This window comes from Janthinobacterium woesei (assembly GCF_051380875.1).
Classification (GTDB): domain Bacteria; phylum Pseudomonadota; class Gammaproteobacteria; order Burkholderiales; family Burkholderiaceae_D; genus Janthinobacterium.
Genome location: NZ_JBNYXW010000003.1, coordinates 56,631 through 112,120, shown reverse-complemented (window position 1 = coordinate 112,120; position 55,490 = coordinate 56,631). Strand labels below are relative to the sequence as shown.

56 protein-coding genes and 1 tRNA gene (2 of these 57 cut by a window edge) are annotated in these 55,490 nt (G+C 58.7%); 35 read left to right on the top strand and 22 right to left on the bottom strand.

The annotated features are described in order from the left end of the window. The 3 genes from prfA to ACQ4W6_RS03805 form a co-directional block, all read right to left on the bottom strand. Positions 1–103: the 5' end (the start) of a peptide chain release factor 1 gene (gene prfA, locus ACQ4W6_RS03815; protein ID WP_436565860.1), read on the bottom strand. Its footprint begins 974 nt before the window's first position; the window shows 103 of its 1,077 coding nt (coding positions 1–103); the start codon lies at positions 101–103; its stop codon lies beyond the left edge, outside the window. A gap of 89 nt (positions 104–192) precedes the next feature. Next, positions 193–1,467, bottom strand: coding sequence for a glutamyl-tRNA reductase (hemA, locus tag ACQ4W6_RS03810; protein WP_436565859.1), 1,275 nt, complete (start codon positions 1,465–1,467; stop codon positions 193–195). Between the two features lie 92 nt (positions 1,468–1,559). Further along, on the bottom strand, positions 1,560–2,249 hold the full coding sequence (locus ACQ4W6_RS03805; protein WP_436565858.1) for a response regulator transcription factor: 690 nt from the start codon (positions 2,247–2,249) through the stop codon (positions 1,560–1,562). A 167-nt stretch (positions 2,250–2,416) separates the two neighbouring features. Between ACQ4W6_RS03805 and ACQ4W6_RS03800 the strand changes: the two genes are divergently transcribed. Further along, complete coding sequence (locus ACQ4W6_RS03800; RefSeq protein WP_436565857.1) at positions 2,417–2,926, top strand: hypothetical protein; 510 nt, start codon at positions 2,417–2,419, stop codon at positions 2,924–2,926. A 5-nt stretch (positions 2,927–2,931) separates the two neighbouring features. Here ACQ4W6_RS03800 and ptuB read toward each other — a convergent pair whose 3' ends face one another. The 6 genes from ptuB to metE form a co-directional block, all read right to left on the bottom strand. Further along, positions 2,932–3,564 (bottom strand): retron Ec78 anti-phage system effector HNH endonuclease PtuB, encoded by a 633-nt coding sequence (ptuB, locus tag ACQ4W6_RS03795; protein ID WP_436565856.1) that lies wholly within the window; start codon positions 3,562–3,564, stop codon positions 2,932–2,934. Continuing rightward, positions 3,557–5,005, bottom strand: coding sequence for an AAA family ATPase (locus ACQ4W6_RS03790; protein ID WP_436565855.1), 1,449 nt, complete (start codon positions 5,003–5,005; stop codon positions 3,557–3,559). Before ACQ4W6_RS03790 ends, ptuB begins: the two co-directional genes overlap by 8 nt. Positions 5,006–5,138: 133 nt before the next feature. Continuing rightward, complete coding sequence (gene minE, locus ACQ4W6_RS03785; RefSeq protein WP_436565854.1) at positions 5,139–5,390, bottom strand: cell division topological specificity factor MinE; 252 nt, start codon at positions 5,388–5,390, stop codon at positions 5,139–5,141. Position 5,391: 1 nt separating this feature from the next. Continuing rightward, entirely contained in the window at positions 5,392–6,207 is an 816-nt protein-coding gene (gene minD / locus ACQ4W6_RS03780) for a septum site-determining protein MinD (RefSeq protein ID WP_436565853.1), read from the bottom strand. Between the two features lie 37 nt (positions 6,208–6,244). After that, positions 6,245–6,982, bottom strand: a complete 738-nt coding sequence (gene minC, locus ACQ4W6_RS03775) for a septum site-determining protein MinC (RefSeq protein WP_436565852.1) — start codon at positions 6,980–6,982, stop codon at positions 6,245–6,247. A gap of 392 nt (positions 6,983–7,374) precedes the next feature. Next, a complete protein-coding gene (gene metE / locus ACQ4W6_RS03770) occupies positions 7,375–9,708 on the bottom strand; it encodes a 5-methyltetrahydropteroyltriglutamate--homocysteine S-methyltransferase (protein WP_436565851.1) in 2,334 nt (777 codons plus the stop codon). Positions 9,709–9,826: 118 nt separating this feature from the next. On the opposite strand from metE, the gene ACQ4W6_RS03765 reads away from it, so the two are divergent. From ACQ4W6_RS03765 to ACQ4W6_RS03745, 5 genes are all read left to right on the top strand, one after another. Next, complete coding sequence (locus tag ACQ4W6_RS03765) at positions 9,827–10,735, top strand: LysR family transcriptional regulator (RefSeq protein ID WP_436565850.1); 909 nt, start codon at positions 9,827–9,829, stop codon at positions 10,733–10,735. Positions 10,736–10,825: 90 nt separating this feature from the next. Continuing rightward, positions 10,826–11,350: a phasin family protein gene (locus tag ACQ4W6_RS03760; protein ID WP_436565849.1), complete on the top strand. Its 525-nt coding sequence runs from the start codon at positions 10,826–10,828 to the stop codon at positions 11,348–11,350. Between the two features lie 221 nt (positions 11,351–11,571). Beyond that, positions 11,572–12,750: an acetyl-CoA C-acetyltransferase gene (locus ACQ4W6_RS03755; protein ID WP_436565848.1), complete on the top strand. Its 1,179-nt coding sequence runs from the start codon at positions 11,572–11,574 to the stop codon at positions 12,748–12,750. A 142-nt stretch (positions 12,751–12,892) separates the two neighbouring features. After that, on the top strand, positions 12,893–13,633 hold the full coding sequence (phbB, locus tag ACQ4W6_RS03750; RefSeq protein ID WP_436565847.1) for an acetoacetyl-CoA reductase: 741 nt from the start codon (positions 12,893–12,895) through the stop codon (positions 13,631–13,633). Between the two features lie 113 nt (positions 13,634–13,746). Next, on the top strand, positions 13,747–15,204 hold the full coding sequence (locus tag ACQ4W6_RS03745; RefSeq protein ID WP_436565846.1) for a tetratricopeptide repeat protein: 1,458 nt from the start codon (positions 13,747–13,749) through the stop codon (positions 15,202–15,204). Here ACQ4W6_RS03745 and ACQ4W6_RS03740 read toward each other — a convergent pair. Further along, complete coding sequence (locus ACQ4W6_RS03740) at positions 15,141–15,761, bottom strand: LysE family translocator (protein ID WP_436565845.1); 621 nt, start codon at positions 15,759–15,761, stop codon at positions 15,141–15,143. The two genes, ACQ4W6_RS03745 and ACQ4W6_RS03740, sit on opposite strands and share 64 nt — an antisense overlap. A gap of 165 nt (positions 15,762–15,926) precedes the next feature. On the opposite strand from ACQ4W6_RS03740, the gene ACQ4W6_RS03735 reads away from it, so the two are divergent. From ACQ4W6_RS03735 to ACQ4W6_RS03720, 4 genes are all read left to right on the top strand, one after another. After that, on the top strand, positions 15,927–16,409 hold the full coding sequence (locus ACQ4W6_RS03735; RefSeq protein WP_436565844.1) for an Lrp/AsnC family transcriptional regulator: 483 nt from the start codon (positions 15,927–15,929) through the stop codon (positions 16,407–16,409). 77 nt (positions 16,410–16,486) lie between these two features. Further along, entirely contained in the window at positions 16,487–17,443 is a 957-nt protein-coding gene (pip, locus tag ACQ4W6_RS03730) for a prolyl aminopeptidase (RefSeq protein ID WP_436565843.1), read from the top strand. A gap of 112 nt (positions 17,444–17,555) precedes the next feature. Next, entirely contained in the window at positions 17,556–17,996 is a 441-nt protein-coding gene (locus ACQ4W6_RS03725; RefSeq protein WP_436565842.1) for a DUF2721 domain-containing protein, read from the top strand. 46 nt (positions 17,997–18,042) lie between these two features. Then, positions 18,043–18,498: a hypothetical protein gene (locus tag ACQ4W6_RS03720; RefSeq protein ID WP_436565841.1), complete on the top strand. Its 456-nt coding sequence runs from the start codon at positions 18,043–18,045 to the stop codon at positions 18,496–18,498. A 27-nt stretch (positions 18,499–18,525) separates the two neighbouring features. Here the strand turns inward: ACQ4W6_RS03720 and ACQ4W6_RS03715 are convergent, their stop codons facing one another. Beyond that, positions 18,526–19,119: an SRPBCC family protein gene (locus ACQ4W6_RS03715; protein WP_436565840.1), complete on the bottom strand. Its 594-nt coding sequence runs from the start codon at positions 19,117–19,119 to the stop codon at positions 18,526–18,528. Between the two features lie 170 nt (positions 19,120–19,289). Here ACQ4W6_RS03715 and ACQ4W6_RS03710 point away from each other — a divergent pair, with 170 nt between their 5' ends. After that, entirely contained in the window at positions 19,290–21,335 is a 2,046-nt protein-coding gene (locus tag ACQ4W6_RS03710) for an oxidoreductase (RefSeq protein WP_436565839.1), read from the top strand. Between the two features lie 60 nt (positions 21,336–21,395). On the opposite strand, the gene ACQ4W6_RS03705 is transcribed toward ACQ4W6_RS03710, so the two are convergent. From ACQ4W6_RS03705 to ACQ4W6_RS03695, 3 genes are all read right to left on the bottom strand, one after another. Beyond that, positions 21,396–23,108, bottom strand: a complete 1,713-nt coding sequence (locus ACQ4W6_RS03705) for a cation:proton antiporter domain-containing protein (RefSeq protein WP_436565838.1) — start codon at positions 23,106–23,108, stop codon at positions 21,396–21,398. Between the two features lie 210 nt (positions 23,109–23,318). Further along, on the bottom strand, positions 23,319–24,440 hold the full coding sequence (locus tag ACQ4W6_RS03700) for a beta-ketoacyl-ACP synthase III (RefSeq protein ID WP_436565837.1): 1,122 nt from the start codon (positions 24,438–24,440) through the stop codon (positions 23,319–23,321). A 187-nt stretch (positions 24,441–24,627) separates the two neighbouring features. Next, positions 24,628–26,070, bottom strand: a complete 1,443-nt coding sequence (locus ACQ4W6_RS03695) for a S41 family peptidase (RefSeq protein WP_436565836.1) — start codon at positions 26,068–26,070, stop codon at positions 24,628–24,630. Between the two features lie 324 nt (positions 26,071–26,394). On the opposite strand from ACQ4W6_RS03695, the gene ACQ4W6_RS03690 reads away from it, so the two are divergent. The 3 genes from ACQ4W6_RS03690 (at position 26,395) to ACQ4W6_RS03680 (ending at position 31,674) form a co-directional block, all read left to right on the top strand. Next, entirely contained in the window at positions 26,395–26,973 is a 579-nt protein-coding gene (locus ACQ4W6_RS03690; protein WP_436565835.1) for a hypothetical protein, read from the top strand. A gap of 367 nt (positions 26,974–27,340) precedes the next feature. Then, the gene (locus tag ACQ4W6_RS03685; protein WP_436565834.1) at positions 27,341–29,416 is read left to right on the top strand and encodes a M13 family metallopeptidase; all 2,076 of its coding nucleotides are present in this window, start codon (positions 27,341–27,343) and stop codon (positions 29,414–29,416) included. Positions 29,417–29,604: 188 nt separating this feature from the next. Continuing rightward, positions 29,605–31,674 (top strand): M13 family metallopeptidase, encoded by a 2,070-nt coding sequence (locus ACQ4W6_RS03680; RefSeq protein ID WP_436565833.1) that lies wholly within the window; start codon positions 29,605–29,607, stop codon positions 31,672–31,674. A gap of 134 nt (positions 31,675–31,808) precedes the next feature. Here ACQ4W6_RS03680 and ACQ4W6_RS03675 read toward each other — a convergent pair whose 3' ends face one another. Beyond that, a complete protein-coding gene (locus ACQ4W6_RS03675; protein WP_436565832.1) occupies positions 31,809–32,375 on the bottom strand; it encodes a c-type cytochrome in 567 nt (188 codons plus the stop codon). Positions 32,376–32,574: 199 nt separating this feature from the next. Here ACQ4W6_RS03675 and ACQ4W6_RS03670 point away from each other — a divergent pair. Both ACQ4W6_RS03670 and ACQ4W6_RS03665 read left to right on the top strand, forming a co-directional pair. Next, a tRNA-Arg gene (locus tag ACQ4W6_RS03670) sits at positions 32,575–32,650 on the top strand. A 206-nt stretch (positions 32,651–32,856) separates the two neighbouring features. Then, positions 32,857–33,351 (top strand): 3'-5' exonuclease family protein, encoded by a 495-nt coding sequence (locus ACQ4W6_RS03665; RefSeq protein WP_436565831.1) that lies wholly within the window; start codon positions 32,857–32,859, stop codon positions 33,349–33,351. On the opposite strand, the gene ACQ4W6_RS03660 is transcribed toward ACQ4W6_RS03665, so the two are convergent. Then, entirely contained in the window at positions 33,348–34,001 is a 654-nt protein-coding gene (locus ACQ4W6_RS03660; protein WP_436565830.1) for a hypothetical protein, read from the bottom strand. The genes ACQ4W6_RS03665 and ACQ4W6_RS03660 overlap by 4 nt on opposite strands. Positions 34,002–34,629: 628 nt before the next feature. Between ACQ4W6_RS03660 and ACQ4W6_RS03655 the strand changes: the two genes are divergently transcribed. The 10 genes from ACQ4W6_RS03655 to ACQ4W6_RS03610 all read left to right on the top strand — a co-directional run bounded on the left by ACQ4W6_RS03655 (position 34,630) and on the right by ACQ4W6_RS03610 (position 42,173). After that, positions 34,630–36,030, top strand: a complete 1,401-nt coding sequence (locus ACQ4W6_RS03655) for a replication initiation factor domain-containing protein (RefSeq protein ID WP_436565829.1) — start codon at positions 34,630–34,632, stop codon at positions 36,028–36,030. Between the two features lie 29 nt (positions 36,031–36,059). After that, positions 36,060–36,395 (top strand): hypothetical protein, encoded by a 336-nt coding sequence (locus ACQ4W6_RS03650; protein WP_436565828.1) that lies wholly within the window; start codon positions 36,060–36,062, stop codon positions 36,393–36,395. Continuing rightward, entirely contained in the window at positions 36,382–36,630 is a 249-nt protein-coding gene (locus ACQ4W6_RS03645; protein ID WP_436565827.1) for a hypothetical protein, read from the top strand. The genes ACQ4W6_RS03650 and ACQ4W6_RS03645 overlap by 14 nt, the downstream gene beginning before the upstream one ends. Positions 36,631–36,669: 39 nt before the next feature. After that, the gene (locus ACQ4W6_RS03640; RefSeq protein ID WP_436565826.1) at positions 36,670–36,957 is read left to right on the top strand and encodes a hypothetical protein; all 288 of its coding nucleotides are present in this window, start codon (positions 36,670–36,672) and stop codon (positions 36,955–36,957) included. Positions 36,958–37,009: 52 nt separating this feature from the next. Further along, entirely contained in the window at positions 37,010–37,222 is a 213-nt protein-coding gene (locus ACQ4W6_RS03635; protein WP_436565825.1) for a hypothetical protein, read from the top strand. Positions 37,223–37,414: 192 nt separating this feature from the next. Beyond that, positions 37,415–38,722, top strand: a complete 1,308-nt coding sequence (locus ACQ4W6_RS03630) for a hypothetical protein (RefSeq protein ID WP_436565824.1) — start codon at positions 37,415–37,417, stop codon at positions 38,720–38,722. 8 nt (positions 38,723–38,730) lie between these two features. Next, the gene (locus ACQ4W6_RS03625) at positions 38,731–39,024 is read left to right on the top strand and encodes a DUF2523 family protein (protein ID WP_436565823.1); all 294 of its coding nucleotides are present in this window, start codon (positions 38,731–38,733) and stop codon (positions 39,022–39,024) included. A gap of 9 nt (positions 39,025–39,033) precedes the next feature. Beyond that, positions 39,034–40,116 carry a zonular occludens toxin domain-containing protein gene (locus tag ACQ4W6_RS03620; protein ID WP_436565822.1) on the top strand — a complete coding sequence of 361 codons (1,083 nt, stop codon included), beginning with the start codon at positions 39,034–39,036 and terminating at the stop codon, positions 40,114–40,116. Further along, positions 40,113–41,354 carry a type II secretion system protein GspD gene (locus ACQ4W6_RS03615; protein ID WP_436565821.1) on the top strand — a complete coding sequence of 414 codons (1,242 nt, stop codon included), beginning with the start codon at positions 40,113–40,115 and terminating at the stop codon, positions 41,352–41,354. The genes ACQ4W6_RS03620 and ACQ4W6_RS03615 overlap by 4 nt, the downstream gene beginning before the upstream one ends. A gap of 270 nt (positions 41,355–41,624) precedes the next feature. Continuing rightward, positions 41,625–42,173, top strand: coding sequence for an MbcA/ParS/Xre antitoxin family protein (locus ACQ4W6_RS03610; RefSeq protein ID WP_436565820.1), 549 nt, complete (start codon positions 41,625–41,627; stop codon positions 42,171–42,173). Between the two features lie 465 nt (positions 42,174–42,638). Here the strand turns inward: ACQ4W6_RS03610 and ACQ4W6_RS03605 are convergent, their stop codons facing one another. Together ACQ4W6_RS03605 and ACQ4W6_RS03600 are read right to left on the bottom strand one after the other, a co-directional pair. Then, positions 42,639–43,163 (bottom strand): hypothetical protein, encoded by a 525-nt coding sequence (locus tag ACQ4W6_RS03605; protein ID WP_436565819.1) that lies wholly within the window; start codon positions 43,161–43,163, stop codon positions 42,639–42,641. 127 nt (positions 43,164–43,290) lie between these two features. Next, positions 43,291–44,271 (bottom strand): site-specific integrase, encoded by a 981-nt coding sequence (locus tag ACQ4W6_RS03600; RefSeq protein ID WP_436565818.1) that lies wholly within the window; start codon positions 44,269–44,271, stop codon positions 43,291–43,293. 334 nt (positions 44,272–44,605) lie between these two features. Here ACQ4W6_RS03600 and ACQ4W6_RS03595 point away from each other — a divergent pair, with 334 nt between their 5' ends. Next, the gene (locus tag ACQ4W6_RS03595; protein ID WP_436565817.1) at positions 44,606–45,091 is read left to right on the top strand and encodes a hypothetical protein; all 486 of its coding nucleotides are present in this window, start codon (positions 44,606–44,608) and stop codon (positions 45,089–45,091) included. Between the two features lie 174 nt (positions 45,092–45,265). On the opposite strand, the gene ACQ4W6_RS03590 is transcribed toward ACQ4W6_RS03595, so the two are convergent. Beyond that, complete coding sequence (locus ACQ4W6_RS03590; RefSeq protein WP_436565816.1) at positions 45,266–45,841, bottom strand: recombinase family protein; 576 nt, start codon at positions 45,839–45,841, stop codon at positions 45,266–45,268. Between the two features lie 277 nt (positions 45,842–46,118). On the opposite strand from ACQ4W6_RS03590, the gene ACQ4W6_RS03585 reads away from it, so the two are divergent. Further along, the gene (locus ACQ4W6_RS03585; RefSeq protein ID WP_436565815.1) at positions 46,119–46,454 is read left to right on the top strand and encodes a hypothetical protein; all 336 of its coding nucleotides are present in this window, start codon (positions 46,119–46,121) and stop codon (positions 46,452–46,454) included. A gap of 31 nt (positions 46,455–46,485) precedes the next feature. On the opposite strand, the gene ACQ4W6_RS03580 is transcribed toward ACQ4W6_RS03585, so the two are convergent. From ACQ4W6_RS03580 to ACQ4W6_RS03570, 3 genes are all read right to left on the bottom strand, one after another. Beyond that, entirely contained in the window at positions 46,486–46,713 is a 228-nt protein-coding gene (locus tag ACQ4W6_RS03580) for a hypothetical protein (protein WP_436565814.1), read from the bottom strand. Between the two features lie 18 nt (positions 46,714–46,731). Continuing rightward, positions 46,732–46,986 (bottom strand): hypothetical protein, encoded by a 255-nt coding sequence (locus tag ACQ4W6_RS03575; protein WP_436565813.1) that lies wholly within the window; start codon positions 46,984–46,986, stop codon positions 46,732–46,734. 290 nt (positions 46,987–47,276) lie between these two features. Further along, a complete protein-coding gene (locus ACQ4W6_RS03570; protein ID WP_436565812.1) occupies positions 47,277–47,870 on the bottom strand; it encodes a PEP-CTERM sorting domain-containing protein in 594 nt (197 codons plus the stop codon). A gap of 642 nt (positions 47,871–48,512) precedes the next feature. On the opposite strand from ACQ4W6_RS03570, the gene ACQ4W6_RS03565 reads away from it, so the two are divergent. From ACQ4W6_RS03565 to ACQ4W6_RS03535, 7 genes are all read left to right on the top strand, one after another. Further along, entirely contained in the window at positions 48,513–48,644 is a 132-nt protein-coding gene (locus ACQ4W6_RS03565; protein WP_436565811.1) for a hypothetical protein, read from the top strand. Continuing rightward, positions 48,641–49,732: an aldose epimerase family protein gene (locus ACQ4W6_RS03560; protein WP_436565810.1), complete on the top strand. Its 1,092-nt coding sequence runs from the start codon at positions 48,641–48,643 to the stop codon at positions 49,730–49,732. The genes ACQ4W6_RS03565 and ACQ4W6_RS03560 overlap by 4 nt, the downstream gene beginning before the upstream one ends. 216 nt (positions 49,733–49,948) lie before the next feature. After that, positions 49,949–51,691, top strand: a complete 1,743-nt coding sequence (locus ACQ4W6_RS03555; RefSeq protein WP_436565809.1) for an IlvD/Edd family dehydratase — start codon at positions 49,949–49,951, stop codon at positions 51,689–51,691. A 12-nt stretch (positions 51,692–51,703) separates the two neighbouring features. Next, positions 51,704–52,696, top strand: a complete 993-nt coding sequence (gene araD1 / locus ACQ4W6_RS03550; protein WP_436565808.1) for an AraD1 family protein — start codon at positions 51,704–51,706, stop codon at positions 52,694–52,696. After that, the gene (locus tag ACQ4W6_RS03545) at positions 52,693–54,270 is read left to right on the top strand and encodes an aldehyde dehydrogenase (NADP(+)) (protein WP_436565807.1); all 1,578 of its coding nucleotides are present in this window, start codon (positions 52,693–52,695) and stop codon (positions 54,268–54,270) included. Before araD1 ends, ACQ4W6_RS03545 begins: the two co-directional genes overlap by 4 nt. Positions 54,271–54,296: 26 nt before the next feature. Beyond that, complete coding sequence (locus ACQ4W6_RS03540; protein ID WP_436565806.1) at positions 54,297–55,064, top strand: SDR family NAD(P)-dependent oxidoreductase; 768 nt, start codon at positions 54,297–54,299, stop codon at positions 55,062–55,064. Positions 55,065–55,416: 352 nt separating this feature from the next. Continuing rightward, positions 55,417–55,490 carry the 5' portion of an ABC transporter substrate-binding protein gene (locus tag ACQ4W6_RS03535; protein ID WP_436565805.1) on the top strand. It continues 901 nt past the right edge of the window, so the window shows 74 of its 975 coding nt (coding positions 1–74); it begins with the start codon at positions 55,417–55,419; the stop codon falls past the right edge of the window.

Sequence of the window (55,490 nt, the reverse complement as noted above, 5' to 3'; positions counted from 1 at the left end):
AACTGTCCATATTCGACGTGGCGTCGGGGTGCATCAACAGTTCGTCGAGTTCGACCAGGCGGTTCGCCAGTTGATCGAGTTTGGCCAGCATGGATGGTTTCATAGCGATTCGCGGTAAAAGAGTGTGAGGGTGGTACGGCAGGCCCGGCAGGCGGACAAGGGGCGGCCGCACGGGCGGCCAGCGGGGCTGCGCTAACGGCGGGGGCGGAACAGTTTCGGCAGCAGGGTGGCCAGCTGCTTGCGCTCGTCGCCTTGCGCTTGGTGCAGTGCCTGTTGCGGGCCGTGCAGGAATTTGGCCGTCAAGCCTTTCGACAGCGCTTCGAGCACCGCGTCGATATCGGCGCCCTTGGCCAGCATCTTGCGCGCCCGTTCCACTTCTATCAGGCGCAGCGCTTCGCTGCTTTCATGCAAGTTCTGGATGACGGGCACCATGGCGCGGTCATCGATCCAGCTCATGAAGGACTGCACGCGCGTCTCGATGATCGCTTCGGCTTGCGCCACGGCTGCCTGGCGGCTTTCCAGGCCCGTCTGCACGACCTTGCCCAGGTCGTCGACCGTGTACAGGAAGACGTCGTTCAGGCGGCCCACTTCCGCTTCGATATCGCGCGGCACGGCCAGGTCGACCATGAACATGGGCTTGTGGCGGCGTGCCTTGATGGCGCGCTCGACCAGGCCCAGGCCCAGCAACGGCAAGGACGATGCCGTGCACGAGATGACAATGTCGAACCGGTGCAGGTGCTCCGGCAGGTCCGCCAGGCGGATGGCCTTGCCATTGAAGCGGTGCGCGAGTTCCTCGCCCCGTTCCATGGTGCGGTTGGCAATGGTGATGCTTTTCGGGTTTTGCGCGGCAAAGTGTGTGGCGCACAGCTCGATCATTTCGCCGGCGCCGATGAACAGCACGTTCTGCTCGGCAATCTTGTCGAAGATGCGCTGCGACAGGCGCACGGCGGCGGCCGCCATGGAGACGCTGTGGGCGCCGATTTCCGTGCTGCTGCGCACTTCCTTGGCAACGGAAAAGCTGCGCTGGAACAACTGGTGCAGATACGTGCCCAGGCCGCCCGCCTCGTCGGCCGTGCGGATGGCATCCTTGATCTGCCCCAGGATCTGCGTTTCGCCCAGCACCATCGAATCGAGCCCGGAGGCAACGCGGAAGGTGTGGCGCACGGCATCGTGCTGTGGCAGCATATACAAGTGGGGGCGCAGCTCGCTGTAGTTCAGCTTGTGATAGTCGGCCAGGAAGTGCGCGCCCGCGTCGAGCGGGTTCGGCACATGGCTGGCCGCGTACAGCTCAGTGCGGTTGCAGGTCGAGAGGATGGCCGCTTCGTCATTGTCGCGCAAGTCGATGCGCTGGAACCAGGTGCGCGCCGCTATCACCGCCTGGCCCAGATGCTCAGGCGCAAACGCCAGCTGTTCGCGGAGCGACACTGGGGCGGTGGTGTGGTTGAGGCCGACGGCGAGCAGTTGCATTTCAGGGCTGTTGGGAATTTTTATGCCTACATTATAGCGCTTTGTGCCCGATCTTTGAGCAGCCCGGCTGTTTGTGCCCTGGCGCGTGCCTGTCACCCTCCCAGTTTTTCCAGGCGATAACCATAACTGTAGACGGGTACCAGGCGGTAGCCGTGTTCGGGTTTCAGCTGCAGCTTGTTGCGTACGCGCGAGACGTGGGTATCCATGGTGCGCGAGGGCAGGGCCGTATCGCGCTGCCACACGGCTTCGTGAATGTAGGCGCGCGACAGGGGCCGGCCCAGGTTGCGGAAAAACAGCAGCGCCAGGGCGAATTCCTTGTGCGTGACATCGAGCACCACGCCATCCCTGAGCAGGCGGCCTGGGCGGGTTTCAAATGTGTAGTGCCCGAATTGCAATTGTTCTGCGCCATTCTGCGCCGGATACGCCACACGCAGCAGAGCCTGGGTACGCAAGGTCAGTTCACTGCGCCGCAGGGGCTTGATCATGTAGTCGTCGGCGCCGGCCGTCATGCCCGCCACCACGTCGTCTTCGCCGGAGCTGTTGGTCATGAACAACACGGGTGCCTTGGGCGCCAGTTTCTCGCGTGCACGGCGCAGCACTTCGGCACCATCCAGGTCGCTGACATGCCAGTCGAGGATGAGCATGTCGCAACTGTCCTTGCGCAATTGCCCCAGCATTTCCTTGCCACTTTGGAACTCGTGGCAAGCATGGCCGGCGGCCGTGAGCACCTGGCAGATCAGTTCTGCCTGACTATGGTCGCTATCGAGTACGGCAATTCGCATAATTGGCTGGAATGTGTAGCAACAAACAGACGGTCTGCTCTGCTTATCGTAATGTTAAGGAATGCTCAAGTGAAATATAACAGAGATTGCAACTGTGTCCAGTGAAATCGGCAGGTCAGTCCTTTAAGCTACACTTGGCGCTACACCCTCACCGCGGAGAAACGGCAATGACAGACAAGAGCACTCCCGATTGGACCCTGATACCGGCCAGTCGTGCCGACATCGAGCAAGCGCGCGAGCGTTGCCGGCGCCTGGTGCAGCGGCGCGCGATGATGTCGGCCGGCGCTTCGGCCATTCCCATCCCGGGCATCGACCTGATGTCCGACGTGGGCCTGTTTTCCATGCTGATCAACGATATCAACCACGAATTCGGCCTGACGCCCGAGCAGATCGAGCGCCTCAACCCGCAGTTCAAGATGATGGCTTACCGCGCGGCGGTGGGCATGGGCGGCATGCTGGTAGGAAAACTGGTGTCGCGCGAGCTGATCCTCCAACTGCTCAAGCGCAGTGGCGTCAAAATTGCCACCAAGCAAGTGGCGCGCTTCGTGCCGTTTGCCGGCCAGGCGGTGGCGGCAGCGATCGGCTATGCGGTGTTTCGCCAGATCGGCAACCAGCACGTGAATGCCTGCGCCGCGGTGGCGCAAGAGTTGCTCACGGTCAGGCCGAGTCAAAGCTGATTCCTCTATGCTGGCATCAACGTGTGCCTGATGGCCGTCGAAAATGGCAGATACGCTGTCGCGGCCAGCTCGTCTTTATATAATTCGGCGCATTGCTCGCGTGTCAAATCACCAGACTCCACTATCTGCATAAATTCCATTCCCAAGTCGACATAGCCGGCGATGGCGCTGCGCCGGATTTCACGCAAGGCGCCATTGAGATTGAAAATGCGGATGGTTTCCTGCGCGCGATTTTTATCCACGGAATTCAATCCTTCGCGCACCGCCACGCTGCCGTCGTTGATGAACAAGAAAAAGTGCTCGGGGTCTTCCTCGTCTGGCTTGATCAGGTCAGCAGGATTGTAAGGTGGCAGTTCATCCTTGTGTTTGCCGCAGTTGCTCGGTTGATTGCAAGAGCCAAAAAGATTCGTCCAGAGAAAGGTCACTTTCGGATCGCGCCCCTTTTGACGAAAGTGCTCGATATGCCTCTTGTCAGTATTTAAGGTATTTTCACAATAGGCGCAGCGCTGATGTTGCATGTCATTTAATTTTTCCCATATTTCATGCTTATTTTCGGCAGTGACGGCCTTCCAATTGTTGCGACCATGCCGGTATGCAGACAGGCACGCTGGCGCTGCACCGCGTTGCAGTTTATGCATCTCCGATCTCGCGCAAAGGCAGTTTTCGTTTAAAGGCTTGCAGGCGTATGAGGCGGTCGCACTCAAGCATCTTTGGATGGTCGGCGCCAAAATGGGCGCTCAGTTCGGCACGTAACGCTGTGCCACCAGGCTTGTCATGCAAATTCTGCTGGATCAGTGCCATGTAGTGGCTGAGTTGGCGCGCCGGCTCGACATCGGGAATAGGGTTGATTCCCATCACATTGGCCAGTACGTCCGAGCTGGCCACGCCCATGGTTTGTTGATCGATGGTATTGACCACCATGCGCTTGCGTCCGCTTTCTTCGTCCAGTTCCCAATCCAGGCGGCGTATGCAGTGCGCATCGACGCTGCTCAGCACTTGAGGGCTGTGCGTGGTCACGATGAACTGGATATTCGGGAATGCCTTTTGCAAATCTGGCAATACGGTCTGTTGCCATGCAGGATGCAGGTGCATGTCTACTTCATCAATCATGACAATGCCATGCGTCAACAAGGCCGCCTTGTCGCCATGGTGGGTATTGAGTTTATAGCAGCGGTAGGCAATGTCGCCGACGAGCGCCAGCATGTTGCGTATGCCATCGCTGAGCTGGTTGACCTTCAGTTTGCCTTGATCGGCATGCTCCAATACCAGATCGTCGTGTTCAGCACTATATTCCAGCCAATGCCAGCCTGTATGCGTTTCTAAAATTGCATCGATGGCCTGCTGGACCACACGTACCGGTGCAAGCAGGTCGTCGGCGATTTCCGCATCGGGTCCAAGGTTCTTCTCAATATTGCGGATCTGGGCATCCCTGAGTGCCTTGAATACCCGCGTGTACCACTGGGCGAAATCCGTATAGCTAGATGAGGGGGCCAGGCAATCGCGATAGGCCCAAGTGCGTGAAAACGAGGCCTGGTCCACTTTATTCGATTTGCCGGCCAGTTTCTTCTGGCTCCATAAGCGGCCTGTGCCGTAATAACCCAGCATGGGCAGTTCGTCTTCTTCAACCTGACCATTGTCAAAGACGCGTCTTTCCAGCGCTTGCGCATGGCCATACAGGACTATTGCATCGGAGAAAGCATTGTTTTTTGTTTTACTGGATCTTTTGACGCTGTCGCGGAAACGTTTTCCATGCCATTCCAAATCAGTCCGATCTGCGTCATGGACCATCGGCTCGATATTGCCATACGAATCAATAATGCAAGGCAAGCGCCATTCCATCTGATGCGCTGCCAGTTTTTCGCGAAACACGTCGTCGATCTGTATGCCGGTGGTGTCGAGCGACATGCTGCCCAGGTCAAAACCCGCAAGATACGGCCATAAGGCAATCTTGATGGCATCGAGCAAGGAGGATTTACCTTGGCCATTGAGCGCGACGATTACGGTCAGCTGGGGATCGAAAGTGAGGCACACATTTTCAAAACAACGGAAATTCTGGAGAGTGATCCGTTCGATTTTCAATGTTATCTCCAGTGCATCATTAGTTGGTTTCGTCGAGGTAATAAAAGATCTGGCCCAACGTTAAAAGGGCTGACTGCATGTCAACCCTTTGATTATAGTACTGTTATTGACAGCCTCTGTTGCCTGGCCTGGTCTATGCGTCCGGCAAGACGACGTTGACGTCGAGCACTTCCAGGTTACCCTGGCGGTCCAGCGAGATCTTGATATCGTCGGCGTTGACCTTGGTGTACTTGGAAATGACGGCAATCAATTCCTTGTGCAGGGCGGGCAGGAAGTCCGGACCACTGCGTCCGTTGCGTTCGCGGGCGATAATGATCTGCAGGCGTTCCTTGGCTGCGGTCGCCGTCTTCGGCTTGGGGGGGAACAGGAAAGAAAGCAAGGCCATATCACTTCGCCCCAAAAATACGCTGGAGTAATCCAGGTTTTTCATAGTTGGTAAAGCGCAGTTCGACATCTTCGCCGAGGAAACGCGAGACCACGTCTTCATAGGCTTGCGCCACGTCCGTCCCCTTGAAATGGATGGCGGGATTGCCCTGGTTCGAGGCGGCCAGCACCTGCTCCGATTCCGGAATGACGCCCACCAGCGGGATGCGCAGGATTTCCTGCACGTCCTGGTAGGACAGCATTTCGTCCGATTCCACGCGTTTCGGCGAGTAGCGGGTGATCAGCAGATGTTCCTTGACCGGCTCGCCGCCCGTCTGCGCGCGGCGCGACTTGGCTTGCAAAATGCCCAGGATGCGGTCCGAATCGCGCACCGACGACACTTCCGGGTTGGTGACGATGATGGCTTCATCGGCGAACGTCAACGCCATCAGCGCGCCATGCTCGATGCCGGCCGGCGAATCGCAGATGATGAATTCGAAGCCCATGTTGATCAGGTCGTTCAGTACGCGTTCCACGCCTTCTTCCGACAAGGCATCCTTGTCGCGCGTTTGCGAGGCCGGCAGGATGAACAGGTTGTCGCAGTGCTTGTCCTTGATCAAGGCCTGGTTCAGCGTGGCCTCTTTATTGATCACATTGATCAGGTCATACACGACGCGGCGCTCGCAACCCATGATCAGGTCGAGGTTGCGCAGGCCCACGTCGAAGTCGAGCACGGCTGTCTTGTGGCCGCGCATGGCCAGGCCAGTGGAAAAACTGGCGCTAGAGGTCGTCTTGCCGACACCGCCCTTGCCGGACGTCACAACAATAATTCTTGCCACAAATAATCCTTTTCAGATATCTCTTGAATTGTGCAGCTTAAGAGCGGTTCACGGGAGTGACCGGATTGACAGAGTGTATATCGATTCTGTCACCAGCCAAACGAATTTGCGCGGGTCCGCGTGCCATTTCCGCGGGGAAACCATCTTCAAACGTGCGGTACACACCGGCAATCGACACCAGCTCCGGTTCCATGGCCAGCGCGAAGATGCGCGCCTGGGCATTGCCCGAGGCGCCGGCCAGCGCGCGGCCATACAGCGAGGAATACACGTGGATGCTGCCGTCGGCGATGATTTCGGCGCCATTGTTGACGACGGCCGTGATGATCAGGTCGCAGCCGCGCGCATAAATGCGCTGGCCGGCCCGCACGGGCGTGTCGACCACCATCGCTTGCACTTCGGCACCGGCCTGGGCGGCGGTTGTTGGGGAATCCTTGGGCGGCGCATCGTCGCGCGTCTTGCCGCTGTCCAGGCTCAAGCCTTGCGCCAGGATGGCTTCATGCATCTCGGGCGCCGCATTGCGCACGGCCACGGCATTCAAACGGTATTTTTTCAGCAGGGCCACCAGCGCGGCCCAGTCGACGGGCACGCTGCCTGGCGGCAAGGCGGCCACGTCCAGCACGGCCAGGTCATCCTCGAAAAAGTCGGCCACGCCTCCCGTCATGTCGCGCAAGGCGGCATCGAGTGCCTGCGTATCGGCGCTATGCATGATGGCGGAGACAGCGACGACGGTGGAAATCTTGATTTCGATAGGCTTCTGCGACGGGCTTTTGGACATAAACATTTATCAAAGTGAAACTGCGGCAGGCCGTATGTTCCATGCGGCAACAATGGGAAGCAGTAAATTTCTTGCATTCTACTGTAAAAAAATCAGCGTCAGGGGCTTGGCGCGTGCTATTCCGCAGAGCAACTGTTGCTTCACGGTAAAAAATAAGGGCGGCGCCCCGGAAAACCGGTGCGCCGCCCTGAAAGCAGCCCTGCATGCGGCTTGAGTACGCCTATCAAAACCTACTGCGCGTCGTGATTTACGGTCTGCGATGCTCACTGACTCGGCGTCCCCGTACCTTCGTACAGTTGCGCTTCTCGAGCCAACGGGGGCGCCGAGCCTCACTTCCGCTCGCTACGGTTTTGTTAGGCGTTGTATAGCCCCGTCATACGTTGTATTTTTTATTATGCCACGCGCATCTGGCGCGCAGCGTCGACCATATTCTTCAAGGCCGCTTCCGTTTCCGCCCAGTTCCGCGTCTTCAAGCCGCAATCGGGATTGACCCACAGGTTGGCGGGCGGAATCACGGCGCTGGCTTTTTGCAGCAATCTCACCATGTCGAGCGTCGCGGGGATGCGCGGCGAGTGGATGTCGTACACGCCGGGGCCGATCTCGTTCGGGTACTGGAACTGGCCAAAGCCCGTCAGCAGTTCCATGTCGGAGCGGCTGGTTTCAATCGTGATGACGTCGGCATCCATAGCGGCGATCTGCGGCAGGATGTCGTTGAACTGCGCATAACACATGTGCGTGTGGATCTGCGTCGTGTCCTTGACCACCGCGGCGGCGATGCGGAAGGCGCGCGTGGCCCAGTCCAGGTAGGCGTCCCACTGGCTGCGGCGCAGCGGCAAGCCTTCGCGGAGGGCCGGTTCGTCGATCTGGATGATGCCGATGCCGGCCGTTTCCAGGTCGGCTACCTCATCGCGGATGGCCAGGGCGATCTGCTGCGCCGTTTTGGCGCGGGGCTGGTCGTCGCGCACGAACGACCATTGCAGGATGGTGATGGGCCCCGTCAGCATGCCCTTCATGGGTTTTTGCGTCAGGCTTTGCGCGTGCACCGTCCACGCCACCGTCATGGCGGCCGGGCGCTGCACGTCGCCGTAGATGATGGGCGGCTTGACGCAGCGCGAGCCGTACGACTGCACCCAGCCCAGGCGCGTGAAGATGAAACCGTCCAGTTGCTCGCCGAAGTATTCCACCATGTCGTTGCGTTCCGCCTCGCCATGCACCAGCACGTCCAAGCCCAGCGCTTCCTGGCGGCCCACGGCGTGGGCGATTTCGGCGCGCATCTGCGTTTCATACTCGGCAGTTGCCAGTTCTCCCCGCTTATACCTGGCGCGGGCGGCGCGGATGGCCGTCGTTTGCGGGAAGGAGCCGATGGTTGTCGTTGGGAAATTGGGCAATTGCAGGCGCGCGCGCTGCATGGCCTGGCGCTGGGGGAAGCTTGACGCGCGCCGGTCGGCGCTGGGCGCCAGCGTTTGCAAACGCTGCGCCACTGCGGGACGGTGCACGCGGCGGCTGGCGCGGCGCCCGGCAATCGCCAGGCGCGAGATGGCCAGGCTGGTGGTGTCGGGATGGTTTTCCAGTGCGGCCTTGAGCAAGGACAATTCCGTCAGTTTTTCCGTGGCGAAGGCCAGCCAGGTCTTGATTTCGCCATCGAGGCCCGTTTCGCCCGCCAGGCTGAACGGTGCATGCAGCAGGGAACATGATGGCGCCAGCCACAGGTGGCCGTTGCGCCTGGCCGCCAGCGGCTGCAGCACGGCCAGGGCGGCGTCGAGGTCGGTGCGCCAGATATTGCGCCCATCGACGATGCCGATCGACAGCACTTTATGCGCGGGCAGCCAGTCGGTGACGCTGACCAGCTCATGCTGCGCGCGAATGCCGTCTACATGCAGGCCGGCCACGGGCAGGCGGCAGGTCAGGCTGAGGTTTTCTTCCAGCGGCGAGAAATACGTCGCCAGCAGGATGTTGATGCCCACCTGGTTCAGCTGCCAGTAGGTGCTTTCAAAGGCGCTGCGCCAGGCATTGGGCAAGTCCAGGCCCAGGATCGGTTCATCGACTTGCACCCAGGCAACGCCTTGCTGCTTCAAGCGGTCGAGCAGGGCGCCATACACCGGCAGCAATTGTTCCAGCAGGGAAAGCCGGTTGAAGCCGGGCGTCTTTTCTTTGCCCAGCCAGAGGAAGGTGAGGGGGCCGATCAGGGCCGCCTTGACTTGGTGGCCCAGCGCCTGCGCCTCGGCCACTTCGTCGAACAGGCGGGAACTGTCCAGCGAAAAGCGCGTCAGCGGTGAAAATTCCGGCACCAGGTAATGATAATTCGTGTCAAACCACTTGGTCATTTCCAGCGCGTAATTGCTGGCATCGTGGTCATGGTGGCCGTTGGCGTGGCCATGCGTGCAGCCGGCGTGCGCCGCGTGCGTGTCTTCGCCGCGGGCCATCTTGAAATAGCGCGACAGCGGCGATTGCGGTGATTGCGGCGCGTCAAAGTTGAAGCGCGCCGGTTCGCAGCCCAGCAACTGGATATGGTTGGCCATCTGGTCATAAAAGGCGAAGTCGCCCACGGTGACATAGTCGAGGCCGGCGTCCTTTTGCAGCGCCCAGTGGCGTGCGCGTAATTGCTTGCCCGTCGCTTCCAGCGCCGCTTCGGAGACCTCGCCGCGCCAGTGGCCTTCCAGCGCTACTTTGAGTTCGCGTGCGGCGCCGATACGGGGAAAGCCAAGAATGTGGGTGTGGACGGTCATGATGTCATCTAGATTTAATATGGATGCGCTAGAGTGTGCGGCAATCTGTTCTATAATCAAAACGAAACATTTTGCCGAATAGCATGAAAATAATTCACGTAGATAGCCCATTTGCCCGATGCTAGAAATCCGCCACCTGCGCACCCTGAGTGCCCTGCGTTCCTCCGGCAGCCTGGTGCGCGCCGCGCAGCTGCTCAATCTGACCCAGTCGGCGCTGTCGCACCAGATCCGCCTGCTCGAAGAGCGCTACCAGGCGCCCCTGTTCGAGCGCAAGTCGATGCCGATCGCCTTCACGGCCACGGGCAGCCGCCTGCTGGCCCTGGCCGACAAGCTGTTGCCCGAAATCGAGCTGGCCGAACGCGACATGGTGCGCCTGTCGCAGGGTGACAAGGGGCAATTGCGCGTGGCGCTCGAATGCCATACCTGTTTTGACTGGCTCATGCCGGTGATGGATGCGTTCCGCCAGCGCTGGCCAGAAGTGGAGATCGACCTGGTGTCGGGCTTTCACAGCGAACCGGCCGAATTGCTGCGCTCAGGCGAGGCGGACCTGGTGATCGGCTCGCCGTATGGCCCCGACTTCACCGTGTTTCCCCTGTTCCGCTTTGAAATGCTGGTAGTGATGGCGCAAAAGCACCGTTTGCAGGCCCAGCGCCGCCTCACGGCGCAGGATTTTACGGGCGAGACCCTGATCACCTACCCGGTGCCGGAAGAGCGCATCGACTTGATCCGCGAAGTGCTGCGCCCGGCTGGTATTGCGTTCGAGCGCCGTACGGCCGAACTGACCGTGGCCGTGCTGCAACTGGTGGCCAGCCGGCGCGGCATCGCCGCCTTGCCCAACTGGGCCATCAAGAATTACGTCGATTACGATTATGTGGTGGCGCGCCCGGTGGGCGAGCACGGCTTGTGGAGTGACCTGTACGTCTCCGTGCCGGAGCATTTGCAGGACAAGGCGTATGTGCGCGATTTCGTCAGCGTGATACGCGAGCAGTGCGCGGCTTCGCTCGATGGTATCAAGTTGTTGTCTTGAGCCGCGTTGTATTGGAAGCAAAGCAACAGCAAAGCTTGAGATATATCAAGGTTTAGCAATGAACTGCCGCTTACAGTTGAGTACTGTGCGGTGCAACATGGCACCGCCGTTAATCTGGAGAGGAACGACATGTTTGCATTTTCCCAGCAATGGACACTGGCCGGCAAAGCCGTGGTCGATGCGCAGCTGATCAGCGCGCAAGCGACTGCCCAGGCCATCTTCGACAGCGGTGCCAGCGTGGTCGATTTGCAGCTTGAAGCGGTCCGCACGGCGCTGGCCGCCGCTACGGTAGCGGGCAATCAGTTGCTGTCGGTGAAAGACCCGCAAGCGCTGCTGCAGCTGTCGCGCGCGCAGCCGCATTTGGCCATCGAATGCATCGGGGCATATGCTCGCCAGGCAAAGAATGTTGCGCAAGAAACCCAGGAGAAATTCGATACTGTGACAAAGGGTGAGTTTGCTGCATCGCGTCAAAAACTGCATGCGCTGTTGCAGGTGTTCAAACAAACACCGCTACCCCTGACTATTGCCCTCAATAATTTGCTAAAAACCACTTTCGGCGGTGCCGATGAGGGGTATGATAAAAATAAAAGTACGCGTCCAGCAAGCCAGGCGTAAGCGCCTTGCGGTCCTGGCAGCGGCTATCCGCCGCGCCAGGCCGCCCGCCACCATCGCAGGGCCGGCTGCCATCCTTGCCCCCTGCCGTGCGGCGCTGGAACTGTGGCGCATGCCACGCTAGAATGAAACACAGCCTGCTGTGTCTTCCCGGATTCATTGGATGCATTGGATTCATTAACACCTTGACCTTGGCCTTTGTGGCCAGCATATCGGAGAAATAAATGGATGATGTCGTAATCGTGGCCGCCGGCCGTACCGCAGTCGGCAAATTTGGTGGCAGCCTGGCCAAGATTGCTGCGTCCGAACTGGGCGCGCACGTAATCAAGGGCTTGCTGGCACAAACCGGCATCGACCCCAACCTGATCGGCGAAGCGATCCTGGGCCAGGTGCTGACGGCTGCCGTCGGCCAGAACGCCGCGCGCCAGGCTGTCATCAAGGCTGGCCTGCCGAGCAGCATCCCGGCCTTTACCATCAACAAAGTGTGCGGTAGCGGCCTGAAGGCTACGCATCTGGCGGCGCAAGCGATCAAGTGCGGCGACGCCAACATCATCATCGCCGGCGGCCAGGAAAACATGAGCGCCTCGCCGCACGCGATGAACGGCTCGCGCGACGGTTTCCGCATGGGCGACTTCAAGATGATCGACACCATGATCGTCGATGGCCTGTGGGACGTGTACAACCAGTACCACATGGGCATCACGGCAGAAAACGTGGCCAAGAAATACGAAGTGACGCGCGCCGAGCAAGATGAGTTCGCGCTGCAGTCGCAACTGAAGGCGGAAGCGGCACAAAAAGCGGGCAAGTTCAAGGATGAAATCCTGCCGCTGGAAATCGCGAATAAAAAAGGCACGGTCGTCTTCGACAGCGACGAATACATCAAACCGGGCTCGACCCTGGAATCGCTGTCCAGCCTGCGTCCTGCGTTCGCCAAGGACGGTACCGTCACGGCCGGCAATGCTTCCGGCCTGAACGATGGCGCCGCCGCCGTCATCATGATGTCGGCCTCCGCCGCCAAGGAACTGGGTCTCAAGCCGCTGGCGCGCATCAAGGCTTACGCGTCGTCGGGCCTGGACCCGGCCGTCATGGGCATGGGCCCGGTCTCGGCTTCGCGCCTGTGCCTGAAAAAAGCCGGCTGGACGCATGAAGAGCTGGACTTGATGGAAATCAACGAAGCGTTTGCCGCGCAGGCGATTGCTGTCAACAAGGAAATGGGCTGGGATACCAGCAAGATCAACGTGAACGGCGGCGCCATTGCCATCGGCCACCCGATCGGCGCGTCCGGCGCACGCATCCTGGTCACCCTGATCCACGAAATGATACGCCGCGACGCCAAGAAAGGCCTGGCCGCGCTGTGCATCGGCGGTGGCATGGGGGTTGCTTTAGCGATTGAGCGGGATTAATCGCTAGCACCGAAGCCAAGCTGTCGCGCGCAGTTCGCGATGGCTTGGTGCGGTGTGGTTTGCCGTCGTAACTCGGCAGAACGGGACAACTTTCATTAAATAATTAACTTTTTAGCAATAAAACGACACTGAGGGGATGAAAATGGCAAGAGTTGCATTAGTAACTGGTGGCATGGGTGGTCTTGGCGAAGCGGTTTGTTTCAAACTGGCGGCGTTGGGCTATCGCGTGGTGACCACTTATTCCCCTGGCAATCCGAAGGTCGCGGAATGGCTGGCGACGACAAAGGACATGGGCTATGACTTCAAGGCGTTTCCGTGCGACGTGGCAGACTACGATTCGGCAGCTGCCTGCGTGGCCGCCGTGGAAAAGGAAATCGGTCCCGTTGACGTGCTGGTGAATAACGCCGGCATCACGCGCGACATGACGTTCAAGAAGATGGACAAGCCGAACTGGGACGCCGTGATGGGCACCAACCTCGATTCCGTTTTCAACATGACCAAGCCCGTCTGCGATGGCATGGTCGAACGCGGCTGGGGCCGTATCATCAATATCTCGTCCGTGAATGGCCAGAAGGGCGCTTTCGGCCAGACCAACTATTCGGCAGCGAAAGCCGGCATGCACGGTTTTACCAAGTCGCTGGCGCTGGAAGTGGCGCGCAAGAACGTCACCGTCAACACCATCTCGCCAGGCTACATCGGCACCAAGATGGTCATGGCGATTCCGCAGGAAGTGCTCGACAGCAAAATCATCCCGCAAATTCCGATGGCGCGCCTGGGCAAGCCGGAAGAAGTGGCTGGCCTGGTCGCGTACCTGGCCTCGGATGAAGCGGCGTTCGTTACGGGTGCCAACATCTCGATCAACGGCGGCCAGCACATGTCGTAATCGGTGTTGAGGTAAAACAAGAAGACAGCCGCGTGCTGTCTTTTTTTATGCTGGCGAGTAAAGCGATCGCGCCGCTTGCCTTAGAATCGGCGTTTTCCCTGCCACCTTCCCCCATGACTCTTGCTCCTGCCTTGCGCTACGCCAGCCTGGCCACCGTGCTTTTCCTGTCTGCCGCCGCCGAGGCCGCTGTCGCGTTGCACGTCACGGTGAGCACCGAGCGCGTGAACAAGCCCGGCGCAAAGACCAGCTTGCCCGCTACGCTCAGCGATGAGAGCGACATTGTGCTGGGCCCGCATTTCATCAGCATCGGCGATGGCAAGAGCATGACGGTGCTCGACTTTGCCACGCGCCGGCGCTACGTCATCGATACGGCGGCAGCGACCTATGCCAATTATTCGCTGTTCGATGCCGTCGGCTTGCGCGCCGTCGAGCTGCGACACCGGCAGGGCAGCGCCGGAGTGCATCAGGCGGGCGGCGTGGAACAGCATGCGGCGCCGCTAGTGTATGAAGAACAGGCGCTGTCGGTGCTGGCAGCCAAGCGGCGCGGCCCTTTGCTGCCGAATGTACTCGATGGCGCCGTGCTGTGGTCGCTGGACCAGCAGCCCCTGCTGCGTCTCGGTATCGCGGGCACGGCCGTCAGCGACGGCGACGCGCGGGCGTTTGCCCAGTATGTGCGCTATACCTGGGGCGGCCATCCGCTGGTGCTGGCCATGCTGGCAAGCGGCAAGCGTATTCCCGCCGAGTTCACCCTGCACTACCAGCAGGTGGGCGGCAGCGTCACGCGCCACTTCCGCGTCAGCCAGCTCAATATGGACGCGCCCGCCACCTATACGCTGGCGGCGTACCGGCCCCGTCCGCTGGACGCCAGTGCTCCCGTGCTGGAGCGGGTGCTGGTGCAGGCGGCGCGCTTGCCGCCGTTGGGGCCACAGGCGCATCCCGCCCTGCGCGCCGAGGCGGAGCGGCTTTTTGCGGAAAATCAACCATTCGACGCCTTCTTGAGCATGCTGGAAGACCATTTTTCCACCGGCGCGCTGGTCGACAAGCTGTCGCGCGAGCAACAGCTGGCCATGCAGCAATGCGAGCCGATCCGCCTATTGACGCGCGCGCTGCTGGCCAAGGATCGGGAGGGTATCGCGGCCGCGCTGGCCACGGTGCAGGGCATGCGCCAGCAAAGCGGGATGCAGCAACCCGTATTGGCCTTGTTCGAGGGACATCTGCGCGCCAAGCTTGGGCAGTGGCCGCAAGCGACGGCGCTGTATCTGCAAGTGCTGCAAGCCAAGCCGCACATGGCCGCCGTGTACCAGGACCTGGGCGACGCCCTGTATGCGCAATTTGATGCGCCCAACGCCTGGCGCAGCTGGGATGCGGGGCGGGCGCTGGCGCCGACGCTGCGGCAATTTCGCAAGGTCAATGCGCTGGAACAGGGATTGCTGAAGGATTACCCCGCCTTCTTTGCCGACGCGGCGACAGTGCAGCCGTCAGATCAGCTGGCAGATCAACTGACTGATCAGCTCAGCACCAGCCGCCCCGCCAGCAAGACGAAGACGCCGGGCAGCACGAACTTGCCGTAAGGCGAGGGCTTGCCGCGCAGGCGGCGCGCCAGGCGCGCGGCCAGCACGGCATAGGCGGCGTCGAACAGCAGGCCGACCAGCACCAGGACGGTGCCCAGGCGCAGGTATTGCATGCCGACACTTTCGCTGCTGACGACGAATTGCGGCAGGAACATGCTGCAAAACAGCAGTGCCTTCGGATTGAGCAGGTTGGTCAGGAAGCCGCGCACCAGGCTGGCGCGGGCGCTGTGCGCCGTGGCCGGGGCCTGCGCCTCGGGCGTCGTGTTTTTGGAGAATGCCGACTGCAGCAGGCGCGCCGCCAGGTACAGCAGGTAGGCGGCGCCCGCCCATTTGACCCAACGCAAGGCTTGCGGATGCGTCACCATCAGCGCCGCCAGGCCAGCGCCCGACAGCGCCACATGCACGGCGCGCGCGCCGGCGATGCCCAGCGCCGTCACCAGCGCCGTGCTCACGCCGCGTGCCGCGCCCGTGGCCAGCACCAGGGCCATATCGGGACCTGGTAATAAAAAGGCGCCAGCCAGTGCCAGCAGGTACATCAGGAAGGTAGAATCGGACATGGCGCGGCCAGGTAGCTGGCAAAAAGTGAGGGCGGGAACAATGGCACGCTGCCGCATGCTCGCTGTTCCCCATTATGTTCTTGCCTTGGTGAAATGTGCTTGCTTTTCCTGCCCTGTATGTCTTAGTATTCGGGTAGATTCCACTCGTATAAAAACAAAAATTAGATGAAAATTTCAGAAGTAAGCCTCGACGCCACCGATTTACAGATTCTCCGGCTGTTGCAGGATGAGGGACGGCTGTCCAATGCGCGCCTGGCCGAGCGCTTGAAATTGAGCGAAACGCCCGTCTGGCGCCGCCTGCGCCGCTTGGAAGAAGAAGGATTTATCACCGGCTACCAGGCTTTGCTCAACCGCAAGAAGCTGGGCATCGGCCTGGTGGCGTTCGTGCGCGTGGTGTTTGCCAACCACGGCGGCGAGCAGCCGTCGCAGTTCGAGCAGGCGATCGCCACGATTCCCGAGATTTTGTCCTGCCACAATGTGGCGGGCGAAGCCGATTATTTCCTGCAAGTGGTGGCGCGCGACCTGGAAGCGTATGGCGAATTCGTCTCGACCGTGCTGCGCCGCCTGCCCGGCGTGGCGGAAATCCAGTCCAGCCTGTCGATGCGCGAGATCAAGTCGTCGAACCGCCTGCCCTTGCCGCTTTCCTGAGTCGCCGGGGCCGCACTATAATTGAAACAGTTGCCAGGCGCGTCATGCCTGGCCCCCTGACTGTTTAGAGGACCGCCATGCCAGATTCCCTGTCGCCCCTGTTTCCCGCCCTGTCGCCGACCCGGCACGGCATGCTGGCGGTCGATGACGTCCACACCATCTATTGGGAAGAGTGCGGCAATCCCGACGGCATTCCCGTGCTGTTCCTGCATGGCGGCCCCGGTGCGGGTCTGTCACCGCAGCACCGCCGCTTTTTTGACCCGCAGCGCTACCGCGTGATCCTGTTCGACCAGCGCGGCGCCGGCAAGTCCACGCCGCTGGGCGAATGGCGCAACAACACGACGCAGCTGCTGATTGCCGATATCGAGCAATTGCGCGCCCAGTTCGGCATCGCGCAATGGCTGGTGTTTGGCGGTTCGTGGGGCTCGACGCTGGCGCTGGCGTATGGCCAGGCGCATCCCGGGGCTTGCCTGGGTTTCGTGCTGCGCGGCATCTTTTTGTGCACGCAGGCGGAAATCGACTGGTTCATCGAGGGCGTGCGCTGGTTTTATCCGGAACTGTACGAGCAATTCGCCGCGCCGATTCCCGTGGAAGAGCGGGGCGACTTGCTGGCGGCCTACGTGACACGCATCCTCAGCAGTGACCCGGCCGTATACTGGCCGGCCGCGCGCGCCTGGAGCCGCTTCGAGGGCCGGCGCGTGTACCTGATGCCGCAACCAGAAGATGCGCCGAACGACGCGCTCGACCTGGGCGTGGGCCGGCTCGAATCGCATTACATGGCCAACCTGGGCTTCATGGACGAAGACCAGCTGATCCGCGACATGGAGCGCATCGCGCATTTGCCGGCCGTCATCGTACAGGGGCGCTACGACGCCATTTGCCCGCCGCTGTCGGCCTACCGCTTGCACCAGGCTTGGCCCGGCGCGCAGCTGGAAATGATCCCCGACGCGGGCCATGGCGCACTGGAACATGGCATCGCCTCGGCGCTGGTGCGCGCCACCGAGCGTTTCGTGCCGGGGCGCGGCTTCGCATGATGGCTAAACATGCCTGGCGGCAAAGCGGCCGGTCGGCATGCACTACCTGCTACACTATGGCCTGTGCTTGCGCCGCAGTCGGGCGCCGGTGTGAACCCACGACTTTTTATCCATGAATATACAGATCGGCGACATCGGCCATATCATTCAACTGGCGATCGCGCCGGTTTTCCTGCTGACAGGTATCGGCACCATGCTGGTGGTGCTGACCAACCGCCTGGGCCGTATCATCGACCGCACGCGCACGCTGGAAGACCGGCTCGACATCGGCTACAACGATTTCTATATGGATGAGTTGGATACCTTGTATCAGCGTACCCATCTGATCAATATTTCGATTTCCCTCAGCACGGCCTGTGGTTTCTTCGTCTGCGTCATCATCGCCATGCTGTTTTTGGGCGATATCATGAACCTGACCCTGGATAAATACATTGCCGTGTTTTTCGTGCTGGCCGTGGTTTGCCTGATCGGCTGCTTCACCTATTTGCTGCGCGAGATTTACCTGGCCGCGACGGCCCAGCGCATCCGGCGCCATATCCGCCCGTCACGTTAGGCGGCGGGCCGCGCCGGTTTTACCTATCATTAAGAACGAGTCTAGCATGCACGATTACAAACGCCCTCCCACCCTGCACCGCTACGGCCAGCGCAGCGAACTCGAACTGGCGCTGAGCCTGGGCCAGTTCCGCCTGATGCCGGCGGGCAATTGCCTGACCCTCAGCTTTTCGCAGGCATGGGACAAGAAACTGTTCGATTTGTTCGCCCCGGCCGACGCCTGCTTGATCATCCACAATACGGAAGAATTCGGCGAACGCCTGCACCGCGCCGTGCAGCGCACTCTGCCCAGTTGGGCAGGCATCGACGGCGTCGTCGAATATGGCCAGCGCGCCGCTCTGGGCGCCACCTTCACCAAGACGCGCGCCGAAGCTCCTGAGCAGGAATGGCTATTCGCCTGGCGTTCGATGCAGCCACAGGCCAGCCTGAACCCTGTCACGGTGAAATTGGGCAACCTGGAAAATTTCGCGGAGATTCGCGACCGCGATACGTATCTGGCGTAAGTCCTGGCCTGATTCTTAGCTTGATTCTTAGCTGGATTTTTCGGCGTGCTGGCTGTCGATGCGCGCCAGCACGGCCGCCATCATGCGTTCGATATCGCCGCGTATCATGGCCATGCCCAGCATGCCGGGAACATAGAAACCCGGTATGAGCCGGCTGCTGAAGACGATGCGCGTGCCGCCCGTCTCGGGCACCGGATACAGATTCCAGCGCGATTCATAGTGGCGCATGTCGCCGGAAATGAGGGCGATGTCGATCGCCGTCTGCGGCGTTTCCATGGCCCGCACCACCAGGTGGATAGGGTGGTTGATGAACAGGAAGCGCGCCATGCCCTGCTGCTCGATGATGACTTCATTGCCATTGCGCGACAGCACGCGGCAGGAATTCAGGTCGGGCACGAATTCACTCATGCGCTCGTACGTCGTCAAGGTCTTCCAGACGGACGCCGGCGGCGCCAGCACGCTGCCGCTGGCATCGACTTCATACATGCGCTGCCCGTCGACCTCGATGCGCTTGACGTCGACCTTGAGCTTGTCCAGGCGGGGCGTTTGCGCCTGCGCCGAGGCGGGGACCGGGGTGACAACGGTACACAGCACCAGCAGGCAAAGGAAGAGTCGCTTCATGCCACCTAGCCTACGGGAAAGTTGCGCCCGGCACAAGGTGCGCGCGCCACCGATGGCGCCGATGGCGCCGCTGGCGCCGTTTTAGAACTCCCGGTCTAGAGAAATACGCTGCGGCGGCAGGCAATGCTTGTTACCGTACGGCCTGCAACCCACCCTCTATCGGACCGACCATGACTTCCTATCCCCATTTGCTGGCCCCGCTCGACCTGGGCTTCACTACCTTGCGCAACCGCGTCATCATGGGCTCCATGCATACGGGCCTGGAAGACCGTTTCTATCATTATGGCAAGCTGGCCGCGTTTTACCGCGAGCGGGCGCGCGGCGGCGTGGGGCTGATCGTCACGGGCGGCATCTCGCCGAACCGCCAGGGCTGGCTGCTGCCGTTCGGCGGTACCTTGAATTTCCTCGGCGACGTGCCCAACCACCGCAAGGTGACGCGCGCAGTGCACGAAGAGGGCGGCAAGATCGTCATGCAGATCCTGCATGCGGGCCGCTATGGCTACCAGCCCTTCGTCGTTTCCGCTTCCGCCAAGAAGTCGCCGATTTCGCCTTTCCGCCCCCGTCCCTTGAGCGAACGGGGCATCGAGCGCACGATCTGCGACTACGTGCGCTGCGCGCGCCTGGCACAAAAAGCCGGCTACGATGGCATCGAGGTGATGGGTAGCGAAGGCTATCTGCTGAACCAGTTCCTGTGTGCGCGCACGAATGTGCGTCAGGACCGCTGGGGCGGCACGATCGAGAACCGCATGCGCTTGCCGGTGGAGATCGTGCGCCGCATCCGCGCCGCCGTGGGCCCCAACTTCATCATCATGTACCGCCATTCCCTGCTCGACCTGGTCGAGGGCGGCAATACCTGGGACGATGTGGTAACGGTGGCCAAGGCGCTGGAACAGGCCGGCGTGACGATTCTGAACACCGGTTTCGGCTGGCATGAGGCGCGCGTGCCCACCATCGTCACCTCGGTACCGCGCGCCGCCTTTGCCTCGGTGGCGGGCCGTTTGCGCCGCGAAGTGACGATTCCCGTGGTGGCCTCGAACCGCATCAACATGCCGCACGAGGCGAACGCCATCCTGGAACGGGGCGACTGCGACCTGGTGTCGATGGCGCGCCCCTTCCTGGCCGACCCGTTTTTTGTCGCCAAGGCGGCATCCGGGCGCACCGACGAGATCAATACCTGCATCGGCTGCAACCAGGCTTGCCTGGACCATACCTTTGCCAACCAGCGCGCCAGCTGCCTGGTCAACCCGCGCGCCTGCCATGAAACGGAACTCGTGTATGCGAAAAAGGCTGTCGCGCGCAAGGTGGCCGTCGTCGGCGCCGGACCGGCCGGCCTGTCGGCTGCCTGCGTGGCCGCCGAATGCGGGCACCAGGTGACCTTGTTTGATAGCAGCGACAGCGTGGGCGGCCAGTTCAAGGTGGCCATGCAGATTCCCGGCAAGGAAGAATTTACGGAAACCATCCGTTATTTTGCCCGCCGCCTGGCGTTGCTGAATGTCGGGCTGCGCCTGGGCCAGCGCGTGACGCGCGAGCAATTGCTGGCCGGCGGCTACGACGACGTCATTGTCGCCACCGGCATCAAGGTGCGCCTGCCGGCCATCCCCGGCATCGACCATCCGAAGGTGCTGTCTTACCTGGACGTGCTGCAAAGTAAGAAGCCCGTGGGTGGGCGCGTGGCCATCATCGGTGCGGGCGGCATCGGCTTTGACGTGGGCGAATACTTGCTGCACGACCCGGCGCACCCGCTGCCCCAGCCCGTGGCGACCTGGGCGGGCGAGTGGGGCGTGGACTTGAACGCGGCCACGGGCGGCGGCCTGGTGCCCCCCGTGGCGCCTGCGCCCGTGCGGCAGATTTTCCTGTTGCAGCGCAAGACGTCGAAGGTGGGCGCGGGCTTGGGCAAGACTTCGGGCTGGGTGCACCGCGCGGCGCTGGCGCGCAATGGCGTGGCCATGCTGGCCGGCGTGACGTACGACAAGATCGACGCGCAAGGCTTGCACATCACCGTGGGCGGACAGCAGCGCCTGCTGGCGGTGGACAACGTGGTCATTTGCGCCGGCCAGGATAGCTTGACGGAACTCATGCCGCCGCTGGACAAGGATGGCAAGCCGCTGGCTGCGGGCGGTCCGCGTTTCCATAAAATCGGCGGCGCGGCGCTGGCGGCTGAACTGGACGCCAAGCGGGCCATCCGCGAAGGGGCGGAACTGGCCGCCAGCCTGTAAAAAGAAAGCCTGCCGGCTGGGGCGCGGGCAGGCTTGCTGGAGAGGGACGGTGGCGCTGGCTTAGTGCGCGCCGTGCCCTTTCTTGGCAGCATCAAAACTCTGCAGCACGTGCTCGGCCATGCCATTCGCCAGCTCGTGTTCGCCAATGAAGACCTTGCCAGCGTTTTCCGCGCGTAGCAATTCCGCCTCTTCCTCGCTGTGCGTGCGCACCACCGTCATGATGGCGGGGTTGAGCGCGCGCGCCGTCTCGATCATGGCGCGCACGTGGAAGGTATCCGGCGTGGCGATGACGAGCATGGTGGCGTGCGTGATGTGGGCCTGGATCAGCACGGCCGGTTCGCCCGCATTGCCGGCCACGGCCGGAATGCCCTGCTTGCGCAGCTGGTCGACGATTTCGCGGTTTTCCTCGGCCACGACGAAGTGGATGCCCCGCTCCATCAGGGCGGCGGCGATGCGCCGGCCGACGCGGCCATAGCCCACCAGCACGACTTGTCCCGAGAGTTTTTCCTGCGGCACCGTCATTGGCAGCTCGGCCAGCGGGTCGGTGGTGCGTTCGAACTTGCGCGCGAAATCGCTGTTGCTCATCACGCGCAGCAGTGGCTTGGCCATGCTGAACACCAGGGGATTCAAGGCGATGGACAGGATGGCGCCGGCCAGGATCAGGCTTTGGCCTTCCTGCGGCATCAGGCCCAGCGACAGGCCCAGCGCAGCCAGGATGAACGAAAATTCACCGATCTGCGCCAGGCTGGCCGAGACGATGAGGGCAGTTTTTGGCGGATAGCGCAGGGCCATTACCAGCAAAAAGGCGGCGATCGACTTGCCGAAGATAATGATGGCGCACACGGCCAGCACTTGCAGCGGCTTTTCAACCAGGATGTTCGGCTCGAACAGCATGCCCACGGAGACGAAGAACAGCACGGCAAACGCGTCGCGCAGGGGCAGCGACTCTTCCGCGGCGCGGTGGCTCAGCTCGGACTCGCGCAGCACCATGCCGGCGAAGAAGGCGCCCAGCGCGAACGACACGCCGAACAGCTTGGTCGAACCGTAGGCGATGCCGACGGCGGCGGCGATCACGCACAAGGTAAACAGTTCGCGCGAACCGGTGCGCGCCACTTGCCACAAGATCCACGGGAACAGCTTGCGGCCCACCACCAGCATGAAGATGATGAAGCCGGCCACTTGCCCGAGGGTAATGGCCAGGGTTTGCCACAGGCTGACTGCTTCGGCGCCCGGCGCAACCTTGCCGCCCAGCGGGCCGGCGAAGGCCGGCAGCAGTACCAGCACCAGCACGGTGACCAGGTCTTCCACCACCAGCCAGCCGACGGCGATGCGGCCATTCAGGGAATCGAGGATGCCGCGTTCTTCCAGCGCGCGCAGCAGCACCACGGTACTGGCGACTGATAGCGCCAGGCCAAAGATCAGTCCGCCACCCAGGCTCCAGCCCCACCAGTGGGCCAGGCCCATGCCCATCGCCGTAGCGACGGCAATCTGCAGAACCGCGCCCGGCAGTGCGATCTTGCGCACGTCCCACAAATCTTCGATGGAAAAGTGCAGGCCGACGCCGAACATCATCAGCATCACCCCGATTTCCGCCAATTGCCCGGCGATTTCCGCATCCGCGACGAAACCGGGCGTGGCCGGTCCGATGATGATGCCGGCGGCCAGGTAACCGACTAATGCCGGCAGCTTCATGCGCGTGGCGATAAAGCCGAAGATGAGGCCGAAACCGAGGGCGGCGGCGATGGTGGTGATCAGACTGATGTCGTGGGGCATGCGTTTTGGGTTCCTTATGGGGACGTGCGGATAGAAAAAAGAGGCTGCTCAGCGACTGAGTATAAACGCAACAAAGCTGCGGCTGGAACTATCCTGCCGCTTTTTTGCAAAAAATGTGCGCTGCATCTTCGTCCAGGTGGCCGTGAACGCATGCCATCCACTTGGATCTACGCCTAATTCAAGGCATCAGGCGATTCTATCTTCTTGTGCTTAAACCTTGCGTACGACCACGCAGCCGATCGAATAGCCGGCGCCGAACGAGCAGATGACGCCCAGGCTGCCTGCAGCCATGTCATCTTGATATTTGTGGAAGGCAATGATCGAACCGGCCGACGAGGTATTCGCGTAGGTGTCGAGGATCACGGGCGCCTCGTTGGCCTCGGCGTCGCGGCCCAGGATCAGGCGCGCGATCAGCAAGTTCATGTTCAGGTTGGCCTGGTGCAGCCAGTAGCGGCTCACTTGCGCCACTTCCACGCCGGTCTTGGCCAGGGTCGCCTTGATCATCTCGGCAGCCATCGGGCACACTTCCTTGAAGACCTTGCGGCCTTGCTGGCGGAACAGTTTGTCGGCCTTGCCCATGCCGGACTCGTCAAAACGGTTCAGGAAGCCGAAATTGTTGCGGATGGCGTTCGAGAAGCGTGTTTTCAGTTCCGTGCCGACAATTTCAAATTGATGCGTAGATACGGCCGTGTCCTTGGCTTCGACGACGATGGCGGTGCAGGCATCGCCGAAAATGAAGTGGCTGTCGCGGTCGCGCCAGTTCAGGTGGCCGCTGGTAATTTCTGGATTCAAGACCAGCACGGCGCGCGCCTGGCCGCTTTGCACGGCGGCCACGGCTTGCTGAATGCCAAAGGTGGCCGACGAGCACGCCACGTTCATGTCAAAACCATAACCATCGATGCCCAGCGCATCTTGCACTTCCACCGCCATGGCCGGGTAGGCGCGCTGCAAATTGCTGCAGGCCACCAGTACCATGTCGATATCGGCCGGCGTGCGACCGGCGCGCGCCAGCGCCTCATGCGCGGCGGCCACCGCCATTTCCGCCTGCAGCGACAGTTCGTCATCGCCTCGCTCGGCAATGCGCGAGACCATGCGCGCCGGATCGAGGATGCCATCCTTTTCCATCACGAAGCGCGACTTGATGCCGGACGCCTTTTCGATGAAGGCCACGCTCGACAGGTCCAGCGCCGTCACCGCGCCTGCGGCGATCGCCTCGGCGTTATCGGCATTGAACTTTTCTGCGTAGGCATTGAAGCAGGCGACCAGCTCTTCGTTGGAGATCGAAAATGGCGGCGTGTACAGTCCGGTACCGCTGATGACGACTTGTTTCATGGTTAAGCTTTCAAATTTGGCAATCGGCGCGATGCCGATAAGTGAAGCAAATTTTACACAAACAGACTCGACTGTAGAGAGTTTCGTGTTGCGGGGGAGGGGATGTGTTGCAGCATGTGGATTTTTATCGCATGCAGACACTGCGTCCGAAGGGACGCAGTGCGATGGCCAGGAAATGACGCCAGTCTTACTTGTGCGACTCTTTCTTCACCTCGGCCTGCACCACCACCGGTTCCGCCTTGGCCAGTTGGACCGGCAAACCTTTCAAATGGTTCAGCGCCTGGGTCAATTGAAAATCGTCCTTGCTGCCAAATTCCAGCGGCTTGCGGGTTTTTTCCAGGGCGATGATGCGCAGCTGCTCTTCCATTTCGTCGTTGACGGGGGCAGCCTTGGTGCTTTCCTGGTCGCGGTCGTTGCTCAGGTGCTTGCTCAGGTCCGCTTCGCGGATGCGCAAGCCGTTCAAGCCGTCGCCATCGGCATTTTCATCGACCAGCAAGTCGGGCACGATGCCCCTGGCCTGGATCGAACGGCCATTCGGCGTGTAATAGCGAGCCGTGGTCAGCTTGACGGCCGTGTCGGCCGTCAGCTGGCGGATGGTTTGCACGGAACCCTTGCCGAAGGTTTGCGTGCCGATGATGGTGGCGCGCTTGTAGTCTTGCAGGGCGCCGGCAACGATTTCCGATGCCGAGGCCGAACCCGTGTTGACCAGCACCACCAGCGGCACTTTCTTGATGGCAGCGGGCAGTTTCGCCAGCGCATCGCCTTCCGAGCGGAAGGTATAGTACTCGGCGCGGCCGTAGAACACCTGTTTCGAGTCCGGCAACTGGCCGTTGGTCGAGACGATGGCGCTGTCCCTGGGCAAGAAGGCGGCCGAGACGCCGATGGCGCCTTGCAGCACGCCGCCCGGGTCATTGCGCAGGTCGAGCACCATGCCCTTGATATTCGGGTCTTGCTGGTAGAGCGCCGTGATCTGCGCGGCCATGTCGTCCACGGTCGGTTCCTGGAATTGCGACACGCGCAGCCAGGCGTAGCCCGGCTCGATCATTTTTGACTTGACGCTCTTTTGATGGATTTCCTCGCGCGTGATGACGAAGGACAACGGTTGCGGCTCATCCTTGCGGGCGATGGTCAAGGACACCTTGGTGCCCGGTTCGCCGCGCATGCGCTTGACGCTGTCGTCCAGGCTGACGCCTTTGACGGGCTGGCCATCCAGGCGGGTGATCAAGTCGCCTGCCTTGATGCCGGCGCGGTAGGCGGGCGAATCCTCGATGGGCGAGACGATCTTGATGTAGCCATCTTCGCTGAGGCCAATTTCAATACCCAGGCCGACAAACTTGCCTTCGGACCCTTCGCGCAGTTCGGCGTAGGCTTTCTTGTCCAGGTAGGCGGAATGGGGGTCGAGCGAGGCGACCATGCCGGAAATGGCTTCTTCCAGCAGTTTCTTGTCTTCCACCGGCTCGACGTAATCGGATTTGATCAGGCCAAACACATCGGCCAGCTGGCGCAATTCTTCCAGGGGCAGGGGCGGCTCGACCGTTTTTTGCGCCATCGCTGAAAATTGCAGCGAGACGGCGACGCCGGCCACCACGCCCAGGCCGATCAAGCCGGTATTTTTGAGTTTGCCCATCATTGCACCTTTGCAGCGGTAATATCTTGCACAAGCGCCAGTCCCCGTGGAGCGGCGCTTTCCTGAAAGTATAGACCTGAAACTCTGCCGGCGTGGACCGGCCGTGGAAAAAGCGTGCCAGGGCACAGTGTAGGCCTGAAAACGGACCATTCAGCTTGCCAAGTGTTGCGGTTTTGTATGCGATGTATAGTTAGTCTTGAGGGGAGTAAGCATTTGTAAGAGTCGAAAAAAAGCGTGTGCGGCGGGCCTATAGTGGATTCGCATTCTCGACCCGAAGTGGTTTTGCCTGCGTCTTTGGACGCAGGCTTTTTTTTATCCGGAGCCCCCATGACATCGTTGACCTTTTCCCCCGCCTTGCGCCGCCTCAGCCTGGCCTTGCTGGTCGGTACTACCGCCTTGACTGCCTCGGCCGTGCCAATCGCCGAGATGCGCCTGGAAGACTTGCTGCCCATGGCGCCCGATTTCAAGACGGAATTGAAACTCAACGCGAATCAGACCATCTTGTGGCAGCAGGTGGACGGAAAAACGCGCCAGTTATTGCGCGAACGCAAGGCGCGCCGCGAGCGCCTGCAAGCCAGCGTGACGCAGGGCTTGCAAGCGTCCCGGCTGGAATTGCGCGAACTGGTGGGCGGACTGGACAGTGAAAGCACGCTCAGCCTGGCCGAAGAAAAGCAGGTACGCGAATGGTGGCTGAGCGTCAACGACGCCCTCGATGAGAACCAGCGCCAGGCGGTGGCCCAGTTCATCGCCGGCCAGATGGCGCGCGTGATGGATGCGGCTGCACCGCACGGCGAGTCGCGCAGTACGCCGCCTGGCGAACACGGCGGGCGCAAGGGAGGCGGCAAGGGCGGCATGGGTATGAACGTGGGCAGTGGCGGCGCCAGCATGAATATGCCAGGAAACTAAGGCACAGGCGTAAAGTGTTGCATGCCTTGCCAGGGAATTGTTGTTCAATTGTTGTGCAAGTGTATCGTAAAGTAAAAAAATCTCCTGGCGCCACCCTGGCCTGGAGGCGATGGCGGCGCCAGGGACCGCCGTTTTTGGGAAAACATGCTCCCAAGGGCTGATATACCCCATGCCGGCTTGTACTGCCTGGTAACTTTCCAGGGCAACCAAGTGTTAACGGCCGCGGTGTCGCCGGGGCGGCAGGGATGGTCAAGCAATAGTTGCCGTGCTACATTCCTGAAGCGCCTGGCGCGGCGGACTCTTCATCTGAGGCACTCCGCCAGAGGCTACCCGCCCGATCTTTTTGACATGCCCATAAGGACAATCCGTGAATCGATATCTGTTAAGCAGTCTGACCCTGTCCCTGTTGGCTGCGTTTGCCAACGCCGCCGAGCCCGCGTCCGCCGCTGCCGCGCCTACCGTGGCGCCCAGCGCTGCGTCTGCCGCCGCTGGCATTGTTTCCGGCATCGAGGTGCAATACATCGACCCTGCCGTGCGCGTGCAAGATGATTTCTTCACCCATTTGAACGGCAAATGGCTGGCCACGGCCGAGATCCCGGCCGACAAATCGAGCTGGGGTTCGTTCGCCAAGCTGCGCGACGACACCACGCCGCAATTGCGCGGCATCATCGAAGCCACGCAACAGGACAAGAACAAGAAAGCCGGTTCCGAAGCACAAAAAATTGGCGACCTGTACGCCAGCTATATGGATGAAGCCAAGCTCGACGCGCTGGGCACGAAGCCGCTGGCCGGCGAACTGAACCGCATCCGCTCGCTGCGCGACAAGAAGGGCATACCGGCCCTGATCGCCCACCTGAGCCAGACCGGCGTCTCGACACCCTACGCCGTGTACGTGGGCCAGGATGCCCGTGCCTCGACCAAATATGCCGCGTATGTGAGCCAAAGCGGCCTGGGCATGCCCGACCGCGACTACTACCTGGAAGCCAAGCAGGCGGGCGTGAAGGAAAAATACCAGGCGCACGTGGAAAAAATGCTGGCCATGGCTGGCGACAAGAACGCTGCCGCACGCGCCAAGGCCGTTGTTGCCCTGGAAACGGCACTGGCCGAAGTGCAATGGACCAAGGTCGAGAACCGCGACCCCGTGAAGCGCTACAACAAGACCGATATTGCCAAGCTGAATGAGCTGACCCCGGGCTACGACCTGAAATCGGGCCTCGCTGCCCAGGGCATCGCCAACAAGGTCGATTACGTCATCGTCAACCAGCCGAGCTACCTGGCTGGCTACAACAAGGTGCTGGCCTCTACCGACCTGGACACGCTGAAAGCGTATTTCGAATGGCAGTTGCTGCGCAGCTATGCCAGCTACCTGTCGAAAAACTTCGTCGATGAAAGCTTTGCCTTCTACGGCACGGTGCTGAGCGGCGTGACGCAGAATCAACCGCGCTGGAAGCGTGGCGTGGGCGCCGTCGACGGCGTGCTGGGCGAAGCAGTGGGCAAACTGTACGTGGCGCAATATTTCCCGCCTGAGCGCAAGACGCACATGCAGGAATTGGTGAAAAACGTGCTGGCCGCCTACAAGGACAGCATCGACACCTTGGATTGGATGAGCCTTGACACCAAGCAGGAAGCGCAAGCCAAGCTGGCCAAGTTCACGCCGAAGATCGCGTATCCGAACCAATGGCGCGATTACTCGAAGTTGCAGATCGTGCAGGGCGACCTGGTGGGCAACATGATGCGTGCAGCCAACTTTGGCTCGGCGCGCCAGGTGGCCAAGCTGGGTAAACCGATCGACCGCGAAGAGTGGGGCATGACGCCGCAAACGGTGAACGCCTATTACAGCTCGACGATGAATGAAATCGTCTTCCCTGCCTCGATCCTGCAGCCGCCGTTCTTCGATGCCAACGCGGACGACGCCGTCAACTATGGCGCCATCGGCGCCGTCATCGGCCACGAAATCAGCCATGGTTTCGACGACAAGGGCAGCCAGTCCGATGGCGACGGCAACCTGCGCGACTGGTGGACCCCGGCCGACCGCAAGAACTTCGCCGCCAAGGCCGACGCGCTGACCAGGCAATACGACGGCTACAGCCCGTTGCCGGGCTACAACGTCAACGGCGCGCTGACCCTGGGCGAAAACATCGCCGACAACTCGGGCGTGGCGATCGCGTATAAAGCGTACAAGATTTCGCTGGGCGGCAAGCCGGCGCCCGTGCTCGACGGTTTGACGGGCGACCAGCGCTTCTACATGGGCTTTGGTCAGGTGTGGCGCAGCAAGATGCGCGAAGCGCAGCAAATCGTGCAAATCAAGACTGACCCACATTCGCCGGGCCAATACCGCGCCAACGGCACCATGGTCAACCAGCCTGGTTTCTATGAAGCGTTTGGCGTGAAACCGGGCGACAAGATGTATGTCGCCCCGGAAAACCGCGTCATCATCTGGTAATCGGATGAGCGTCGTCGCGAAAAACGTACTACTGTAACAACATGGAAGGCCACCTCGCGTGGTCTTTCTTGCATTCTGGCCAAAGTTTTTTCTGTCATTTCGGCCCGTATGCTACAGTCAAAAACCGGGCCAGAAGCCTTGGGCGTTCTGACCCTTATATTCCACACAATACAATATTGAGGATTACCGTGAATCGTTATTTGTTAAGTGCATTGACCCTGAGTTTGCTCGCTGGCGTGTCCGGCATGGCCGGCGCCGCCGATACCGCCAAAAAAGCCGTCGCCACCACGGCCGCCGCGCCTGCTGTGCTCACCTCCGGCATCGCCATCGAATACGTCGACCCGGCCGTGCGCGCGCAGGACGACCTGTTCCAGCACCTGAACGGCAAATGGCTGGCCGAAACCGTGATTCCTGCCGACAAGTCGAGCTGGGGCAGCTTTGCCAAGCTGGCCGACGATACGCAAACGCAGCTGCGCGGCATCGTCGAAGGCGCGAGCGCCGACAAGGCCCGCGCCCCTGGTTCGAATGCACAGAAAATCGGTGATTTCTACAATAGCTTCATGGACGAAGCCAAGCTGGAAAGCCTGGGCCTGACCCCCTTGAACGCCGAGCTGGCGAAAATTGCCGCCTTGCAGAACAAGGCTGAACTGCCCGCCGTGATCGCGCACTTCAGCAAGCTGGGCGTGACCTCGCCTTATGATTTCGGCATCCACCAGGACGCCAAGGATTCCACCAAGTACGTGGCTGACATCGTGCAAAGCGGCCTGGGCTTGCCTGACCGCGATTACTACCTGGAAGAAGGCAAGGCCGATACGCGCGCCAAATACCTGGCCCACGTGGAAAAAATGCTGAGCCTGGCCGGTGACGCGAATGCGGCCGCCAATGCGAAAGCCATCCTGGCGCTGGAAACGGAACTGGCCAAGGCGCAATGGAGCAATGTGGAGAACCGCGACCCCGTCAAGGCCTACAACAAGGTAGAACTGGCGAAACTGGCCGCCGTGGCGCCAGGCTACGACTGGGCGCGCTACCTGAAGGACACGGGCATCGCCGGCAAGGTCAATTACGTCATCGTCAGCCAGCCCAGCTACCTGAAAGGTTTTGCCGAGATCGCCAACAAGACGCCGCTGGAGACGTGGAAAGCGTATTTCCAATGGCACTTGCTGCACGCCAACGCCGGCTATCTGTCGAAAGCGTATGTCGATGAAAACTTTGCCTTCTATGGCACCACCTTGACGGGCGTGACGGAAATGCGCCCGCGCTGGAAACGTGGCGTGGGCGCCGTCGAAGGCGCGCTGGGCGAAGCCGTGGGTCAACTGTACGTTGAGCAATATTTCCCGGCCGAACGCAAGGTGCGCATGGAAGCGCTGGTGAAAAACCTCATGACGGCCTACAAGCAGAGCATCGACAAGCTCGACTGGATGAGCCCCGTCACCAAGAAACAGGCGCAGATCAAGCTGGCCAAGTTCACCACCAAGATCGGCTACCCGAACAAATGGCGCGATTACTCGGGCCTGACGGTGGCGCCGGACGACCTGGTCGGCAATGTCCAGCGTTCGCACCTGCTGAACTATAACCGCGAACTGAACAAGCTGGGCCAGCCGATCGACCGCGACGAGTGGGGCATGACGCCGCAGACGGTGAACGCGTACTACAACCCTGAGCTGAACGAAATCGTCTTCCCGGCCGCCATCCTGCAAGCGCCGTTCTTCGACGCCAACGCGGACGACGCCGTCAACTATGGCGCCATCGGCGGCGTGATCGGCCACGAAATCAGCCACGGCTTCGACGACCAGGGCGCCCAGTACGACGGCGACGGCAATCTGCGCGACTGGTGGACCAAGGCTGACCATAAAAACTTCGCCAAGAAAACCAAGCAACTGGTGGCGCAGTACAACAGCTTCAGTCCCGTCAAGGAGCACTTCGTCAATGGCGAACTGACCCTGGGCGAAAACATCGCCGACAACTCCGGCGTGGCCATCGCCTATAAGGCGTATAAATTATCGCTGAACGGCAAGAAAGCCCCCGTCATCGATGGTTTCACGGGCGAACAGCGCTTCTACGCGGGCTTTGCCCAGGTATGGCGCATGAAAATGCGTGAAGCCCAGCAACTCGTGCTGTTGAAAACAGACCCGCACTCGCCAGGCCAGTTCCGCGCCAACGGCACCATGCGCAACCAGCCAGGTTTCTACCAGGCCTTCGACGTGAAACCGGGCGACAAGATGTATCTGCCGCCAAAAGACCGCGTCATCATGTGGTAAGAGTGCTGTTTACGGCATAAGTTGCCAGCCGCCCCGCGCAAGCCGGGCGGTTTTTTTATGGTGCTTGATTTGGCACAAGCTGCAGGCGAAAAAAAACCGCCCGAATGGGCGGTTCCGTGATGCAGCGAAGCCGCTTATTTTGCAGGCTCTGCAGTAGCAGGTGCGGCAGCGCCGTCAGCGGCTGCGGCGGGCGCCGGCACTTCCGGTTCCTTGAACTTGCCGCCCGAGGCGTTGGCGATGTAGACCACGGCGCGCGCCACTTCCACATCGTCGAGGTCGGGATTGCCGCCCTTGGCGGGCATGGCACGCAAGCCTTCGATGGCGTGTTTCAAGACCGTATCGTAACCCTGGGCCAGGCGGGCCGACCAGCTGCCCGCATCGCCAAACTTCGGTGCCCCGGCCACGCCGGCGCCATGGCAGGCCACGCAGGTGGCTGTGTAGATGGCTTCGCCGCTTTGCAGCACTTTCGGGCCGCTGGCATCCTTGAAGGTGTAGCCGGCATTGGCTACCGGGCTCAGGCGCTCGGCGATGGCTTCCGGCGACTGGCTGTCCGAGCCGGCCCCTGTCAGTTTTTGGGTGGTGACATATTGCACCAGCAAGATGATGCCGATGACGGTGATGAGAAAGAAGCCAGCTACGGCGGCAAGCAATTGTTTAGGCGTTTTGATCGCTGATTGTTGTTCGTTATGTGCGTCGCTCATGATGTCCTTAGTCCAGATTCGAAACTGATGGCCGTGTAAGGTAGCATTTTTACATGCCTGGATGCAAACCTTTATGAAACCCACAATTATAGGCACAAAAAATGACCAGTGACATGCAATTGCCTGCGATACGACAGTTTCCGTAGACGTAGGTAAAGAAAAACGGTATCCTTCGCATCACTTCAGAAATTCCCCCTACGCGGCTGTAGCTCAGTGGATAGAGTATTGGCCTCCGAAGCCAAGGGTCGTGGGTTCGATCCCCGCCAGCCGCACCAAAATTCCTTTTTTATTCAAAAGCTTAACGCTTGCACCATGGTGCAGTGTTGAGCGTACTTACGCACTGCTGAGCACACCCACTGTGCCAAAATTGTGCCGTCTCACTCTACAGCACTGTGGTTTTGTGGCACACTGAGATTTGCTGGCCCCCCAATTGCTAGAATTGCCGAATGAAATTTCTCTCACCCGTTGATCATTCCATACTATGGCCGGCCAACTTATTTTTCTCGATACCGAATTCACCAGCTTTCATGATCCAGAACTGATCAGCATCGGTCTGGTTGCTGCGACGGGAGAGGAATTTTATGCTGAGGTACCTTACTCCGTCGAATCCTGCAGCGAGTTCGTCCGCGATATCGTCCTTCCATTGTTAGGTGCGGATCCTCTCGCTGCGTGTTCGCTTGAGGATCTTCGAATCCGCTTGTTGAATTGGCTTGCCATCGTAAAGATCGATGATGACGTGTGCATCTGCTGCGATTCGGAATTTGATGAAAAGTTGATTTTGCGTGTCTTCGATTTCCCGCTACCATCTTATGTCCGACTAAGGCTTGTCGGCACTCGTCACATCAATGAACTTCTGAGATACGAATTTCACTTGAAAAATTGTTTGCCGGAACACCACGCATTGAACGACGCTCGAGCTTTGCGATACGCGTTTCGCGAGCCCATGACCACGCCGTCCGGTAGCCCTAGGGCCTAGGGGTTAGACGGTTCCTTGGTGGTGGTCTTTGCTGCCTTCGCACTTTTTTTTGCCAACTGAAGCATTCGCTCAATTTCGTCCAATCTATGCTTTTTCCAGCGTTCGACCGAGGATTTGTCAGTCGGATCGACTGCTATTGGTGTCGATCGTCCCAACACAACCCACGTGAGAAAATGCGGTCGGTCGCTGCAAATTAATTCCACCATTTCCAGCGTTGGCTCAACTTCGCGAAGGATGACCTTGCGCCAGTCCTCGGCAGTTACAGTGGATGGGCGATAGCGCTTCGCTAAATATTCGAAGAGATCCTTGCCTTTGGGCGATGCGAACTCTTCTATAACCCAACCAAGCCGCACGCCAATCGATCCACTCCTAGATGGGTCGGGGGGCGCTATTCCGAAGGGAAAGGTTGTTGCTGCCGCATCTTCCAGGCCGGTCCTCAACCAAAATTCGTCTTCTGGGAACCTCCTCAGCCAGAAATCCAGTTGTTCAGACGTAGCAACTTGTTTTCCGTAGAGCAAGTTTTTCCATCGACTCGCTGGAATGCCGCTGCTCTCCTCAAGCAATTTATACCGCCCACGATCACCAAATCTCTCTGGGATCCTCGCGCGCAATCGTTCACTAAGTTCCACCTCTTTCGCCGTTCTGGTCATTTTTCTCGCGCTCCTTCGTTGCGGAATTGTCGCGCATGTAGGCGAACTGTTGCAATGGAAAAACAAATAGCGTATATTTCTTTAAAGCGTACACTAATATGAAGCGTACACATACTTAAAATATACCCAATCATGCTTGAACTTTCAATGACTTCAGAATTGCTTAGCGTCGATCAGTTAGCTGTACTCATCCACAAATCGCCGGCGAGCGTTCGCAGCGATGCGTCACGCAATCCTAGTTCGCTTCCTCCAATCTGTCGTCTTCCTGGTAGCAAACGTCTGCTGTGGAGATTGGAGGATGTTCAGGCGTTTTTTTCTAAGTATGTTCAACGGTCACCCATGCCGTTGCCTTACTCAGTTGAACTGCAGCCCGACCCGATCCCGCGCAAGCGTGGGCGCCCACGTAAGACGGCATTACGGGGAAGTGTATGAAATCGCACTCTAAGCCTAAGTCACTGGCCGAGCGCCTTGAGTGGATGGCCGACAACCTTCCGGGTTTTCGCGATGAGTTGGAGGCGGTCCCGTCCACGCCGCCGGCACGCAAAGTGGCCGAAACCGCTAGCCAGGCGGTCTGCATTTGCTTGAACGACATCGGCGGCCTGCTTGCTGCCTCGTAGCTGGAATAGACATGAAAAAATCCAAAAATTCGGTTCCTGATACCGCTGCGGCTTATGCGACCGCCACCGGCCGTTCGTCCGCCGTTCGCGCCGTCAAGGCTCAGTTGTTCGGCATCGACAAGCCTGTCGGCGAATGCGCCGAACGTACCGCCAGCGCCACTGCACTGCCGGAACGTATCGGCGCAGAGGCCGAAAAGGCGGGGTTAGTGCCGAAAATGGCGCATGTGAGCGCCGCCGAAAGCACCCCCATTAATAACATGGGGGAAAACCTAGTAGGCGCCAAGTCTGAATATTGGGAGAGTGTTTGCGACGAAGATTTTGGAGATGTGAAGCTGGTGTTGACCGGTAAAGGCGAAACCAAGACATTGCTTGTCCGCGTTCCCTCAGCAGCTCAATGTTGCGTAATAGATTGGATGAATTGCACTGTTTCGGAAGATACATGGTCAAACACAGCAGGGCGAACCCTAATTACTGATGATGAGTACGTGGAAGAAGCAAGTCGACAACTAGAGAAAATTTTCGGTTTTGGCGTTACCACGCATCGGGGGCAGAAATTGAACTTTTATGCTGACTCATGGGTGTTGGGGGACGGTATGGGATTTATTTGCTTTGGAAAGCAAAACAGAACCATGTTGATCATGCTCTCTGGGCAGGGCTGTGCTAGCGCCACCATTGGTTGGGAGCGACGGATGTATGAGTTTTTGACCTCGGTAGCTGTGCGTCCATCTATTTCACGTATCGATCTCGCGCATGATGACTTTGACGGATCTTACTTGTCTGTTGATTGGGCGTATCAGCAGTGGAAAGAAGGGAATTTTAGTTTTAGGCAAGGGGGGCGTCCGCCGGAAATTCAAAAGCTTGGCAACTGGGATCGACCGAGCGGCAAGGGACGTACCTTGACAATTGGTCAGCGCTCCTCCAGCAAATTTTGTCGTTTCTATGAGAAGGGCAAAAAGGAAGGGGACAAGGAGTCTTCGTGGTGCCGATGTGAGGTGGAATTTAAAAATACCAACACAGTCATTAATCCTGAAGTTTTGCTGAATCCGGGGAAATTCTTCGTCGGCGCGTATCCGGGATTTTCCGCATTTGCGAAAACCGATACTCCAGCACGCATGGAAGTTAAAGCGCGTGCACTACACATAACGATGGATGATTCTGTCGAAATTACGAAGAGACAGTTCGGTAAATATATCCGTGTGTTTCGTGCCACTTATGGCGACCAAGAAACGCTCGCGCTGATCACCAATGCGGATGAAGAGGCCTTCCCTAAGCGTCTCAAACCTTTTTTGAGTTTTCACGATTCGGGTCCCGTCCCCATTCACAAACAGATTAAACCAGTCGTTCCAGACTTTACTCAATTTCCAATAAGCCCCCCATTTTTTGGCCTCAATGGGGAACGGGCTCGTCTGTAGGTCGTATCAAAAAAAATCTAGGATAAAAAATGAAATTTAGCTCAACCATCAAAGTAACCGGCATGAAGTTTTCCAAAGGCACGATGGACAACGGCCAGGCATTTGACAGCACAAAAGTGTTTGTCGAAACAGAACTGGACAGCAGCAAAGACACGGCCATGGGGACCGCGTGCGCCGAATATGGTCTAGGCAAGGCTGAGGAGTACCAAAAATACAAACACCTTGCTGACGCGTTTCCCTTCATGGCTACTGCTGACATGGAGATCGTCACAAATGGGAAAACGCAAAAAACCATCATCCATTCATTGAAGCCAATCGAGCCAGCGAAGCCTTCCGGCCAAGGTGTCAAAAATGTGGCCGCATAGGCCGGAAGTTAAGTTCATCGTTCAGGACAAGGAATCGGCTTTGTTTTTAATGCCTTGCGAAGGGGATGTGGGCTTCACCCCCTGGGCGCATGAGGCCGGACGATTTGATGGTTTTGCCGAGGCGGTCGACACGGCCGCAGTCAATTGTCACGAGGGCTATTTTGTGACTCAGATCGTTCCGATGCTGGTGACTACCGGGCTTGCTCGGCCAGACAGAGTTTGGGAAGAGGGGTGATTTTTCTAATGCAGCGTGAGAGAACAAGAAAGGGAAATCATGGCCTCTGGCTCTCTTCAACAGATCATCGTTTGTAGTGTCAAGGATCAGCAAATTGGGCCCAGCATTGCACCTTGCGCCGACGTCTCAGGCGTGTTTCAACAGCCGGTGATGATGCAAGCGTATGTGCTTGATTCGGGTTCACAAACATTGGTCGATTCGGTTGTCGCGCCGTTCGATTACACCGTCGCGGGTGCCATCTGGATGATGGTCTTCACGTTCGTAGTAGGCCTTTACGTTGCGACTTCGCAAGTAGGCTTGCTGCTCAACCTGATCCGTGGCCGCTAATTTTTTGTCATACCGTCCGGACGGTTTTCCGGTTTCCAAATAGGGGTTGTAAATGAAAAATAAACTGAAATTGCTCGCTGCTCTGGCTCTGACTTCTGGTGCAACCTTGCCGGCTTTCGCCGTCGATCCAGACCTGACCTCGCTGACTTCTGTGGTCAGCTTCACGACCGTCCTGGCCGGTGTGATTGCAATTGCCGTTGGCGTTGCCGGTGTCTACCTGCTGATCCGCGGCGTCAAAATTCTGCTGCCACTGATCCGCGGCTAAGCGCGGGTTTGCGTGGGTAAAGGGGCGGCTGCGGTTGCCCCTTTTTTATGGCTGAAGGCTTTAGCGAGCTAAATCTTTTGCAGCAAAAGTAGGGGGAATTATGACAGTGGTTCAGGTCTGGTATTTCGGGTGTTTTTTGTGGGGTCTTCTGTCTGCGTGGGCCGTCATCGAAGGTTTGAAAAGGGGTTAATCATGCAGCGTCTTTTTGTGCTTATGTTTTTATGTTTCTTCTCGCTGCGTAGCATCGCGGCGGGTGCGCCTGTTCCTGTGACACCGATGCAAACCGCTGTGTCTGGTGTTATGCAGCAGAAGATGCAGAGTCGCGGTTTTGCTGCGAACGATCCTCGGTTCGATTTGACACTGAAAAATGCCGGTAGCGCGATTGCTGGGGCTGCGGCTGCTGGCGTCCTGATTACCGCTGCTGGTGTTACTGCTCCCGCTTGGGTCACTGCTGCGGCGGCTACAGCTCTGGGCATCGGCTTGACCTACTTGTTTGATTTCGCTATCGATGGCGTCAAGTGGATGATCAATGCCGATGGGACCATTACTACTGTCGGTGGTGTGACGACTGTTACTGATTCAAGTGCTCCGTGGACTCTTACGGCTGGTGGTTCGTGCATCAACGTCAACAACTTGAATAACAATTGCGTCCGTGTTGGTGAAAAGGTGTCAAGTTTTAGTGCTTGTTTGGGGCCGCCGTATCAGAACCCTACCAATTCATGTTTGTCGGGATGGTCCTCAAGCGGCTACCCGAGACAGGCATCTAGTTTGCAAGATGCCATGACTATGGGCGGGTATTCGCAGCCGACTACTACTGTTGGAGCTGATGTAACGAATGGCAATTTACAGACCGCCGTTTCGAACATTTCTGCCGCTGATCTTGCGAAGGAGCTTAATCCGCTTGTCGTCGCTGCGCTTGCTGATGCTGCATGGAAGAAATCCGCTGCTGAACCCGGATATGCTGGCGTGCCTTATGACGCTGCTAATCCGATCACGCCCGTTGACGCTGTCGCCTTCCAGCAGGCGAATCCGTCTCACTGGCCCACCGTGGGCGATGCCGTGGCGCCGCAAGCTGGTGCTGTCGGTGTCGGCGGTGGTGCTGCCCCCAGCGGCGGCACGTCAACGAGTCCGTTCTATCTTCCTTCAGGTGCGCCCAGCTCTGTGATCAATCCTGAGACCCAATCTCCGGTCCAGATCAATCCGGGTACGGGTGAGCAAGTGAATCTCGGCTCAGATCCGGGCATAGGTTCTCCGACGCTGGAAGCGACCCCTTCTGCACAGTCTATTCTCGATCCTCTTCTTAACTCGATACCAGGTGTGCGCAGCTTCGTGGTGCCGGCGCATTCGAGCACGTGCCCGACGTGGACCTTCAGCATGTGGGATCACCAGTTCGCGATGGATGGTCAGTGTCAGTTGGCTGAACAGCTCCGCACGCCGATATCTGCGACGATGTTGCTGTTTTTCGCGCTGGCCGCGCTGTTGATCGTTCTCGCCGCTTAGGGGGTCTCATGTTCGGTATTGTCCTTTCCGCTCTAAACGCTGTTCTCGGCTTCGTGCTGCGTGGTGTGGTAGTCAAGTTTGTGATCTTTACGCTGTTGTTTGCGGTCGTGTCGGGCTTTGTGACCGTGTTGCAGGCCGCAGGGGTGTTTCCGTCTGCTGCCGGTCTCACGGGTGCTTTCGGTGGCATCCCTGCTGGTATGTGGTACTTCCTCGATCTCTTCCGGTTTGATGTCGGTATTCCTATGGTGCTGTCTGCCTACGGCGCCCGCTTCATCATTCGTCGTATTCCGTTCATCGGCTAAGGGGCTTTCATGGCGATGAACAATTACACCGGCCTGCAAGGGTCGGGTAAGTCCTTTGAGGTGGTGTCCTCCGTGATCTTGCCGGCGATCGCGGAGGGCCGGCGCGTGGTGACGAATATCGCCGGTATTAATCCGGACGGAATCTATGATTACCTGGTGGAGAAAAAAGGCGTCGTCCGCGAACGACTCGGCACTATTGTTTCGTTCGCCGATGATGATATTTTGCATCCGGATTTCTTCCCGGACGAGAGTCTTCCCGGCGTTAATAGCGTGGTTAAGGGTGGCGATTTGGTGTGTGTTGACGAGGTTTGGCGCGTGTGGGCCAAGGATTGCAAGATCACGCCGAACCACATGCAGTTCTTTCGCATGCATCGCCATTACACGGACCCGGTGACGGGCCTTTCGTGCGATATCGCAATGATGATCCAAGACCACACGCTGTTGCATCCAAAGGTGCGCAACACGGTCGAAATGACGACGGTTTGCACCAAGCTCAAAGCCATTGGCATGCCGACGAAGTACCGCATCGAGATATACGAGGGCAAAAGCCCCTCCGCCCGTTGCCGGCTGGACCGCTTTAATAAATCCTATAACAAGGATATTTTCCCGCTTTATAAGTCGTACGCGGCGGGCGTCGGCAAGGAAAAGCCGATGGATCAGCGACAGAACATCCTCAAAAATCCGAAGCTGTGGGGAATGGCCGTTTTGACGGTTATATTTCTTGTGGCTGGGCCGTATTTCGGATATCGGGCGCTGACGGGGAGTCTCGGCGGTGCGGCGAAGGACGCCAAGGCCGTGCAGTCGGGGCATGGTGACGTCAAGCCTTTGGGTGGCGCTGACGTTCCAGCCGTCGCAGCCAAGCCCTCTCTGCCTCCGTTTAGTGAGTCCTGGCGCATAGTCGGCAAGTACACCTCGCGCGGCGAACAATGGATTGTCGTGACAAATCCCTCTGGTCGCGTGCGGGTGGTGTCGCCTTCCGTTTTTACGAACACCGGGCCGGCCATGATTGGTGTTATTGACGACCAGCGCGTGACGAGCTGGACGGGCGCGGCTTCAACCGCGGCTACCGGGTCAACGGAATTTAAAAAATGAAAAAAACACTGATAGCGCTTTTGTTCTGGTCCTGCTTCCAAGTCCACGCTGCCGAGACAGCGAAGTTCACGCCGCCGAGTTTTGATTTCCAAGGGGTCAACGTTGCGCAGGTGGTTCAGCTCATATACGGGCAAGCGATGATCGGGGATTACGTGGTTGATCCCGAGGTGCTGGCTGACCAGAGGTCCGTTTCGTTCCGCTACGATTCGAACAAGGGCGATCTGCGGGCTTTCGTAGCGCTGTTCTTCGATTCGCTGGGGTTGAGCGTCACCAGGCGCGGCGGCGCTGATTTCATCGCTAAGAAAAAGCTTGAAGAGTTGCACGAGGAAGACAAGGAAATGTTCGTCTACCGCCCGAAGTACCGCGAGTTGACGTATTTGACTCGGTTGCTGTCGCCATTGTTGAAGGGGCAGTTTTCGGTGAACCGCTCGATACCGATGTCCCAGCCTGTTCGCACCGACAAGCCGGTTCCAGACGGTTCCGCCACGGCGCTTATGGACCAGTCGGGCGACACGATGATCTTCACGGGAAGCTTGAAAGAGATTGCCATGCTCAAGAAGCTTTTGCCTCAGGTGGACGACAGGGCCGGGGAGGTGATGGTGCGCGGTGTGGTGTATGAAGTGTCCTCTGGCGTTAATGACGGGTCAGCCTTCTCACTCGCGGTCAACTTGTTGGGCGGGAAGCTGAGCCTTGCTAATGGTGGCGCTAGTCCATTGGACGCGTTCGTGCGGTTCAAGAGTCAGACGATTGATGCGGTTTTTTCGGCGTTGTCCACTGACAGTCGGTTTAAGGTGGTCAGCACGCCGTCGCTGCGGGTCAAGTCAGGTAAGACGGGGCGGTTCAACGTCGGCCAGAAAGTGCCGGTCATCGGCTCCGTTACGTATCCGGTCGGCGGCGGTTCTCCGGTGCAGTCGGTCGATTATCAGGATTCCGGCGTGATCTTTGACCTGGCACCGGTTGTCAGGGACTCCATCGTGGATCTGAGGGTTTCTCAACAGGTGTCTAATTTCGCGGTGACGCAAAGCGGCGTGAACGGGTCGCCGACTAAAATTGTGCGCGAGGTCAACACCGAGTTGAGCATGGGCGACGGGGAAATCGTCGTCCTGGGCGGCTTGGCGGAAACGAAGGAAAGCGAGGACCACAGTGGATTTTCCTTCTTGCCGGCGATGTTGCGAAACAAGTCCATGGCCACCAGCAAGACGGAAATTCTGTTGATTTTGCAGATGACGAAAATTTGAAATCAGGTAAAAATTTCGCGACTAAAATTGGAGGCGTTTACTCATGGGATGCAAAATGGCGGCATGCGAAATTGATCGATTGGAACAGATGGATGGCTGCTTAGTATCGCCACCTTCAAAATACTTTTTGAGTGCCTGTCGCATGCCTTGCGATCCTACATTAGAATTTTTCTGCCTTGATTTCAGATTTGGCTGTTTTACGGCCTCACAGCAGACCCAACCCTTTATAAATTGTCAGCTCAGCCGCGTTGTAACTACCTAAGGAATGTGATGAAAGAGAATTGGACCATACTTGTTTTTCCTGATGCGATGCAGGAATTTGCTGAAGCGCATGGCGCCACGTTTGACAAGAAGAGTGGACACTGGGGCATAGAGGGTGAAGTACCCAATGAGCTTTTCAGATTCATAGTTGACGCTGCTCGAAAACGTGATTACGTTGCCGAGTCGATAGTGCAATGTGCTTGTGGATGTTTGATGGTTGTGCGGAACAATCGTAGTACGGGAGAGTCGTTTTGGGGGTGTTCGTCCCCTCGCTGTCATCGTACTCGGCCAATTGATTACGTTCCAGTGCCTGGGCTCTCAGAATCTGACCTTGGCTCTAGACCCACTACCGTCATCGAGTTCGAAGATCGGCCACGTGCTGAAACGATTTTTCGAAGGGCAGTTCAAGATTTTCGCGGTACAGGTGCTGCAACTAAGTGGTTGCGCGACAAGAAGGTTGCCTTACGTCATTGTGGTGAGACGCCGCTTGAAGCGATTAAGACATCAGCCGGTTGCGCTCGGGTGGAATTGCTTCTTGATCAGCTTTTCGGTGAGTGAATCGTTGGTGGCTTGGGGTATCATCTCGCGGGTCGAAAAAAGGGCGATTTGAGGCCCGCGAGGGCTGGAGCGAAGCGGAACCCTTTTTGCTTCATGGTGGCATGTAGGAGCGTTTTGGCCGGTCGTCCCGGCCAGCGACGATGCCGTCCAGTCGGAAATTTTGCTCTTAGGGGGCGGGGGTGCAGATACGAGATGAGTTCGGCAAAATTTCTGCCTTAGTGTTGTCACTTGGATCAAAAAATACCTTATTTCAACAGGAGATTACTCAAATTCGATACCAATTACTTGTTGACAGCGTTGTTAGTAACGACCAAAATAGAGCCTGATTACGTTGACAGCAGAAAATTTGTCGGCGGAGCTGCGAGACTCAAGGGTACCCATGAGTCATATGAAGGGAAATTTCAAGTGGTATAGGCTGTTCTCTTTAGTGAGGAAGCTTGCTTGAGAGGCCGTCCTTCCTCGTAATCAGTTGTTCTTCTTATTTTGTATCCCTCGGAGCTTTGCCTCCGTCGCATGGTAAGCAGTCTTTGGAGCCAATTTAACGTTTCCTGTAGGCTCCTGCTGAACCTCAATAATCGCCATTCCATAGTATTTTGCGCCATTTAATGGTATTTTTTTCGTTGCGTTTATCACAATTGCTTGTTGATTTCGTGTTTTGTTGATTTCAACAATTCCATATTCGCAATAAGCAGCGGTAAGTATCTCCGTCACAAACGAAGTGTCAACTTGGTCTTTTGTGTCGCGTGACTGGAGTACGTGTGCGATATAACGCACATCGATTTCTATACCTCGGTTGCTAGGTATTGGCCAACCTTGTGCCACACAAATTTCTCTTAAGGCATCAGCCTGCTTGCCAGTAAGGATGTACGAGAAAATAGGAACATTTCTAATTTCACTCAGTTGCACGCCGGCCGTCATACAACCGTCAACGAGAACTACCAATTCACTAAACGCATCAATGAGCGCGTGCTTTCCTACAAAAATCGACATGCTGCCTTTCGTGCGCTCATATAGTGTTAAGAAAAAGTAATATTTTAGGCGATTTGGACGAGGCTGGCGAGATCTGCGGTTGTAGTAACTTGATAAACGAATCCCATTGGGTGTCTACGGGGCGGACTCAATCTAGCTTTTTTGCCAAGTCTTCGGCTCTTAAATGGGTATATCTCTTAAGCATATCTAGAGTCTTATGTCCTGTAATTGTTGCCACTTCCATCACATTTAATCCTTTTTCAAACAATCGACTGGTCGCCTCATGGCGCAAGTCATGAAATCTTAGCCCGATGATGTTGGCCCTATGAGGTTCGCAAGCTCTTTCGAATGCTTGGCTCATAGATTCGGCTCGCAAGGTGAAGACTCTGCCTTCAATCTTTGTACCGAAGTCCTTTAGCGCTTTGATCGCAGATTTCGACAGTGGAACTGTTCGAGGCACATCTGTCTTTGTCTTAGGTAGGTGTACTGTTTGTTTTTTTAAGTCAAGTTCGTTCCAGGTTAGTGAGGCCAGCTCGCTCCGGCGCATGCCTGTTTCGACCGCCAAGATAACAATCGCTCGCAACTCGACCGAACCTGTGACTTTCAGAATCTTGGTGATTTCCTCTTCCGTCACTCTACGATCACGTCCTCTTGGCCTAACTGGCTTGCGTACCTGGGTAGTCGGTAATCCACCAGGTAGGGCGATACCCCAGTCCATGCTGGCAGTTTTAAGAACCCGGTTCAGTAGATTGATTTCGTGAATTACGGATTGTGGCCCGACAACCTTCAAGCGTTGGTCACGAAACCTTGCAACTTGAGTTGAGTTCAGGCTGGCCAGGCGATAATCTCCAAATGCCTCTGCCAATGTTTTGATGCGAGACTTGTCCGATTGCTCGCTGCGCTTGGTTGGTAGTACCTCGGTAGCGAATCGTTCCAGTACGTCTTTGACGAGTGTCGCCTCGGCTTCGCTGCGGGATACAAACACGCCGCGTTCCATTTCGGACTCGATGATCGTTGCCCAGCGCCTGGCGTCGGCTTCCTTGGTGAAGGTCTTGGTCTGAGTAGGGTAGCCACGCTTGCGAATTTGTACGTGGTACTGGCCTTCGCCTTTTTTACGGATGGTGGGCATAGTGTTTGTTGGCAGCATTGAAATGAGGCAACAGTGTGCCAAAATTGTGCCAAGAAAGGGGAAATATATCGCTAATCCGCATGGATGCTGGTGCTAATTTGGGCCTCCGAAGCCAAGGGTCGTGGGTTCGATCCCCGCCAGCCGCACCATAATTATTCATTCATATCAACGGGTTGCATCGAAATTGCCGATGCTTACTTGCCGTGGTTCGTCCGTCCAATTTTCAAGTAAGCGATAAGTAAGCACTTTGCAACTGCTGGGCTTGGTTTACCCGTTGCGTTCCGGTGGGCTTCAATGCATTATCCGGTGAACAACTTTCACTGGGGCAAACTACGTGCGTGCAATCATTCTCATACCCTTGGCTGCTGCTGTTGGCCTTGGCGTTCTGGCGAGTCAGCAGGCGGCTACCATCAAGGATCAGAAGCAGCAGATTGCGGCTGCGAACGAACACATGGAGGCTGCATCTCTTTCATTGCAAGGCAAGTGTGCAGAACAGGCCCGAAAAATGTTCGTATCTCTGGGCTACCGTGAAGGCGGCATGGCTGCTTACGAAAACCACTATCAAACGAAGCTGAACAAGTGCATGGTGTTGCTTGAAAATCAAACGGTGTCACAGAAGACGGTTTACACGTTCAAGTACGTAATGGACGCCTTCGAGAACAAGAACTTCGGAGAGTACATTTGGCACACAGACGAGGTGAAGAAATACTGGGAAGTGCCGCCGATGAAGTGCAACGTGGTGGCCCTATCTGGTGAAAAACAAATCTGCCAGTCGGAAGATGAGTTCAGGAAACTGGCGGCGGCGTACATGAACGGGTAGGCGGGAAAAAACCTAAAAAAAATTCAAGGTTGGTCGGATCGCTTAACGGCCAGCCGGGGCCGTGAATTTCGACTGTGCCGCGTTCCAAATATCTTTGGAAGGCCGGAATGGGCCTGCTGGGCTGCGTGAAGCCTACACCACCACCGGCAAGGGCGGGGCGGGGCTGTCGAGGCGTCAGGCGGCGGCTTTCGCACCCGCTATGGCAGCGTACAGCGTGGCACGGCTAACACCGTACTCTTCGGCAAGGGCTGTCTTGCTCTCGCCTGCGGTGGCACGCTGGCAGATGGCGGCTACTTGGTTGGCTGACAGCTTCGCGTGGCGTCCCATGTGCGTACCGGCTTCACGGGCTTTGGCTTGGCCTTCGGCCCGACGTTCGTTAATCATCGACAGTTCAAAGGCAGAGACAGCGCCCAGCATGGTAAGGAGCATCTGGTTCATCGGGTTAGACTTGTCGCCGGTGAAGGTAAGCTGTTCTTTCTTGAAGGTGATGGTGATGCCCTTGTCCGTCAACTGCTTCACCAATGCCAGCAAGTCGGCAGTGTTACGGGCAAGGCGGCTAATCTCGTGAACAACTACGGTGTCGCCCTTACGGACATGAGCCAGCATCGCCTGAAGGGCGGGGCGGTTGGTGTCGCTACCGCTGCACTTATCGGTGAAGGTTTGATCGACTGTCACGCCGTCAAGCTGGCGTGCCGTGTTCTGACCAATCGAACTTACCCTGACGTATCCAACTGTCTGACCTGTGCTCATGCTGTGCTCCCTTGTTTGAATGTGTACAGCAAGTATATAAATCTTTATGGAAGATGTAAAGAAAGTCCTTTAGCATACTTGTTGGACAGTGTTCCTCCGGGCATGAGGTTGGTAAGCACGACCGTACGGAATGTATACCTTGTTGGACGGATGGTAAGTCATACTTTGGCGATTACGTTGGCAATTGTTCATCGTACAATGGATGCTCCGAAACAGCACTGGGAGCAAATGCATCAAGCCTAGTTGGTTGCAATATTGTTTTTCAACCGTCGTAGGCATGAGCGTGCTTGGCGCTGGCATTTATCTTTTTGAAGAACCCGGATGGAGGCAGTTACGGATTCGGAGATATGCCAAGAAGCTACGCACTCGCATTGGGCCGGTGGCGTCAACACTTGATGTTAAAACGTCAGTCCGAAACGATGAACGAGGCGTCGTTATTTATTACACCTTCACCGATGGCAATTTCGTGTCGCTGTCGGTCGGAGATGGCGGCTTCAATTACTTTACGCCAACTTGGAATCCCGGCTATGAAAAGAACACCGAAGGCTTGCCGTCACTTATGGCGGCAATCGAGGAAGAGTATGGAAGGGTTGAAGCCGTTGCTGGTAGGTGACGACCAATGCGGCGGCTATGGCAGATGACAGTCACTCGCCAAGTTCGGCGTCTAGTTCTGCCATCGTCTTCACTGGTGGGGCCGGGTAGCTGTCTGCATAGCCGTGGAAGCCGTACGTGTGCGTCAGGTCGTGCGCAACCTGTGCAGGGCTTCGGCGTATGCCACACTCGGCAAGGTGAAGGCGGATAGCTTCTACGTTTAGCTGGCGGTCAACCGCTGATTCGTAGATTCCGGCGATGTAGCGTGCTGCTGGTGTCATGTCAGTTCCTTTCTCGGATTAAAACGGACGATGGCCAGCGGCGAAGGCTGCATCATCTGCGGCCCGTTCGGCAGCTACAGCGGCTTTGTCGGCGGATACGGCGGCGAGGAAGCGGCTACGGTCGGAGGCTTCCGAAGTAAGTTTGTCGGCTTCGATGGCGAAGCTGTAGTTGCGGGATGTGAACACGAACGGGACGGAGAAGCCGTGCTGTAGAAGCTCGATTGTTGGCGCCGACAATTTTTTGACCCAAGCTGCCGATTTTCGGTGATCCATGTCCGTAGCCAGCAAACCCGCGTGCAGAAACGGTTCCAGAGGTTTGAGTTGGGTCAGTTGGAATCGGCAGCCTGGATCAATTTAACGTCGGCGCCAACAAAAGGGGGGAAATTCGTCTCGTTTTGGTCTAGACTTACTGCGGTAAGTAGGCCCACCGAACCAAATTCAGAGCGAGCAACGCGTGCACCCTCAGAGAGAGGTTCGAAGATTTTGAAATTAGTTATGCGTGGTTGCTTAGCGCCATGAAAAAAACCGCCTCGCGAGGCGGTTTTTTTATGCCGAAGCGACGCTCAGGCGGCGCGGCGGCGCGCCAGGCCGACCAGGCCCAGGCCGGCGAGCAGCATCGCGTAGGTTTCCGGTTCCGGCACGGCGCTCACTTTGAACGCGGCGATCGTGTTCGTGCTGCCGCCACCGGTCGACATCAGGCTCGAGCCACCCGCGTAGCCAGGAATGGCCAGGCTGGCCGGGTCGTACCAGCCCATGCGGTAGCTGCCGGCAGCCAGCGTCACGCCGCTGATGCCAGCGTGGACCAGGTCAACGCCATTGCCGATGTCGGTCAGCGTGTAGGAGCCAGCCGTGTTCACGTGCGAATAGAGCAAGTTCATCGAGTTGTCGTAGATCGTCACTTCGATGTTCCAGTTCGAACCAAAACTGTTACTGATGGCGAAATCGGTGCTCGACAAGGTCGCGCCGCTCGCCAGCGTGAAGGTGTCGATCATGTGTTGGCCCGCGCCGCAGTCGGAACACCAGCCGTTCACTAGCGGATTGGCGGCGTTGGCGAAAGCGTCAGAGACGAAAACAGGCGATTCGGCGTGCGCCGCGGCCATGGACAGGGAGCCCAGGCAGGCAGCGACGATGGCGGAGAATTTACGCAGGGTGATCATGTTCGTTCCTATCGTTATTGTGGGGGGTTTTTGCGAACTGAAAATTCAACAATACAGATGTAATAGCAAATTGTCTACTTATAATTGAAATTATGTTGCCCTAATGCAATAATTAGTTGCTAATTAAACATAGATTGTCATGACATTTGACTTGACCTGGGTCAGTTTTTGCACAGGTCAGAATGGGTGTATCTGGATTGGGGTTCTGCCGCGTGGCTGCTCGGCGGATTACTGGCGCTAGCGGCCGGCGTGGTGACGGCGTTTGGCAAGGGGTGGCGCCTCGGCAAACTGTTCCCCTGGAGGCGTGTGTTGGCGCCGACAATTTTTTGACCCAAGCTGCCGATTTTCGGTGATCCATGTCCGTAGCCAGCAAATCCGCGTGCAGAAACGGTTCCAGAGGTTTGAGTTGGGTCAGTTGGAATCGGCAGCCTGGATCAATTTAACGTCGGCGCCAACAATCGGCGCCAACAGGCTTGCAAGCTCCAAAGTGCTCCAAGCGCTGATATCGAAATTGATATCGAAACAGTGGAAAAATTGATTGGAGGGATTCTCACCCAGCCCCTAAGATAAACGCCGAGCATGCGCTCGACATGCGGCAGCAGAAAAAATATTAATACAATATCTGGAGATTCATGAAGTGCGATGCCAATCGTCGGTGATCCGTGGTGGAACCGGGAGCGCCATCTCTTTGTGAAGCCGTTGCGCTGGGATGCGCAAGGCATGGCCGTGTTTGGCCGTTCATCGACCCTGTCATCTTTGGAAGAGCGCCCATGACCCCTGTTACAGCTGTTTCCTGCGTCCCCACCTCCGCCAGCGTCACCCAGGCGCCGTTCGGCGTCTTGCCCGATGGCGCCCACGTCAGCGTGTTTACCCTGACCAACCGTCAGGGCATGCAAGTGAAGGTGCTCGATTTTGGCGCCATCATCAGCGAAGTGCACGTGCCGGACCGCGACGGTATCTTTGCCGACGTGGTGCTGGGTTTTGAGCGCATCGAACCCTACCTGGCCAACAGCGCTTTCCTGGGCGCCGTGATCGGGCGCTTCGGCAACCGCATTGCCGGGGGCCGTTTCAGCCTCGACGGCAAGGATTATCAATTGGCCGTCAACAATGCGCCGAATCACTTGCATGGCGGAAACCAGGGCTTTCACCAAGTCATGTGGCAGGCCGAGCCGTTCACCAGGCAAGACGCCGTGGGCATCACCTTCACGCGCAGCAGCCCTGATGGCGAAGATGGCTATCCGGGCCAGCTGGACGTTACCGTCGTGTACGAGCTGGACAACGACAATGCCCTGAGCCTGCGCTACCACGCCGTGACGGACCAGGCCACGCCCGTCAACCTGACCAACCACAGTTATTTCAATCTGGCGGGGCAAGGCGATATCCTCGGCCACGAGCTATCCATCAACGCGGACCGCTATACCCCGGTGGACGCCGGTTCCATTCCCACGGGCGAGCTGGCGGACGTGTCCGGCACGCCGTTCGACTTGCGCCAGAGCAGCGTCATCGGCGACAGCATTGATTTACCGCATGAACAGCTGCGCATTGGCCGTGGTTATGACCATAACTTTGTGCTCAATCAACAGGCCGGCCAGTTGCTGAACCTGGCCGCCAGCGTGCGCGAACCCGTTTCGGGCAGGATGATGGAGGTCTACACGCAGGAGCCGGCCGTGCAGTTCTATTCGGGCAATTTCCTCGACAGCAGCCAGCACGGCAAGCTGCGCGCCATCAGCTACCGCAGTGCCCTGTGCCTGGAAACCCAGCATTTCCCGGATGCGCCGAATCAGGCGCATTTCCCCAGCACCATCCTGCGCCCCGGCGAGGTGTATCAAACGGAAACCGTGTACCGCTTTTCCGCCGAGTAAATGACCATGGGGTCTGACCCGCCGGGTCAGACCCCCAGCATACGCCCTGCAGCCGCTCGCTCGCAGGGCGTTTTCATTACGGCATGCTGATATCGTTTTCGATATCGGAACGCATTAAAAATTGATTGGAAAGGCATGGCAGGATTCTTTAGTATCCCAACATCGCTGCCCGGGCCGACGACATTAGATCCGGCATGGCACAACCAGGAGAATTGCATGTCTGAGACAAAAAAGAAGGTAACCCTGCGCTCTGCCGAGTGGTTCGGTTCCCAGGACAAGAACGGCTTCATGTACCGCAGCTGGATGAAAAACCAGGGCATACCTGACCACGAGTTTCAGGGCAAGCCGATCATCGGCATCTGCAATACCTGGTCCGAACTGACGCCCTGCAACGCGCATTTCCGCCAGCTGGCCGAACACGTCAAGCGCGGCATCCTGGAAGCGGGCGGTTTCCCCGTGGAATTCCCTGTCTTCTCGAACGGCGAATCGAATCTGCGCCCGACGGCCATGCTGACGCGCAACCTGGCATCGATGGATGTCGAGGAATCGATCCGCGGCAACCCGATGGACGCCGTGGTGCTGCTGGTCGGCTGTGACAAGACCACGCCGGCATTGCTGATGGGCGCGGCCAGCGTCGACATCCCCACCATCGTCGTCAGCGGCGGCCCCATGCTGAACGGCAAGCTCAATGGCAAGGACATCGGTTCCGGCACCGCCGTGTGGCAGCTGCACGAACAGATGAAGGCCGGTTCCATCACCCTGCACCAGTTCATGTCGGCCGAATCGGGCATGTCGCGTTCGGCCGGTACCTGCAACACCATGGGTACGGCCTCGACCATGGCCAGCATGGCTGAAGCGCTGGGCACGTCCTTGCCGCACAATGCAGCCATTCCCGCCGTCGATTCGCGCCGCTACGTGCTGGCGCACATGTCGGGCATCCGCATCGTCGAAATGGTGCACGAAGATCTGCGCCTGTCGAAAGTGCTGACGCGCGAAGCATTTGAAAACGCCATCAAGGTCAACGCCGCCATCGGTGGTTCGACCAATGCCGTGATCCACCTGAAAGCCATCGCCGGACGCATCGGCGTGCCCTTGGAACTGGAAGACTGGACCAAAGTGGGCCGTGGCACGCCGACCATCGTCGATCTGCTGCCGTCGGGCCGTTTCCTGATGGAAGAGTTTTACTACGCGGGCGGCTTGCCGGCCGTGATACGCCGCCTGGGCGAGGGCGATCTTCTTCCGCACAAGAATGCGCTGACCGTCAACGGCAAGTCGCTGTGGGACAACTGCGTCGAAGCGCCGATCTACAACGATGAAGTGGTGCGCACGCTGGACAACCCATTGCTGGCCGATGGCGGCATTTGCATGCTGCGCGGCAACCTGGCGCCACGCGGCGCCGTATTGAAACCGTCGGCCGCCTCGCCGCACCTGATGCAGCACCGTGGCAAGGCTGTCGTCTTCGAAGATTTTGAGCACTATAAATCGCGCATTCTTGATCCGGATCTGGATGTCGATGCCAATTCCGTGCTGGTGATGAAAAATTGCGGCCCGAAGGGCTATCCGGGCATGGCCGAAGTGGGCAACATGGGCTTGCCGCCGAAACTGCTGGCGCAGGGCATCACCGACATGGTGCGCATCTCGGATGCGCGCATGAGCGGCACCGCCTACGGCACCGTGGTGCTGCACGTGGCGCCAGAAGCCATGGCGGGCGGCCCGCTGGGCATCGTGCGCGATGGCGACATGATCGCCCTCGATTGCCACGCCGGCAGCCTGAATATCGACATCAGCGACGCGGAAATCGCCGAGCGCCTGGCGGCCCGTCCCCTGGGCAGCGCGCCAGGACCGAAGAGCGGCTACCAGCAGTTGTATATCGAACACGTGTTGCAGGCCGATGAAGGCTGCGATTTCGACTTCCTGGTCGGCAATCGCGGTTCCGCCGTGCCGCGCCACTCACACTAAGGGGTGACTCTCATGCTGTTGCTGCAATTTACGAATAAAGATGGCGGCCGCCTGGTCGGCCTGCTGCAAGACGGGCAGATCCGCGTCATCGAAGGCTACAACACGACGTATGCGCTGGCGCAAGATGCCATCGGCAAGAAGGTCAGCCTGTTTGACCTGGTGAACGCCAGCGTCGGCAACACCACGCATGCCTATGAGGACGTGGCCAGCAGCGGGCGCCTGTTGGCGCCGTTGGACCATGCCGACGAAGCGCATTGCTACGTGACGGGCACGGGCCTGACCCACCTGGGCAGCGCCGGCGCGCGCGACGCCATGCACAAGAAGATCGGCGGCGACGCCGAGTCCTTGAGCGACTCCATGAAAATGTTCCGCATGGGCGTGGAAGGCGGCAAGCCTGCTGCCGGCACGGCAGGCGCCCAGCCGGAATGGTTCTACAAGGGCGACGGCTCCATCGTGCGCGCTGGCGGCCAGCCGCTGCGCATGCCGGACTTTGCCCTGGACGGTGGCGAAGAGCCGGAAATCGCCGGCCTGTATGTGATCGGCGACGACGGCCAGCCGTATCGCGTCGGCTACGCCATCGGCAATGAATTCTCGGATCACATCACGGAACGCCAGAATTATCTGTACCTGGCCCACTCGAAGCTGCGCGTCTGCAGCGTCGGCCCGGCGCTGCTGGTGGGCGAATTGCCCGCGCATATAGCTGGCGCCTCGCGCGTGCTCGATGCGGCCGGCAATGTGCGCTGGGAAAAGGCCTTTGTCAGTGGCGAGCATAATATGTCGCACACGATTGCCAACCTGGAACATCATCACTTCAAATACCCGCTGTTCAAGCGCCCTGGCGACGTGCACGTCCACTTCTTTGGCACGGCGACATTAAGCTTTGCCGATGGCGTCAGCGTGCAGCCGGGCGAAACCTTTGAAATCGAAGCGCCCGCCTTTGGCCCCGCCCTGCGCAACCGCCTCGAAATCTTCCCAACCGAATTTGCGAAAGTGAGCACATTATGAGCTTCAATATCACCGGTGATGCACTGATCGGCGGCGTTGCCGTCAAGGGCAATGGCGGCTCCTTCGAAGCCTGGGACCCGGCCGCGCGCGCGCATATCGCGCCGGCCTTCCACATGGTTGACGTAGCGCAAATCGACGCCGCTTGCCGTCTGGCACAAACTGCGTTTGACCCGTTCCGCGCCACCTCGGACGCCGAACGCGCCGATTTCCTGGACACCATCGCTGCGCAAATCCTCGAACTGGGCGACGATCTGATCGTGCGCGCCATGACGGAAAGCGGCTTGCCGCGCGCGCGCCTGGAAGGCGAACGTGGCCGCACGGTCGGTCAGTTGAAACTGTTCGCCGGCTTGCTGCGCGAAGGTTCCTGGACCGATGCGCGCATCGACAGCGCCTTGCCGGACCGCGTGCCGCCGCGTCCTGACTTGCGTTTGCGCATGATCGGCCTGGGCCCCGTCGCCGTGTTTGCGGCGAGTAACTTCCCGCTGGCCTTCTCCGTGGCCGGCGGCGATACGGCCTCGGCCCTGGCCGCCGGCTGCCCCGTCGTGCTGAAAGCCCACTCGGCCCACCCGGGTACGTCGGAACTGGTGGCACGCGCGATTGTCAAAGCCATCGACATCTGCAAGCTGCCAGCGGGCGTGTTCGCCTTGCTGACCGGCACGGGCAATGGCATCGGCCAGACCCTGGTGGCCCATCCGGCCATCCAGGCCGTGGGCTTTACGGGTTCGCGTTCGGGCGGCATCGCCTTGATGCAGGTGGCGGCGCAACGTCCACAACCGATACCCGTGTATGCGGAGATGAGCAGCATCAACCCCGTGTTTGTGCTGCCGCAAGCGCTGGCCGCCCGTGGCGCCGCCATTGCCAGCGGTTTTGCCGCTTCGCTGACGATGGGCGTGGGCCAGTTCTGCACCAATCCCGGCCTGGTGCTGGGCTTGGCCGGCGCTGACTTTACCGCTTTTGCCGCTGCCGCTGCCGAAGCGCTGGCGCCGGCGCCGGCCGCCACCATGCTGACGGCTGGCATCGCCAGCAGCTATGCCAAGGGCGTGGCCGCCTTGGCGCAACACGCCGACGTCAAGCCGCTGGTGCAAAACACGGGCGAAGAAGGCAAGGGCGCCGCCGCCCTGTTCGTCACCTCGGGCGAGGCGTTTTTGGCCAAGCACGACTTGCGCGACGAAGTCTTCGGCCCGGTCTCGCTGCTGGTGGCGTGCCGCGATATCGAACAATTGCTCGCCATCACGGAAAGCCTGGAAGGCCAGCTGACGGCTACCCTGCAAATGGATGCGGGTGACCTGGAAGATGCGCGCCGTTTGCTGCCGGTACTGGAGCGCCGTGTGGGCCGCATCCTGGCCAACGGTTTCCCGACAGGCGTGGAAGTGTCGACGGCCATGGTGCACGGCGGCCCGTTCCCGGCCACCTCGGACGGCCGCAGCACCTCGGTGGGCACGGCAGCCATCAACCGCTTCCTGCGTCCCGTGTCTTACCAGAACCTGGCGCAGGACTTGCTGCCGGAAGCGCTGCGCGACGATAATCCGCTGTGTATCTGGCGCCGCCAGGACGGCGTGCTTGGCAAGATTTAATCAAAAAATAAACAGGTGGAGACAAGATGAAGCAATTGGCGAAATATGGCAGCTTGCAGGGCAAGCGCGTGTTCATCACGGGTGGCGGCAGCGGCATCGGCGAATCCCTGGTGGCCGAATTTGCTGCCCAGGGTGCATTGGTGGCGTTTGTCGATATCGCCGTCGAAGCCAGCGAGGCCCTGTGCCGCCGCCTGGCAGAGGGTGGCTTGATGGCGCCCTTGTTCCGCCATTGCGACATCACGGATATTGCCTCGCTGCAAGCAGTCATGGCCGAACTGGCTGACAAGCTGGGCGACTTCGATATCCTCGTCAACAATGCGGCCAATGACCAGCGCCACCAGACGCAAGACGTCACGCTGGAATACTGGAACGATCGTATTGCGATTAATCAACGCCCGATGTTCTTTACCTGCCAGGCTGTTTTAGAGGGCATGAAGCGCAAGGGCGGCGGTTCCATCATCAACGTCAGCTCGATTTCCTGGCACGCGAAGTCGGGTGGCTACCCCGTGTATGCCACCACCAAGGCAGCCGTCGTCGGCTTGACGCGCGGTTTGGCGCGCGATTTCGGCGCGCACAATATCCGCGTCAACACCGTCACGCCGGGCTGGGTCATGACGCAGCGCCAGATCGACCTGTGGGTCGACGATGCGGCGGAAGTGGAAATCAAGAAAAGCCAGTGTCTGCCGAGCAAGCTGATGCCGCAGGACATCGCCGCAATGGTGCTGTTTCTCGCCTCCGATGACGGCGCGATGTGCTCCTCCCAGGAGTTTATCGTCGACGCCGGCTGGATTTGATAAAGCGGCCAGGGCGTTATTGCCCTGGCCGCTTTGCCGGGCGCGGATTTTCCGCTGCCTGCCTCCTTGTTTAAAGCACGGCGCGTGCGATGAGCAAGACTTCTTGTGCAAGATCACACCGCTCAAGGGCCAGCCGTTGACATGTACGGCGCTGCAACTGATGCCGTCTTTCCGCCTGGGCTACTCAAGCTGTCGCAAGCCACGGATACACAAACCGATACACAAACCGATATCGCAAGCGAAAAAGAATTGATTGGATGGCTATGTTGCTTTCTTCTACCATGGGTTCATAAAAAACCGCCCATCCGCCGTCCGGCTGTGATGGTATTCCAATAAAAACTGGAGACAAAGAATGAAATTGAGCCGCCGCACCCTCCTCGCCAGCGCCATGCTGCTGGCCTTTTCCGCTACCACTTTCGCTACCTC

Coding starts and splice junctions, on each gene's coding strand:
- hemA (WP_436565859.1), bottom strand. CDS start 1,467: ATGCAACTGCTCGCCGTCGGCCTCAACCACACCACCGCCCCAGTGTCG.
- ACQ4W6_RS03805 (WP_436565858.1), bottom strand. CDS start 2,249: ATGCGAATTGCCGTACTCGATAGCGACCATAGTCAGGCAGAACTGATC.
- ACQ4W6_RS03800 (WP_436565857.1), top strand. CDS start 2,417: ATGACAGACAAGAGCACTCCCGATTGGACCCTGATACCGGCCAGTCGT.
- ptuB (WP_436565856.1), bottom strand. CDS start 3,564: ATGCATAAACTGCAACGCGGTGCAGCGCCAGCGTGCCTGTCTGCATAC.
- minE (WP_436565854.1), bottom strand. CDS start 5,390: ATGGCCTTGCTTTCTTTCCTGTTCCCCCCCAAGCCGAAGACGGCGACC.
- minC (WP_436565852.1), bottom strand. CDS start 6,982: ATGTCCAAAAGCCCGTCGCAGAAGCCTATCGAAATCAAGATTTCCACC.
- metE (WP_436565851.1), bottom strand. CDS start 9,708: ATGACCGTCCACACCCACATTCTTGGCTTTCCCCGTATCGGCGCCGCA.
- ACQ4W6_RS03765 (WP_436565850.1), top strand. CDS start 9,827: ATGCTAGAAATCCGCCACCTGCGCACCCTGAGTGCCCTGCGTTCCTCC.
- ACQ4W6_RS03755 (WP_436565848.1), top strand. CDS start 11,572: ATGGATGATGTCGTAATCGTGGCCGCCGGCCGTACCGCAGTCGGCAAA.
- phbB (WP_436565847.1), top strand. CDS start 12,893: ATGGCAAGAGTTGCATTAGTAACTGGTGGCATGGGTGGTCTTGGCGAA.
- ACQ4W6_RS03745 (WP_436565846.1), top strand. CDS start 13,747: ATGACTCTTGCTCCTGCCTTGCGCTACGCCAGCCTGGCCACCGTGCTT.
- ACQ4W6_RS03740 (WP_436565845.1), bottom strand. CDS start 15,761: ATGTCCGATTCTACCTTCCTGATGTACCTGCTGGCACTGGCTGGCGCC.
- ACQ4W6_RS03735 (WP_436565844.1), top strand. CDS start 15,927: ATGAAAATTTCAGAAGTAAGCCTCGACGCCACCGATTTACAGATTCTC.
- pip (WP_436565843.1), top strand. CDS start 16,487: ATGCCAGATTCCCTGTCGCCCCTGTTTCCCGCCCTGTCGCCGACCCGG.
- ACQ4W6_RS03725 (WP_436565842.1), top strand. CDS start 17,556: ATGAATATACAGATCGGCGACATCGGCCATATCATTCAACTGGCGATC.
- ACQ4W6_RS03720 (WP_436565841.1), top strand. CDS start 18,043: ATGCACGATTACAAACGCCCTCCCACCCTGCACCGCTACGGCCAGCGC.
- ACQ4W6_RS03715 (WP_436565840.1), bottom strand. CDS start 19,119: ATGAAGCGACTCTTCCTTTGCCTGCTGGTGCTGTGTACCGTTGTCACC.
- ACQ4W6_RS03710 (WP_436565839.1), top strand. CDS start 19,290: ATGACTTCCTATCCCCATTTGCTGGCCCCGCTCGACCTGGGCTTCACT.
- ACQ4W6_RS03705 (WP_436565838.1), bottom strand. CDS start 23,108: ATGCCCCACGACATCAGTCTGATCACCACCATCGCCGCCGCCCTCGGT.
- ACQ4W6_RS03700 (WP_436565837.1), bottom strand. CDS start 24,440: ATGAAACAAGTCGTCATCAGCGGTACCGGACTGTACACGCCGCCATTT.
- ACQ4W6_RS03695 (WP_436565836.1), bottom strand. CDS start 26,070: ATGATGGGCAAACTCAAAAATACCGGCTTGATCGGCCTGGGCGTGGTG.
- ACQ4W6_RS03690 (WP_436565835.1), top strand. CDS start 26,395: ATGACATCGTTGACCTTTTCCCCCGCCTTGCGCCGCCTCAGCCTGGCC.
- ACQ4W6_RS03675 (WP_436565832.1), bottom strand. CDS start 32,375: ATGAGCGACGCACATAACGAACAACAATCAGCGATCAAAACGCCTAAA.
- ACQ4W6_RS03665 (WP_436565831.1), top strand. CDS start 32,857: ATGGCCGGCCAACTTATTTTTCTCGATACCGAATTCACCAGCTTTCAT.
- ACQ4W6_RS03660 (WP_436565830.1), bottom strand. CDS start 34,001: ATGACCAGAACGGCGAAAGAGGTGGAACTTAGTGAACGATTGCGCGCG.
- ACQ4W6_RS03655 (WP_436565829.1), top strand. CDS start 34,630: ATGAAAAAATCCAAAAATTCGGTTCCTGATACCGCTGCGGCTTATGCG.
- ACQ4W6_RS03650 (WP_436565828.1), top strand. CDS start 36,060: ATGAAATTTAGCTCAACCATCAAAGTAACCGGCATGAAGTTTTCCAAA.
- ACQ4W6_RS03645 (WP_436565827.1), top strand. CDS start 36,382: ATGTGGCCGCATAGGCCGGAAGTTAAGTTCATCGTTCAGGACAAGGAA.
- ACQ4W6_RS03640 (WP_436565826.1), top strand. CDS start 36,670: ATGGCCTCTGGCTCTCTTCAACAGATCATCGTTTGTAGTGTCAAGGAT.
- ACQ4W6_RS03635 (WP_436565825.1), top strand. CDS start 37,010: ATGAAAAATAAACTGAAATTGCTCGCTGCTCTGGCTCTGACTTCTGGT.
- ACQ4W6_RS03630 (WP_436565824.1), top strand. CDS start 37,415: ATGCAGCGTCTTTTTGTGCTTATGTTTTTATGTTTCTTCTCGCTGCGT.
- ACQ4W6_RS03625 (WP_436565823.1), top strand. CDS start 38,731: ATGTTCGGTATTGTCCTTTCCGCTCTAAACGCTGTTCTCGGCTTCGTG.
- ACQ4W6_RS03620 (WP_436565822.1), top strand. CDS start 39,034: ATGGCGATGAACAATTACACCGGCCTGCAAGGGTCGGGTAAGTCCTTT.
- ACQ4W6_RS03615 (WP_436565821.1), top strand. CDS start 40,113: ATGAAAAAAACACTGATAGCGCTTTTGTTCTGGTCCTGCTTCCAAGTC.
- ACQ4W6_RS03610 (WP_436565820.1), top strand. CDS start 41,625: ATGAAAGAGAATTGGACCATACTTGTTTTTCCTGATGCGATGCAGGAA.
- ACQ4W6_RS03605 (WP_436565819.1), bottom strand. CDS start 43,163: ATGTCGATTTTTGTAGGAAAGCACGCGCTCATTGATGCGTTTAGTGAA.
- ACQ4W6_RS03600 (WP_436565818.1), bottom strand. CDS start 44,271: ATGCCCACCATCCGTAAAAAAGGCGAAGGCCAGTACCACGTACAAATT.
- ACQ4W6_RS03590 (WP_436565816.1), bottom strand. CDS start 45,841: ATGAGCACAGGTCAGACAGTTGGATACGTCAGGGTAAGTTCGATTGGT.
- ACQ4W6_RS03585 (WP_436565815.1), top strand. CDS start 46,119: ATGAGCGTGCTTGGCGCTGGCATTTATCTTTTTGAAGAACCCGGATGG.
- ACQ4W6_RS03580 (WP_436565814.1), bottom strand. CDS start 46,713: ATGACACCAGCAGCACGCTACATCGCCGGAATCTACGAATCAGCGGTT.
- ACQ4W6_RS03575 (WP_436565813.1), bottom strand. CDS start 46,986: ATGGATCACCGAAAATCGGCAGCTTGGGTCAAAAAATTGTCGGCGCCA.
- ACQ4W6_RS03570 (WP_436565812.1), bottom strand. CDS start 47,870: ATGATCACCCTGCGTAAATTCTCCGCCATCGTCGCTGCCTGCCTGGGC.
- ACQ4W6_RS03565 (WP_436565811.1), top strand. CDS start 48,513: ATGCCAATCGTCGGTGATCCGTGGTGGAACCGGGAGCGCCATCTCTTT.
- ACQ4W6_RS03560 (WP_436565810.1), top strand. CDS start 48,641: ATGACCCCTGTTACAGCTGTTTCCTGCGTCCCCACCTCCGCCAGCGTC.
- ACQ4W6_RS03555 (WP_436565809.1), top strand. CDS start 49,949: ATGTCTGAGACAAAAAAGAAGGTAACCCTGCGCTCTGCCGAGTGGTTC.
- araD1 (WP_436565808.1), top strand. CDS start 51,704: ATGCTGTTGCTGCAATTTACGAATAAAGATGGCGGCCGCCTGGTCGGC.
- ACQ4W6_RS03545 (WP_436565807.1), top strand. CDS start 52,693: ATGAGCTTCAATATCACCGGTGATGCACTGATCGGCGGCGTTGCCGTC.
- ACQ4W6_RS03540 (WP_436565806.1), top strand. CDS start 54,297: ATGAAGCAATTGGCGAAATATGGCAGCTTGCAGGGCAAGCGCGTGTTC.